This window comes from Streptomyces sp. NPDC047017, assembly GCF_040644175.1.
Lineage (GTDB): Bacteria > Actinomycetota > Actinomycetes > Streptomycetales > Streptomycetaceae > Streptomyces.
Genome location: NZ_JBEYVW010000004.1, coordinates 111,947 through 168,210, shown reverse-complemented (window position 1 = coordinate 168,210; position 56,264 = coordinate 111,947). Strand labels below are relative to the sequence as shown.

The window sequence follows — 56,264 nt, the reverse complement described above, 5'->3', positions numbered from 1 at the left end:
ATGGTCAGGAGGACGCCAGCAGTTCGGCCGCGCCCAGCACGGCCCGCGCCGCGTCGTCCGGCCGGGTGCGCGGGAAGTAGTGGCCGCCGTCGGTGAGTTCGCGCAGGTCCACCCGGTCGGCCAGGAACCGCCACTCGCGGTGGAGTTCGCGGTGCCCGGTGGTGTGCGGGTCGTCGGCGGCGACGACCACGGTGACCGGCGCGGCGAGTCGCACCGTGCCGGGGGAGTCGAGGGCGGCGGCGAAGTAGTGGTGCGCGGCCACGCAGTCGTGCCGGTAGGCGGCACCGATGTGCCCGGCGTGCCGCGCGTTCAGCTCGCCCAGTTCGGTGTAGCCGCTGTCCGCGCTCAGCCGCGCGGCGATCTCGGCGTCACCGAGCCGGGCCAGCTCCGCGGCGGCGGCGCGCCGCTCGGCCGCGGTGCCGGGCAGCTGCGCGCCCAGGAAGACCCGCACCACCTCCACCCCGCGCTCGCCCAGCGCACGGGCCGTCGCCACGGCGAGGGCGGCACCGGAGGAGTGCCCCCACAGCATCACCCTGGGCAGGCCGTGCCCGGTGATCTCGGTGACGACCCGCTCGACCACCTGGTCCAGCGGTGCGAACGGCTCGTCGGCGGCGGCCAGGTCGTGCCCGGGCAGGTCCACGGCGTACACCGCCAGGCCACCGGCCGCCAGGGCGCTCGCCATCGGCTGGAAGTTGACCGCGTTGCCGCCCGCGTACGGGAAGCACACCAGCGCGCACTCCCGCGCGCCCGGGTCCGGCGTCAGCGGCTGGAGCAGCTCGGGACGCTGCCGGGCGGTGCCGTCCAGCAGCGCGGCGAGGTCGGCGAGGACCGGGTGCCGGGTGATGTCCTTGAGGGAGACCGCCCGGTCCAGGGCGATGGTGAGCTTCACCGCCGACAGCGAGGTGCCGCCCGAGTCGAAGAAGTGGTCGCGCCGGCCGATCCGGTCCCGCTCCGCGCCCAGCAGCTCGGCCCAGGCGTCCGCGAGCCGGCGTTCGGCCGCCGAGCGCGGCGCGTCCCGCCGCCCGCCGTCCGCCGGGCCGTCCTGCGCGTGCCGCTCCGCCAGCGCGGTCAGCGCCTTGCGGTCGATCTTGCCGTTGGCGGTCAGCGGCAGCCCGTCCTGCCAGTGGAAGGCCGACGGCACCATGTACACGGGCAGTTGCTCGCCCAGCGCCTGCCGCAGCTCCTCGGTCTCCAGCCGCCGGCCGCTGTAGAAGGCGATCAGATGCGTGCCGCGGCCCGCCGGTTCGGCGACGACCACCGCGCCGTCGCGCACCCCCGGCACCCGCAGCAGTGTGTTCTCGATCTCCCCGATCTCGATCCGGAACCCCCGGATCTTGACCTGGCTGTCCCGGCGGCCCAGGAACTCCAGCTTGCCGCCGGCGTGCCAGCGCCCCCAGTCGCCGCCCAGGTAGAGGCGTTCACCGGGCCGGTACGGGTCCTGCCGGTACGCCTCCCGGGTGCGTTCGGGATCGTTGACGTACCCGCGGCCCACGCACACCCCGGAGAACGCGATCAGCCCGGGCGCGCCCAGCGGCACCAGCGACAGCTCCTCGTCGACGACGAGGACCCGCACGTTGCTGACGGGACGGCCCAGCAGCACCCGCTCCGGGACCTCGCGCAGCACCTCGTGGTTGGTGTCGTCCGAGGTCTCGGTCAGGCCGTAGGCGTTGACCAGGGCGATGCCGGGTTCCAGGGCGAACCAGCGCTGGACCAGCTCCCGCTTGAGCGCCTCGCCGGTCACCGACACGCACCGCAGATCGGGCAGTTCACGCGGATGGCGCTCCAGGTAGGACGCCACCACCTCCAGATAGGACGGCACGACCTGCGCCACCCCGACCCGTTCGCGCACCAGCATGTCGGTGAACCGCTCCACGTCCACGACCGCGTCCTGCTCCACCAGCAGCGTCCGCCCGCCCACCAGCAGCGCGGCCAGCAACTGCCACAGCGAGATGTCGAAGCACTGCGGCGCCGTCTGCGCCACCACGGTGTCCGGGCCGATCCCCAGATCGTCGATCTTGGCGAACAGGTGGTTGAGCATGCCCGCGTGCTCGCACATCGCCCCCTTGGGCTCACCCGTGGAGCCGGAGGTGAAGTAGATGTACGCGAGCTGCCCGGGCGTCACCTCGGTGCCGAGGTCGTCCTCGGCGTGGTCCTCCGCGTACGCCGTCTCCACCAGCAGCCGTTCCACCCCGGCCGGGAGCGTGGCCAGTGCCTGGTCGAGGCCGGCGGTGCTGCCCGGCTCGGTCAGCACCAGCCGGCACCCGGACCGGGAGAGGGTCGCCGCGATCCGGCCGGCCGGGAAGTGCGGCTCGACCGGCAGGTAGACACCGCCGGCCTTGAACACCGCGAGCACCGAGGCCAGCCAGTCCAGGTCGCGTTCGGTGACCACCGCCACCACGTCCTCGCGGCCCAGACCGCGCGCCAGCAGCGCCCGCGCCAGCCGGTTCGCGCGGGCGTTCAGCTCGGCGTACGTCCACGAGCGGTCGCCGTGCACCGCGGCCACGGCGTCGGGCCGCTCCCGGACGCGCTGCTCGAACAGCTCGTGCGCCCGCGCGTCCGGCAGCTCGCGGTGCGCTCCCGCCAGCCCGTCGAGCTGCTCGCGCACCTCCTCGTCCGCCAGCAGGCTCTGCCCCGCGTGCTCGGCGTCCGCGTCGGCCGTCATCAGCCGCAGCGCGGCCAGGTGGTAGCCGCAGATCCGGGCGGCGGCCGGGGCGTCCAGCGCCTCGGTGCGGTACCGCAGCCGCAGCACCGTCCGCCCGTCCGGGTCGTCCCAGGTCACGGCAAGGACCGCGCCCTCGGGCAGCGGGCCTTCGTCCTCCCCGGGGGCCGCGCAGGCGAACACCACGTCGTACGCCGCTCCGGTCAGCCCCAGTTCGCGGCGCAGCCCGGCGACGGCGAAGTCCCGGTGGGTCAGCAGGTCCGCCTCGACCCGGCGGGCACTGCGCACCAGTCCGCGCCAGGTGGGCGGCGCGAGGGTCAGCCGGCAGGGCAGCGGCTCGCCGTCACCCACCGCGTGCCCCGTCACCACGTCCTGCTCGCTCGACAGCGCGCCCAGCGCCTTGGCGTGCGCGGCCAGCAGCACGGCGCTCACCGGCACCCCGGCCTCCTCGGCCAGGGCGCGCGCCGCCTCCGCCAGCGCGGCCGGCACCGCCTCCTCGTGCCCGGCGACGCCCGGCACGGGCCGCGCCGCCCACCGCGGTACGGCGGTGGCACCACCGGCGGTCAGCACCTCGGTCCAGAACTCCCTGTCCGCTGCCACGAGCGCTCCCATCGGATGACCTCTCTCAGTTCGCCGTCGGCGCGGCGGGGTTTCCTCCCCAGTGCGCGTGCGGGGGGACTTCCTCGCCCTTCATGAGGAAGGAGTCGGGCGCCAGCACGGCCCGGTCGCCGAGCGTCACGCCGTAGTGCACGTGCGCGCCGGTGCCGAGGGTGACGCCCGCGCCGAGCGTGGTGCGGTCGGACTTGAAGGTGCCGTCCTCCTGGGAGTGGCACTGGATCTTGCTGCCGATGTTCAGCGTGCAGCCGTCGCCGATCGTGGCGAGCGTGCGCTCCGTGATGAAGCAGCCGTCGTCGAAGACCCCGCGGCCGACCCGCACTCCCATCAGCCGCCACATCAGGGTCTTGAACGGGGTCCCGTTGAAGATGCCCAGATAGTGGTCCGGGACCTTCCACAGCCGCTCGTGCCACCAGAAGTACGGTTCGTAGATGGAGCACAGCCGCGGGCGCAGCGCGCGGAAGCGGGTCAGGGTCCGCTCCACCAGCGCGTAGTAGCCGGCGCTGAGGACCAGGGTGAGCGCCAGATAGCTGCCGATCACCACGTGCCCCAGCGTCCCGTACAGGTCCACGGAGGCCAGTCCGAACGCGGTGAGCAGCACCGTGTGCAGCCAGCGCAGCAGCAGGTGCAGCGTCATCGAGCGCAGGTTGTAACGGTTCTTCGCGGCCAGGTTGCGGCGCAGTTCGTCACCGGTGCGCAGATGGTCGAAGCGGGTGTCGCGCTCCACCGTCCGGGGGATCTCGAAGCAGGGGGAGCCGAGCAGGCCGACGCCCTCGCGGACCTCGCCGTCCAGGGGGACCATCACCTTCGTGGCCAGCAGGCAGTTGTCGCCGGTGCGGGCGCCCGCCGGATAGGCGATGTTGTTGCCGAGGAAGTTGCGCGCCCCGATCGTCGCCCGGGACACCCGGAAGGACGTGCTGGAGTACTCGGCGTTCAGGACGGACAGTCCGTCGGCCACCATGGTGCCGCTGCCGACGGACACCAGGAACGGCGACTCGTGCTGCACCTCGGTGCCGAAGTTCGAACCGGTCTGCTCCACCCGGGACAGGTCGTACCCGAGGCCGCGCAGATAGGGCACGATGTAGGAGCTGTCGCCGAACAGCCAGGTGAAGAACCGGACGTTGGTGAGGGCGCCCATCAGCCGGTGCACGGCGTAGTGGAAGCCGTAGAGCGGGTAGGCCCGGTCGGGCCTGAGCAGCGGGCGCGCCAGCCGGGGCACGGTGAACAGGGCGGCCAGGCCCAGCAGGACGGCGCCGAAGAACACCACCGTGGCCACCAGGAGCGTGTCGGTGACGTACTCGCCGGCCGTGGCGCCCCGGGTCTCGGTGTCCAGCCGCCTGCTGAGCGCGGGGACCTCGGCGAACAGCATGTACAGACCGCCTATGGCCAGCGGCAGGTACAGCAGGAACAGCTGGAGCAGGGCGGTGGTCGCGAAACCGGCCCGGCGCAGGGTGCCGCACCGGACCGGCGGGACCCGGACGTGGTCGACCTGCGTGGGCTGGGCCGGGGAGCCGTGCCGGCGTTCACCGGCCGGGACCTCCTGCCCCCGGTACAGGGCGGACGCGTGGCCGAGCTGGGCGCCGTCGCCGAGGGCGGTGTCGATGTCGAGCACCGTCTTCTCACCGACGAACACGTCCCGGCCGAGGGTGACCGGGCCGGTCTGGATGTGTCCGGCGTGGGCCCGGTAGCCCAGGAAGTAGGAGTCCTTGCGGATCACCGTGCCGGCGCCGACGGTGAGCAGGTCGGTGCAGACCGGTACGGACCGGGACAGGATCGTGACGTCCTTGCCGATGCGCGCGCCGAGGGCCCGCAGGTACATCACGTACAGCGGGTTGCCGACGAACAGGATCATCGGATTGGCGTGCAGCAGTGCCTTGACGAGCCAGAAGCGCAGATAGGCCGGGCCCCAGACGGGGAACTCGCCGGGTTTCCAGCGCCCGACCAGGATCCACTTGGCGGCGACCGGGAACGCGCACACGGCGACGAAGCCGACGCCGCCGCACAGGAAGGACCGCTCGTAGATGTCGGCCAGGCCCCGGCCCGCGGCGACCCAGTCGTAGGCCCGGGCGGTGACCATCCCGAAGACGAACGAGTACCCGAGGAAGACCAGGGCCTGGACGGTCCCGCACAGCAACTGGGCCGCCCGGCGCGGGGCCGCGGCGGGCTCCGGCGGCGGCGCGGGGGCCGGTGCCGGGCCGGGGGAGGACGGGGCGGGCGCGGGTCCTGCGGGCGCCGCGTCGGTGACCGCGAGCGCCGCGGCCAGCTCCCGCAGGGTGGGGTGCCGGTAGATGTCCTTCATGGACACCGACGGCAGGTCGGGACGTTTCCGCACCCTGGCGCAGAACTGCGCCATGACCAAGGAGTTGGCGCCGAGGTCGGTGAAGAAGTGGCTGTCGGACGGCACGTGTTCGGCGTGCACGAGGTCCGTCAGGATGCCGGCGAGTTCCCGTTCGGTGTCCACCGTCGCCGGGGCGGTGTCCCCGCGTCCGGAGATCGCGGATCCGTCCGGCCCGGGCATCAGGATGTCGGCAGACTTCTCCACCATGCGAGCTCCCCTGAGAGGATCGGTCGAAAACCATCGGCCAACGGTGGCCGGTCCCCGAGACCGTGTGTTTCCGCCTGATCACGAAACCATGGATCAGTCTTGTGCGGTCGCCGCGGCGTTGCCACTCGGCTCCGGACGCTCCGACGGGCCGCAACACGCCGACGTACTGCGGTTTTCCGCCTCACGGCGTAGTGGGAGCGCAGTAAGGATCACCCGTATGGGCTTCACACCTGGGGCGTACGCGGGGCGGACAGGGGCAGCGCGTTCGAATCCCGGGACCCGGCCGAGTGGCCCGGGCCCGTCCCGGCGCGCAGACTGTTCACAGACGCGGAGCCGCGATGTGGGCCTGTCCGCCGGACCGGTCCGTGGGCAGTGACGCGGGGCCGCCCGAAGCAGGGTTGCCGGCCCGAGGGCCGGACCGTACGTCGAGGGGGCCGATATGGCCGTAGAGATCTCGCCTCTGATCAGACCCTCCCGTCTCAGGCGTCGCCGCGGGCTGTGGGGCGAATGCCTGGCGGAATTCCTGGGGACGCTGGTCCTCATCTCCTTCGGGGACGGCGTGGTGGCCATGGCGGTCGCCGCGCTGCCCGGCTCCGGCCGGACGGAGGGGCCCACCACGTTCTTCCTCGGGGCCGGTGACTGGCTGCTGGTCGCCTGGGGCTGGGCGTTCGCGGTGACCTTCGGCGTGTACGTGGCCGGCGGCGTCAGCGGCGCGCACCTCAACCCGGCGGTGACCCTCGCGTTCGCCGCGCGGCGCAAGTTCCCCTGGGCGAAGGTCGTCCCGTACTGGTTCTCCCAGCTCGTCGGCGCCTTCGTCGGCGCCGCCCTGGTGTACGCCGTCTACCACGACGCCATCAACACCTTCGACCACGCCATGAAGGGGCCCAAGACGAACGGGCACACGCTGTCCTCGTTCTCCATCTTCGCCACCTTCCCGGCGCCCTACTTCCACGGCGGCAACTGGGGCCCACTGGTGGACCAGATCGTCGGCACCGCACTGCTGGTCATGCTGATCGTGGCCGTCGTCGACCTGCGCAACACCGCGGTCAAGGCGAATCTCGGCCCCGTGGTGATCGGGCTCGCGGTGGCGGCCGTCGGCATGTCCTTCGGGGCGAACGCCGGCTACGCCATCAACCCGGCCCGCGACTTCGGCCCGCGCCTGTTCACCTTCTTCGCCGGCTGGGGCGACCTGGCGCTACCGGGCAGCCTGGCGGGCTCGTTCAGCCACTACTGGTGGATCCCCATCGTCGGCCCGCTCGTCGGCGGCCTGGTCGGCGTGCTGGTCTACGACCTCTTCATCGGCGACATCCTGCACGTCCGCGCCCAACAGGCCGAACTCCCGGAGGTCGGCCGCACCCGGGGCACGGCGTCGGACGAGGAGTAGCCGCCGGGCGCGGTGCGCTCACCGGGGCACTGGCGTGTCCCGGTGAGCGAAACTCTCCTCGTTCTTCGCGGAGTTCCACCGAACCGGAGTTCCACCGAACCCCGGCGCCCGGCGACCGACGAGGGGGCCGCCCGTCATCCCGTCGTCAGCACCATCCGGAACCGGGCCTTGCCCGACAGCATCTTCTGGTAGGCCTCGTCGGCCCGGGCCAGTGGTACGGCCTCCGTCATCGGGCGGATCCCGTGCAGGACGCTGAAGGCCATGGTGTCCTGCACGTCCTGGGCGGTGCCGGAGGGGTGGCCGCGGACCACCCGGCCGGCGTTGATCAGCTGGAGCGGGCTGATGCCCAGCGGGTCGGGCGTCGCGCCGATGACCACCAGCTCGCCGCGGGGCCGCAGCCCGTCCACGGTCGCCGTGATGGCGTCGGAGCTGCCCGCGGTGGCCAGCACCACCGAGGCGCCCCCGAGCGCGCCCAGCGCCTCGGCGACCGGGGTGTCCGCGGTGCTGTCGATGTAGTGGTGGGCGCCCAGCCGTTCGGCGAAGGCGGCCTTCTCCGGGCCCCGGGCGATCGCCACCGTCTCGAAGCCCATGGCGGCCGCGTACTGCACTCCCAGGTGCCCCAGTCCGCCGATGCCCAGCACGGCGACCAGCTCGCCGGGCCGGGCAGAGCTGCGCCGCAGCCCGTTGAAGACCGTCACCCCGGCGCATGCCAGGGGCCCCGCGTCGCTCGCCTCCAGGGCGTCGGGGATCCGGGCCAGGGCGTCGGCCGGCGCGATCACCCGCTCGGCGAAGCCGCCGTCGTACGCCCAGCCGGGCACCTTCAGGTTCTCGCACACCACGAAGTCGCCCCGCCGGCACGGCGTGCAGTACCCGCAGCTCCCGCCGAACCAGCCCACCGCCACCCGGTCGCCCGGGGCGAGACCGCGTTCCCGCGTCCCCTCGCCGAGCGCGTCGATCCGCCCGGCGATCTCGTGCCCCGGCACCACCGGGAACCGCACGCCGGGCAGCGCGGCGTCCACGAAGAAGGAGTCGCTGTGGCAGATCCCGCACGCCTCCACGGCGATCCGCACCTGGCCGGGACCCGGTTCGGGCACCTCCCGCCCGGTGATCTCCAACGGCCCGCCGGCCGTGGTGACCTGCGCGACTGTGTACGTACCCATCTGCATCTCCCGGCACGGGTCGGCGACAAGGCCCCCAGGACTTCCCGGGGCCCATCCCAAGGCCCCTGCCCCGAGCCCCCTGCCCCGAGATCCCCCACTCCCAGCACACCAGCCCCGCGCCGATCGCGCGCGCCGAGCGCACGGGACGGTCCCCGGCGTGCGCGGGAGGTCAGCGGCCCGGCTGCGCGGGCTCAGTCCCCGGGGCGGCGGGGCCCGGCCCGCGCTCCGGGTGCCGTACCCGGCGTACGAGGTCCACGGCGGCCTCCGGCCAGTGCGGGTGGGCGAAGGTGAAACCGGCGTCGAGCAGCCGGCCGGGCACGACCCGCCGGCTCTTCAGCAGCAGCTCGGTGTCCGAGCGCAGCACCAGGGCGCCCGCCTCGGCCATCCACCGCGTGGCGGGCAGGCCCACCGGCACGCCCCACGCGGTGCGCAGCACCCGCATGAACGCGCGCTGCGGCAGGGGATTCGGGGCGGCGAGGTTCACCGGCCCGGTGATGTCCTCCCGTCGGGCCAGGTACCGCACGGCGCGCACAAAGTCGTGGTCGTGGATCCAGGACACGTACTGCGCGCCGCCCGCGACCGGCCCGCCGAGCCCGAGCCGGGCCAGCCGCAGCAGCACGTCGAGGACGCCGCCCCGGTCGGGACTCATCACCATGGCGGAGCGCAGGGCGACCTTGCGGGTGTGCGGGGTCGCGGCCCGCTCCTGCTCGCGCTCCCAGGCGCGGGCGATGCCGACGCTGTACGCCCAGTAGCCCGGGACACCGGGCTCCGAGCCGCCGATCACACCGGTCGCCTCGTCGTTCGGCGCGTCGAAACGGTGGGCGTAGACCGTCGCGGTGCTCATCTGCAGCCAGACCCGGGGCGGGCGCGCGGCGGCGGCGATCGCCTCGCCCACCACCCGGGCGGAGTCCACCCGGGAGTCCATCATGGCCTTCAGGTTGGCGGGCGTGTAGCGGCAGCTCACGCTGCGGCCGGCCAGGTTCACCACCACGTCGCAGCCGTCGATCTCCCGCGCCCACGCACCCAGGGTCCGCCCGTCCCACCGGACCTGCCCCGGGCGCCCGGGCCGCCGGCTCAGCACCACCACCTGATGGCCGGCGGCGGTCAGCGCCCGCTCCAGGACCGTACCCACCTGTCCGCTTCCGCCCGGCAGCACGATCTTCATCGGCGTCGTCCCCCTTCGTCGGTGTGACCACGACTGTAGCCCAGAAAGTTGAACACGTTCAAAACCTGGGGAGGGTGAGGCCCGGCGCGTCCCCTGCGCGGGAGCGCGGCCGGAGCCCGCTATGTTCGTGCGGACACAGCGACGTTCGGAGCCGGCATGCAGAAGACAGACGTACTGCCCGAGGAGGCACGGACGCCCGCGGCGGCCCCGGCGACGGCCGGGGCGTCACCCACCGCCGGCTGGCCCCGGTACTGGCCGCTGCTGCTCCTCGGCGCCGCCGTGCTGCCCGGCACCGCGGTGTTCGTCGCCGGCCGCTGGTCGGACGGCCAGGCCCTCCAGGCGTGGCGCACCGTCTGTCTCGCCGTCACCGTGCAGGCGCTGCCCTTCCTGCTGCTCGGCACCGCCCTGTCCGGCGCCATCAACGCGTTCGTGCCGGCCCGGGTGTTCAGCCGCGTGCTGCCCAAGCGGCCCGTCCTCGCCGTGCCCGTCGCCGGCGTCGCCGGGGTCGTGCTGCCCGGCTGCGAATGCGCCTCGGTCCCGGTCGCCAACAGCCTGATCAACCGAGGGGTCACCCCGGCCGCCGCGTTCGCGTTCCTGCTGTCGGCGCCCGCCGTCAACCCGGTCGTGCTCACCGCCACCGCGATCGCCTTCCCGAACACTCCCGCGATGGTCCTGGCCCGGCTGCTCGCCTCGTTCGTCACCGCCGCCGTCATGGGCTGGCTCTGGCTCTTCCTGGGCCGCGAGGAGTGGCTGCGCCCGACCGTGCGGCACACCGGCCACCAAGGCGGGCACAGCCGCTGGACGGAGTTCCGCCAGGGCTTCCAGTACGACTTCCTGCACGCCGGCGGCTTCCTGGTGCTCGGCGCCATGGCGGCGGCCACCTTCAACGTGGCGGTCCCGCGCACCGTGCTCGACACCTTCTCCGGCTCGCCCTGGCTGTCGGTGCTGTTCCTGGCCGGCCTCGCCGTGCTGCTCGCGGTGTGCTCGGAGGCCGACGCGTTCGTCGCCGCCTCGCTCACCGGCTTCTCGCCCCTGGCCCGGCTCACCTTCATGGTGGTCGGCCCGATGGTCGACCTCAAGCTGATCGCCCTTCAGGCGGGCACCTTCGGCCGGGCCTTCGCGGCCCGCTTCTCCGCCGCCACCACGGTCGTCGCCGTGCTGTGCAGCGTGCTCGTCGGGGGGATCCTGCTGTGAAGCGCCCGGTGCAGGTCACCCTGCTCGTCCTCAGCGGCCTCGGCCTGCTGCACGTCTCCCTCCTCACCGACCTCTACCTGCGCTACGTCAAGGAGGGGATGCGCCCGCTGCTGATCGCCTCCGGCGTCCTGCTGCTCCTGCTGGGCGTCGTGGAGGCGTGGTCGGCCCGGCCGCGCCGCAGGGGCGGCCGGGCCGACCGGGCGGCCCATGGCGCGGACGGCCACGACCACACCGGTCACGGCCACGACGACCGGGCGGCCCTTGGCGCGGACGACCACACGGGCCACGGCACCCAAGCCCCCGGGCACTCCGGTCACGGCCACGACCACTCCGGTGTGCCGCGCGTCGCCTGGCTGCTGTTCCTGCCCGCCCTGAGCCTGCTCTTCTACGCCCCGCCGGCCCTCGGCGCCTACACCGCCGCCCGCGAGGCACCCCAGGCCGTCGCCCGGCAGAGCGACTTCGACCCGCTGCCCGCCACCTCGCCGCTCCCGCTGACCCTCAGCGACTTCACCCGCCGCGTGCAGCAGGACCCCTCGCAGGCCGTCCGGGGCCGCACGGTCCTGCTGACCGGCTTCGTCACGCCCGAGAAAGGGCGGGACACGTGGTACCTCACCCGGATCATCCTCTCCTGCTGCGCGGCCGACGCCCAGTCCGTGAAGGTCCGCGTCCACGGGACCAAGGCCCCGGCCGCCGACACCTGGGTCTCCGTCACCGGCACCTGGCATCCCGGCGGCACCCTCGGCACCTCCTCCGCCCGGGCCGACCTCGACGCCCGTGACGTCCGCGAGGTCGCCAAGCCGGTCAACGCCTACACCGACGACCTCCCGCTCGTACCCTCGCCCTGACGTTCCGGCACGGTTCCCGCCGGTATCCGGTCAAGGGCTGGTCATGACGGGCCGATCCGTCAAGTGGGGGGCGTATTCTGTGAGCGGTTCCCACGGGCCCCTTGCCCTGCGGCCGCGACGATCCGCGGCCGGTGAACGGAAGGAGGCGTGATGGACAGTAGTCCGGGCCACAGTCGGCCCCGCTCCCCGTCGTCCGCGTCGTCCTTCCGCGGCCCGGGACGGCCCGCCCGCACCCTCTCCTGACCCCTCGCGCGCCGCCGTACACCGGCCGCGCGGCCGGCCCGGGAGGGGCGGCGACGGCTGTCACCGGCCGCCCGCCGCCCCGCCATGCCGGGGCAAGGGGGTGTTCACCTTTGTCCGCCACCACTGTCCTCATGTCCACCACCGCGCGGTTGCGCGACCGCCGGGTGCACCTGGAACGCCGGGCCACCGCGACCCGGTCCGTACGCTCCTCCCTGGTCTCGCTGGCCGGACTGGTCGGCGGGCCGGTCACCAACCAGGCAGGCCAGGAGGTCGGCCGGGTCGCCGACGTGGTCGCCCGGCTGTCCGGACCCGAGCCCTACCCGCCGGTGACCGGAGTGATCCTGCGCATCGGGCGGCGGCGCGCCTTCCTGCCCGCCGACGCCCTCGACCGGATGCGCGACGGCCGGGTACGGCTGCGCACCGCCCGGGTCGACCTGCGGGACTTCGCCCGCCGCCCCGGCGAGGTGCTGCTCGCCCGGGACGTACTGGACCACCAGCTCGTCGACGTGGACGGCATCCAGGTCACCCGGGCCGCCGACCTCTACCTGGCGCCGCTCAGGGACCGGGTGGTGCTGGTCGGCGTGGACGTCTCGCTGCCCACCCTGCTGCGCCGCCTCGGACCGCGCCGGTGGCAGGCCCGGCCCACCCCGGAGCGGGTGCTCGACTGGCAGGCGGTCGCGCCCTTCGCCGAGCAGGCCACCGACGGGCCGCCGGAGGTGCGGCTGCGCGCCTCCCGGGCCGCGCTGCACCGGATGCGCCCCGCCGACCTCGCCGACATCCTCGAAGACCTCGGCCGCGCCGAACGCGAACAGCTGCTGGACTGGCTGGAACCGGAGCAGGCCGCCGACGCGCTGGAGGAGATGGAACCCGCCGAACTGGAGAACCTGCTGCGCGAGGCCCACCCCGAGCACGCCGCACGGCTCGTGGACGAGATGGAACCGGACGAGGCCACCGAGGCGCTGCGCGACCTGACCGCCGAGGAACGCGAGAACCTGCTCGTCCGGATGCCGATGGGCGAGGCGGCCGAGCTGCGCCGCCTGCTCACCCACGAGGAGGGCACCGCGGGCGGCGCGATGACCACGCTGCCGCTGCTCGCCCGGCCCGGGCAGACCATCGCCGAGGTACGCGCCGAACTGGCCACGCTCGCCGGGCACCGCACCGAGATCGACGCCGTCGCGGTCGTCGACGACACCGGCCGGCTCGCCGGTGACCTGCCCCTGTTCGACCTGGCGGTCGCCGAGGAGAGCACGCTCGTCGCGGACCTGCTGGCCTGGCGGACCCAGTTCGGGCCGCCGTGCGCCGTCGGACCCGGCACCGCCCTGGACGACGCGGCCGACCAGCTGGTCGCCGCGCGCGCCTCCTCGCTCCTGGTGGTCGACGACACCGGCCGGCCGCTGGGTCGGGTCCTCGCCGACGACCTGCTCGACGCCCTGCTGCCCGAACGCGGGCGCCTGCACTTCCGGAGGTTCCTCCAGTGACTCGCGACCCCGGCACCACGGCCGCCGACAGCACGGCCGCGCACGGCCCGGGCGGCCCGGCCCCCGCCGAGCCGCCCCGCCGCACCGGTCGGCGCCGGATCGCCATGATCGCCGCGATCGCCGGCCCCGGCCTGGTCGCCGCGAACGCCGGCAACGACGCCGCCGGCATCGCCACCTACGCCTCGGCCGGCTCGCAGTACGTCTACGGCACGCTGTTCTTCATGGTCCTGGTCACCGTCGCCCTGGTGATGGTGCAGGAGATGGCCGTCCGCCTCGGCGCCCACACCGGCAAGGGCCTGGGCGCGCTGATCCGCGAGCAGTTCAGCCTGCGCCTGACCGCGCTCGCCGTGTTCTGCCTGCTGCTGGCCAACACCGGCCTGGTGGTCAGCGAGTTCGCCGGCATCGGTGCCGCCTTCGAACTGCTCGGGGTGCCCAAGTGGGTGGTGATCCCGCCGGCCGCCGCACTGCTGTGGGCGCTGGTGCTGTTCGGGTCCTACCACTGGGCCGAACGGATCTTCCTGATCATGTCGCTGGCGTTCTTCGCCTACCCGGTCGCCATGATCCTCGGCCATCCGGACTGGGGAGCCGTCGGCCACCATCTGGTCGTGCCGCACGCGGAGGGGAACAAGGACTTCATCCTGCTCGCCGTCGCCCTGATCGGCACCACCGTCAGTCCGTACATGCAGTTCTACGCCGCCGCCGGGGTCGTCGACCGGGGCGCGCGGCCCGCCGACTACCCGCTGATCCGGGCCGACGCCGTCCTCGGCGCGGTCTTCGCCTGCGTCGTCAGCCTGACCATCATCATCGCCACCGCGTCCGCCATCGGCGGCAGCGGGCCGCTGCAGTCCGCCGCGCAGGCGGCCCGGGCGCTGGAGCCGGTCGCGGGCAAGCAGGCCGAACTCCTCTTCGCGCTCGGCCTGCTCGGCGCCTCCGCGCTGGCCGGGGCGGTCGTCCCGCTGTCCGCCTCCTACGCGGTCGGCGAGGCCGCAGGCGTCGAACGCTCCGTCTCCCGCAGCTTCCGCGACGCCCCGCTGTTCCTCGGCCTGTTCACCGCCCAGATCGTGCTGGGCGCGGCGGTCGCCCTCACCCCCGTCGACGTCATCAAGCTGCTCATCGGCACCCAGGTCCTCCAGGGCCTGATCAGTCCCGTCGTCCTGGTCTACCTGCTGGTCCTGACCAACCGCCGCTCCGTGCTCGGCGACGCCGTCAACGGCCCGCGCCATCGTGTCGCGGCCACCGTCGTGGTGGTCGGCGTCGCCGCCATGTCCACGGTGCTGCTGGTGCAGACCGTCCTCGGCTGGCTCGGCCTGGCCTGACCGGTCAGCCGCCGGGCAGCGGCCGTACGGTGAGCAGCTGCTGGGCGTGGCCGACCGGGCCGCGCAGGTCGTGCAGCACGGTGCTGGTGACGCCCTGGCCGCCCGGGCCGAAGACGACCGTGGTGTCCAGGCCGGTCCAGCGGCCCTCGGGCGCGCGGTGCAGATGGACGCTCAGGTCGACGTTCGGGAAGATCCACGCGGTGGGCGACTCGCGTACGGCGATGCCGTTCGCCGTGTCGACCAGCGCCAGGTAGGACGCGAGCGGGCTGCTGGGCTCGCCGGCGACCAGGGCGAGCGGGGTGGAGACCCAGGCCGTGGCGCGGCCCGGCCGGGGCGGGGCCAGCGGGCGGACGTCCAGGGAGGCGATGTAGCCGCCGGGCCACAGGTCGGCCATCGGCCACGGCGCGAGCCGCTCGGGCGGGGTGAGCGGTTCGTCCGCGCCTCCGGCGACGGCGCTGGTGTCCTGCGCGGACAGCAGCCAGGCGCGGGCCCGGACCACCGGGCGGCCCGCGACGCTCACCACCGCCTCCAGCAGCTCGATGGTGCGGCCCGGGCGGACGGTCTCCACCTGGATCTCGCACTCCTCCAGGGCGAGGCGGCCCAGGATGTCGTAGCTGATCCGGGACAGCACCAGCCCGCTCGCCGGCCGCCCGGCCAGGTACCGGTCCATGGCGTGCACGACGAGGCCGCCGAGCGGGCTGAAGTGCAGTTCGTTCTCGTCCCAGGCGCCGCCGGCGTGGGCGGTCGGCTTGAAACGGTGGTCGTCGGTGCGGACGTAGTAGCTGTCGGGAGCCGCGGTGCCGGTGTCCAACGTGCGCCTTTCCTCGGGCTGTCCTGCTCTTGAGGGGTCGTCGGGCAGGATGACACGAACGGCGCAGCCCAACCCCGGCAGGGGCCCGCCCACGCACTTCCACGTCCCGGCCGGTACCCCCAGGAGGACCCCCGTGCATCTGCGCGATGTCACACCGGACGACGTCGACGCCTACGTCCGCATGCGCTGCGACCCGGTGATGATGGCCGGCCTCGGCGGACCGCTGCCGCGCGCGGGGATGGCGGACAAGGTGCGCCGGGACGCGGCCGAGGCGGCGGCCGGCACCGCCTGGATCAAGATGATCGTCCCCGGCCCCGGCAGGCCCGGGGAGGTCGCCGGGTCGGTGTCCCTGTGGTCCCACGACAGCGCCGACGGACCGATGTCCGAGATCGGCTGGATGGTCCTGCCCGCCTTCCAGGGGCGCGGCCTGGGCAAGCGCGCGGCCCGCGCGCTGCTCGAACGGGCCCGGGACGAGGACCGCTGGGGCGAGGTGCACGCGTTCCCGGCGACCGGCAACGCGTCCTCCAACGGCATCTGCCGCTCGCTCGGCTTCCGGCTGCTCGGCGCGTGCGACATGCCGTTCGCGGGCCGGGTGCTGCGCAGCAACCACTGGGCCATCACCCCGCGCACCGACCTGACCGCCGTCTGACCCCGTCCGGGCCTCCGCGTGCCGGTCCGCCGGTCCTCACGGCTCCCGGTGCTCGTGCGCCGCCCGGTCCAGTTCCGCCGCCTCCGCCTCCGCCAGCCGCTGTTCGGCCGCCACGTCGAGCGACCGGGTCAGCCACCAGTACAGCAGGGCGGAGACCGGCAGCCCGATGAACAGGGAGATGTCGGCGCCGCCCAGCGCCTTGGCGGCGGGGCCGGCGAAGAGGGTGCCGACGGAGAAGAACGGCACCATGGCGGCGAACCCGGCCAGATAGGCGGTGATGCCCTGCCACCCCCAGCGTCCGTAGATGCCGCGCGGGTTGAAGATCTCCGCGATGGCGTAGTGGCCGCGGCGCACCACGTAGTAGTCCATGAGGTTCACCGCGGTCCACGGGATGAACAGGTAGAGCACCAGCAGCAGGAAGTCGTTGAAGTTGCGCAGGAAGTGCGAGGTCGCGGCGAGCGCGCCGATCAGGGAGAGCGCCGCGGTCACTCCCAGGGTCAGCAGCCGCACGGCGAGCGTCGGGCGCACCTTGCGGAACGAGTCGATGCCGCTGATGAGGGTGAGCGAGCCGCCGTACATGTTGAGCGCGGTGACGGAGACCAGGCCGAGCGCCGCGAACAGCAGCACGACGGCGCCGAACCCGCGGAACACGGTGTCGCCCGCCGCGTCGATGGAGCGGATCGTGTCGAAGTCCTGGCCGGCCCAGGCGGCCAGCAGCGTGCCCAGCACCATCAGCCAGATGCCGCCGAGCGCGGAGCCGAAGTAGGTCCAGTAGAAGGTCTTGCGGACGGTCACCCCGGGCGGCAGGTAGCGCGAGTAGTCGGAGACGTAGATGGCCCAGCTGATCTGGTAGCCGGCCACCACGCCGAACTGGGCGAGGAACGGCGTCCACCGGAAGCCGCCCGGGTCGAACGAGCCGGGCGGGTAGCGCAGATTGACGAGCACGCCCACGGTGAAGATCCCGAAGACGACCAGGAAGGTGTAGGTCAGGAGCCGTTCGGCTTTGTGGATGACGTCGTAGCCGACGAGCGCGACGACCAGGCCGACGGCCGTCACCACGATCACCCACGGCTTGACGCCGCCGTGCAGCGTGGTGTGCAGGGCCTGGCCGGCGAGGATGGTGTTGAAGACGTTGAAGCCCGCGTACTGGACGTAGGCGAACAGCCACACCAGCAGGGCGCCGACATAGCCGAACTGCGGCCTCGACTGGATCATCTGGGGCAGTCCGAGCTGCGGCCCCTGGGCCGAGTGGAACGCCATGAAGAAGGTGCCGATCAGCGTGCCGGCGACGATGGCCAGCAGCGACCACAGGAGGTTGCCGCCCCCGGTGATGCTGATCAGGCCCACCGCCAGGGTGGCGATCTGCGCGTTCGACATGAACCACAGGGGGCCCAGGTGCCACAGCTTGCCGTGCCGCTCGTCCAGCGGCACATAGTCGATGGACCGGACCTCCAGGCCCGGCACACGGGGCTCCGACGAAGTGGTCACGGTGCCTCCCGGGGCTGGTCCCGTCCCTGGGGACACATTCGGCCCGGGCGGGCCGCCGGTCAAGCCGGGCGGGCGGCGCGGGAGCGCGGGAGCCCGGGCGGCGCGGCTCAGCCCGCGAGCACCTCGGCCCAGCGGCTGGTCCCGTCCGGGTCCGACCGCACCCCGCAGCGGGCCGACAGCGCGGTGACGATGCCCAGGCCGCGGCCGTGCTCGTCGGGATCGGGCGCCGGGCTGGAACCGGGCGGCGCGGCGGGTCCCGGGTCGGTCACCTCGACGTGCACGGCCCGGCGCCCGGCGAGCGGGACCCGCCACAGACGCAGGGTGGCGGGCGGCCGGGCGTGCACCAGGGCGTTGGTGACCAGCTCCGAGACCACGAGAAGCACGTCGTCGGCGGCGTCCGGCGGCAGGTTCCAGCCGCCCAGGACGCCCCGCACCCGGCGGCGTGCGGCCGAGACGGCCCCGGGCGTGTGCAGCAGCGGGAAGGCGTGGTCGACTTCCCGGTGGGGCGCGGCGTCGAGCTGCGCTGCGGTCATGTGCCCTCCTCCTTCGGCGGCGCCGCGGGCATGGCGCGCATACGCACGCTAGGGAACGAACGGCCGTCAGGTCAATGAACGGCGGTCGGCATTACCGAACAGCAGTCCTGAACGGGGCAAACAGGACTAATATCGGCCCATGGCCGGACCCGTCCAGTCCATCGAACGAGCGGCGGCGATCCTGCGCCTGCTCGCCGGCGGCCCGCGCAGGCTCGGGCTCGGCGAGGTGGCGTCGTCCCTCGGGCTGGCCAAGGGCACCGCCCACGGCATCCTGCGCACCCTGCAGCACGTGGACTTCGTCGAGCAGGACGAGACCACCGGCAAGTACCAGCTCGGCGCAGCCCTGCTGCACCTGGGCACCAGCTACCTCGACGTCAACGAGCTGCGCTCCCGGGCGATCAACTGGGCCGACGCGCTGGCCGCCCGCAGCGGCGAGGCGGTCCGCCTCGGCACCCCGCTGGAGGGCCGGGTCCTCGTCATCCACCACGTCTTCCGGCCCGACGACACCTTGCAGACCCTGGACGTGGGCGCGCTGCTACCGCTGCACGCCTCCTCGCTCGGCAAGGTCCTCCTCGCCTTCGGCGCCGCCACCCTCGACCCGCCCTCCGAGGAGGGACCGGCCGCGTACACCCGCCACACCCTGGTCGTCCGGGAGGACCTGGACCGGGCGCTCGCCGAGATCCGCGAGGTCGGCTGGGGAGCGGAGGTGCAGGAGATGAGCATGGGCGACGCCGGGATCGCCGCACCGATCCGCGGGCACGGCGGACTCGTGGTGGGCGCGATCTGCCTGTCCGGCCCCGTCGAACGGATCTGCGACCCCCGGGGGCACCCGCTGCCCGCCCTGACCGCCCTGCTCCGGGAGGCCGCACGGGCGATTTCCCGGGACCTGGGAGCGGTCCGCTGGTAGCGCCCGGTAGGTCTCTCCTGGCAGGCCCCGCGGGCTCCCCGGGGCCCGGGCACCCGTGTGACGCGTCGGAAGGCAGGCCCTCATGGTTGACCGGTATGTGATGTCCATCGACCAGGGCACCACGTCCACCCGATGCATCCTGTTCGACCAGCGCGGACGGCTGTGCTCGGTCGCCCAGCGGGAGCATCAGCAGTACTTCCCCCGGTCCGGCTGGGTCGAGCACGACGCGGTGGAGATCTGGCGCAACGTGCAGCGGATCGTGCCCGAGGCGCTGGAGGGCGCGGGCGCGGACGCGGCGTCGATCGCCGCCGTCGGCATCGCCAACCAGCGGGAGACGACCGTGCTGTGGGACCGGCGGACCGGCGCCCCGCTGGGCCGGGCCGTCGTCTGGCAGGACACCCGCACCGCCGAGCTGGTCGACGCGCTCCGCGACCGCCCCGGCGACGAGTTCTTCCTCGACCGCTGCGGCCTGCCGCCCTCCACCTACTTCTCGGCGCCCCGCATCCGCTGGCTCTTCGACCACACCGAGGGCCTGGAGGAACGCGCCCGGCGCGGCGAGGTGCTGTTCGGCACCATGGAGAGCTGGCTGATCTGGAACCTCACCGGCGGCACCGACGGCGGCCTGCACATCACCGACCCCACCAACGCCGCCCGCACCATGCTCGTCAACATCCGCACCCTGACCTGGGACCCGGAACTGCTGGACTTCTTCGGCGTGCCGCGCGCGCTGCTGCCGGAGATCCGCTCCTCCGCCGAGAGCTACGGCGAGGCCCGCGCCCTGCTCCCCGGGGTGCGCATCACGGCCGCCCTCGGCGACCAGCAGGCCGCCCTGTTCGGCCAGACCTGCTTCTCGCCCGGCGAGGCCAAGTGCACCTACGGCACCGGCGGCTTCCTGCTCATGAACACCGGCACCGAGCTGGTGCGCTCCCGGCACGGCCTGCTCACCACCGTCGCCTACAAGATCGCGACCGAGCCCACGGTCTACGCCCTGGAAGGCCCGATGGCCGTCACCGGCTCGCTGGTCCAGTGGTTCCGCGACCGGCTGGGCCTGATCAACACCGCGCCCGAGATCGAGACCCTGGCCCGCACGGTCGAGGACAACGGCGGCTGCTACATCGTGCCCGCCTTCTCCGGCCTGTTCGCACCCCACTGGCGCAGCGACGCCCGCGGCGTCGTCGTCGGCCTCACCTCCTACATCACCAAGGGCCACCTGGCCCGCGCCGTGCTGGAGGCCACCGCCTGGCAGACCCGGGAGGTCGTCGACGCCATGAACGCCGACTCCGGGCTCGCCCTCAGACAGCTCAAGGCGGACGGCGGCATGACCTCCGACCACCTGCTGATGCAGCTGCTCGCCGATGTCCTGGACGTGCCCGTGGTGCGGCCGCTGGTGGCCGAGACGGTCTCCCTCGGCGCGGCCTACGCGGCCGGACTCGCCGTCGGGTACTGGTCCGACCTGGAGGTCCTGCGCCGCAACTGGCACCGGGCCGGCCAGTGGCTGCCGGACATGGACCCCGGACGCCGCGCCCGGGAGTACGAGAGCTGGCAGCGGGCCGTCGAACGCTCCCTGGACTGGGTCCGCCCGCCCCGGGACACCGGCTGACACCCGCCGGAGCGGGCCGGACGGGGCAGACGGGCGAGAGGGTGAGTCGGTGCCGCCCGGCTGGTTACTCAGAAGACGAGGGTTCGGAAGTGAGCCCCCCCGGGCTCTCCGCGGGTGTCTCGCGGAGGGCCCTCTCACGTGCCCCGCGGATTTCCCGGACCGGCGCGATTGCGCCGTGTGTGGTCGGGTACGCGACCAGGACCGTACCCGGGCGGTCACCTCCCGGGCGCCTCCCACAACCGCCGCGACCAGGGAATCTGTCATGGAGACACCCGCGAACGACAACACCACCACGTCTGCCCAGCGGGCGCTGGACGTGCTGGCCGAGAACGCCGAGGACACGGGGGCTCTGAACACGCTCGCCGGCAGTGACGTACTGATCCCGGTGCCGGACGACGTGAGCGACGAGGACGCCACCAACCCCTCGATGGTGGCGCTGCCCGTCCTGGAACAGCCGGGCGGGGTGCCGGTGGTGCCCGTGTTCACCTCCGAACTGGAGATGTCCGAGCTGCTTCCCTACGTCTCCCGCTACCGCATGGTGCCCCTGGGCGCGCTGGCCTCCCAGTGGCCGGCCGACGACCTGTCGCTCACCATAGACGCCAGCTCACCGCACGGCCTCACCCTCACCTCGGAGGGCGTACGGACCCTGCTGGCCCGCCCGCAGGGCTGACCGGCCCGGGGTCCCCGCGCCGGCCGTCCAGCATCCGGGCGAGCACGGCGCGCTGTAGCGGCAGCACCTCGGTGTGCAGGTCACGGCCCTTGCCGGTCAGGCCGACCCACACGCCGCGGCGGTCCCGCGCGCAGACCGACCGCTCGACGAGGCCGTCCTTCTCCAGCCGGCCGATCAGCCGGGACAGCGCGCTCTGGCTGAGGTGCACCCGGCCGGCGAGGTCGTGCACCCGGCAGTGGTCGCCCTCGCCGCCCGCGCTCTCGGGCGCGGGCTCGGCGGCCAGCACGTCCAGCACCTCGAAGTCGCTCGCGCCCAGCCCGTACGGATGCAGTACGCGGTCGATCTCGCACATCGTCCGGGCGTGCACCGACAGAATGCCCCGCCACTGTTCACCGAGCCGGGCACCGGCCGCGTTCACTCCCATGCACCGCATGGTAGTGCGCCCCCGCGCGTGGGCATCCGTGCCGGGCGGCGGCCGGGGCGCGGGTGCCGCCCGGCGCCGCTCACGCGTCCTGGAGGAGGCCCACCGGATTGCCGTCCGGGTCCTTCACCGAGGCGATCAGGCGGCCGCCGCCCACGTCCTGGACGTCCTGCAACAGCTCGGCGCCCGCCGCCAGCAGCGCCGCCAGCCGCCCCCTGATGTCCTCGACATGCCAGTACGGCACGGGTCCGGTCATGCCCCTGCCGTGCCCGTTCGGGTCGAGCCCCACGTCCTGCCCGGCCGCCTTGTACCCCACGTAGTACGGCTCGTCCGCGTACGGCTCGACCTCCAGCAGCGCCCCGAACAGGGCCTTCGCCCGGCCCAGGTCCCTGACGGGATAGATGATCGTCTTCAGGCCGGTGGTCATGGCGTACTCCTTGGCGGTATGGCTCGTCGTGCCCGACGGGTGCGCCGGTGGTTTCACGGTAGGACGGGGGAGTGCGCTGCGGCTTCTCCGATCCTGACCGATCGCGGTCACCGGGACTTCATCTGCGCGTAGTACTCCGTCCTCACGCAGTACCCGGGACCGCCACGCGAAGGCAAGAGGGTCGGCAGCGCACGCGCCGTCTACAACACTGTCGACCGTCTCTTCCCAGAACTGGATCCCATGAGCGCCATCTCCGTCGGTCAGGCCGTCGTCCTCGGAGTCGTCGAGGGGGTGACCGAGTTCCTCCCCGTGTCCTCCACCGGCCACCTCAAGATCACCGAGGGACTGATGGACATCCCGGTCGACGACAAGTCCGTCGTCGGCTTCTCCGCCGTCATCCAGGTCGGCGCCATCGCCGCCGTGCTCGTGTACTTCTTCAAGGACATCAAGCGGATCGTCACCGCCTGGGTCCGGGGGCTCGTCGACCGGGAGGAGCGCTACCACCACGACTACAAGTTCGCCTGGTGGGTGATCTGCGCGACCGTCCCGATCGTCGCCGTGGGCCTGGCCGCCAAGCCGCTGATCGACGGGCCGCTCGCCTCGCTCTGGGTGGTCGCGGGCTCGCTCATCGCCGGCAGCGCCGTGATGTGGTGCGCGGACCAGATGGGCCGGCACAAGCGCGGCGAGGACGACACCTCCTTCAAGGACGCCATGTGGGTCGGCTGCTCGCAGATCCTCGCCCTGCTCTTCCCCGGCTTCTCCCGCTCCGGCGCCACCATGTCCACCGCGCTCATCCTGGACCTGGACCGCGTCGCCGCCACCCGGCTCTCCTTCTTCCTCGGCATCCCGGCCCTCACCGGCGCCGGCCTGTACGAACTCAAGGACGCGTTGGGCGCGGGGGTGGGCGCCGCGCCGCTGGCCGTCGGCACGATCGTCTCCTTCGTGGTCGCCTACGCCTCCATCGCCTGGCTGCTGAAGTTCGTCGCCAAGCACTCCTTCAACGCCTTCGTCGTCTACCGGATCGTCATCGGCCTGACCCTGTTCGGGCTGCTGGGCGCGGGGGTCCTGGACGCCTGAGCGGATTCCGGTACGTCCGGCTCCGCGCCCGTACGCACCCCGTGCCGGGAGCGCGCGGCCGGCGGCTTGACAGGCGCGTACGGCAACCCGGACCATCGGTCCCGTGAACCTGTCAGACAGCCAGACAGCCGGGGTGGTGCCGCGGCGCGTGAGCGCCATGGAAGCGGTCCTCACCCATCTGCGCGGCGCCATCGAACGCGGCGAGTACGCGATCGGCGACAAGCTCCCCTCCGAGGCCGGGCTGTGCCGCGCCCTGGAGGTCTCCCGGCCCGTGCTGCGCGAGGCCCTGCGCGCGCTGCAGACCATGGGCCTGACCGTCTCGAAGACCGGCAAGGGCACCTTCGTCGTCGCCCGCGCCGCGGCGGACCCCACCTTCGGCGACTACACGGCCGGCGACCTGCTGGAGGTGCGCCGGCACATCGAGATCCCGGTCGCGGGCTACGCGGCGCTGCGGCGCACGCCCGAGGACCTGGACCACCTGCTCCAGCTGCTGGAGCGGATGGAGCGGGAGACGGACACCGCCTCCTGGGTCGCGCTGGACACCCTGTTCCACCTGGCCGTCGCCCAAGCCGCCCACAACCCGGTCTTCCGGCGCTTCATCGAGGAGATCCGCGACGCGCTGGCCCGCCAGTCGGCCTTCCTCAACGAGCTGGGCGGGCGCCGCGAGCAGTCCGACCGGGAACACCGGGCGATCGTCGAGGCGCTGGCCGACGGCTCGCAGCCCGACGCGGCAAGAGCCATGTCCCACCACCTCGACTGCGTCGAGGCAACCCTCACCGACATCGTGCGCCCCGCGCACGCCCCGGGCTGACGGTCCGACCGGACCCTGAGCCCGCCCGGGCCGCCGGGAGACCCCCGCGCGGCCCCGCCCACGACACCCACCCACCAGTGATCCAGGCAGTGATGTACAGCAGCGCTCTTTCCGAGGCACCCCTCGTCCGCGAACCCCGCCACGCCCCCGTCGCCCACGTCGTGCGCGGCGGCATCGTCGAGGGCGTCCACCACGGCTCGGTCGTCGTCCTGGCCGCCGACGGCAGCCCCGCCTTCCAGCTCGGCGACATCGAGGCCGCCTTCTACCCGCGCTCGGCCGTCAAGCCCGTCCAGGCCGTGGCCATGGTGCGGGCCGGGCTGCCGCTGGAGGGCGAGCTGCTCTCGCTGGCCGCCGCCAGCCACTCCGGCGAGGAACGCCACCTCGCCGGCGCGCGGCGCATCCTGGAGCTGGCCGGGCTGACCGAGGACGACCTGCGCAACACCCCCGACCTGCCCTTCGACCCGGTCGTGCGGGACGCCTGGGTGCGCGAGGGCCGGATGCCCTCCCGGCTCGCCCAGAACTGCTCCGGCAAGCACGCGGCCATGCTCTACACCTGCCGGCTCAACGGCTGGTCCCTCGACGACTACCTCGACCCGGCCCACCCGCTCCAGCAGGCCGTCGCCGAGATCGTCGAGGACCTGACCGGGCAGCGCATCGCCCGCACCAGCGTGGACGGCTGCGGCGCGCCCCTGTTCGCGATCTCCCTGCACGGCCTGGCCCGGGCCGCCGCCCGGATCACCACGGCCGCGCCGGGCACACCGGAGGCCCGGGTGGCCGACGCGATGCGCGAGCACGCCGAGCTGGCCTCCGGCTCCGGCCGGGACGTGGCCGCGCTGATGCGGGCCGTGCCCGGGCTGCTCGCCAAGGACGGATTCGAGGGCGTCCAGGTGGCGGCCCTGCCGGACGGCCGCGCCATCGCCGTGAAGATCGCCGACGGCGCGAACCGGGCCCGCATACCGGTCGCCGCGGCGGCACTGGCCCGGGCCGGCGTCGATCCGGCCCGGCTCACCGAGTTCGCGGGCGAGGTGCTGCTCGGCGGCGGCGAACCGGTCGGCCAGGTGCGCCCGGTCCGGGCACTGGCCCCGCAGCCGCTGCCGGCAGCCCGCGCCTGACGCGCCCCGGCCGTGCCCGGGCGCCCCGCAGGACCGCGGGGCGTCCGGGCACGGCCGGAGACCGCCCCGCGCTGGCCTGCCGGGATGGTGACCTGCCGGAACGGACACCTGCCGGAACGGACACCTGCCGTCCGCGGTGAGCGGCCCGGAGGGACAATGGTGATCATGACGTCCTCGATGACCTTCCAGCCCGTCCTGGAGCGCATCGCCGAGGAGATCGAGCGGACCCCCGGGCGAGGGCGTCCCGCCGATTACATCCCGGCGCTCGCGGCCCGCGACCCGCGCGCCTTCGGCATGGCCGTCGCCGAGCTGGACGGCACGGTGTACGGGGTGGGGGAGTGGCGGGAGCCGTTCTCCGCGCAGTCCATCACCAAGGTCTTCACCCTCGCCCTGGACCTGGCCCGCGAGGGCGACGAACTGTGGGAGCACGTGGGCCGCGAGCCCTCCGGCAACCCCTTCAACTCCCTGGTGCAGCTGGAGTACGAGAACGGCATCCCGCGCAACCCGTTCATCAACGCCGGTGCCCTGGTCGTCACCGACCGCCTCCAGACCCGTACCGGTGACGCGGCCGGGGAACTGCTCGGCCTGCTGCGCGCCGAGAGTGGCAATCCGGGCCTGGACTTCGACCTGGAGGTCGCCGCCTCCGAGACGGCCCACGGCGACCGCAACGCGGCCCTGGGCCATTTCATGGCGTCCTACGGCAACATCGACAACCCGGTGCCGGTCCTGCTCGACCAGTACTTCCGCCAGTGCTCGATCGCCGCGTCCTGCGCCGACCTGGCCCTGGCGGCCACCGTCCTGGCCCGGCACGGCATCCGGGCCGACGGCACCCGGCTGCTCAGCCGCAGCCAGGCCAAGCAGGTCAACGCCGTCATGCTGACCTGCGGGACGTACGACGCGGCGGGTGACTTCGCCTATCGGGTGGGGCTGCCCGGCAAGAGCGGGGTGGGCGGCGGCATCATCGCCGTCGTGCCCGGCCGGTGCGCCCTGTGCGTCTGGAGTCCGGGACTGGACGAGCGGGGCAACTCGGTGGCGGGGGTGGCCGCCCTGGACCGTTTCACCACGCTCACCGGGCTGTCGGTGTTCTGAGCCGGCCCGGCCGAGCGGCAGCGGCGGCGCCGAGCGGTACGGCGGGCGGTGCGGGGCGTCTGTGCGCGGGGCACTGTGCGCGGCGGGGCGCGGTCAGCCGCGGGCCGGCCGTCCGCTTCTGCGCCGCAGCCCCAGCAGCACCGCCCCGGCGCCCAGGCCCACGGCGCCCGCGATCGCCCCCGTCTCGGTCCAGTCCGGCGCCGAGCCGCCCGCGCCCCGGCTCCCGGTGCCGGTCCCGCCGGCCGCGACGGGCGGGACCACGATCTGCGCGTGGTGCGCCACCGGGCGCAGCCCGTCGAGGGAACCGACCGGGTCGACCCGCCCGGTGGCGTCGAACCCCCAGTCGAGCAGGGCGCGCGCCTCCTCGTACACCTCGAAGCCGTCGCCCTCCTGCGGGTTCATCACCGTCACCAGGACGGTGTGCCCGTCGCGCTGGGCGGCGGCGACCAGGGTGTTGCCCGCGTTGCTGGTGTAGCCGTTCTTGACGCCGATCAGGCCGGGGTACGGAGCCACCCCGTCGTTGCCGGTGAGCAGCCGGTTGGTGTTGGCGATCTGGAACGTGCTGCCGCCGTCGCCCGGGAAGGCGGCCGACGCGGTGGAGCAGTAGCGGGCGAAGTCCGGATTGCGCAGCCCGGCCCGCCCGAACACGGCCAGGTCGTACGCGGAGGAGACCTGCCCGTCGGCGTCGTAGCCGTCCGGGGAGACGACCTGGGTGTCCAGCGCGCCCAGGGTGCGGGCCTTGACCTGCATCTGGCGGGCCGTCTGGTTCCAGCCGCCGTTGAGGGCGGCCAGTACGTGCACGGCGTCGTTGCCGGAGTTGAGGAACACCCCGCGCCACAGGTCGGACACCCGGTAGGTGTGGCCCGCGACGACCCCCACCAGGCTGCTGCCCTCGCCGATGCCGGCCAGGTCCTTCGTGCTGACGGTGTGCTGGACGCCGCCGGGGAAGGAGGGCAGCACGGTCAGCGCGAACAGGGTCTTGAGGGTGCTGGCGGGCGGCAGCTTCTCGTGCGCGTTGTGCGCGGCGAGCACTTCTCCGGTGGTGGCGTCGGCCACCACCCAGGACAGCGCCGAGACCTGCGGCGTCTCGGGCGCGCCGGCGCGGAGGCGGACCTGGGTGCCCTCGTGCTCCAGCAGGGCGGGCTGCGGGACCGCCGAGTCCGGCCGTCCTCCCGCGCCCGAGTCCGTACCGGCCCCGCTCGCCGCCGCGACCGGGGAGCTGACTATGAGCACGCCCGCCGCGCAGAGAGCGCAGGTCGATACGGCAGCTCGGAAGGAAGATCGGATCGTCATATCGCAAACGTAGGGACGAAACGGGACAGGCGAGACCTTGCCGGGGGCCGAACGGGGACCTCGGGCACCCGGATGCCCCAGCGCGCACGGCCGTTCGGGGCCGCGCGCACCGCCGGTGCCGTACGGCGGCCGCCGGGCCCATGGGCCCCTCGGGCCTTCCCGCGGCCCCTCGACCGTCCAGCCGTCCAGCCGTCCAGCCGTCCAGCGCCTCAGCAGCTCGGCGGCTCAGGCGCTCGGCAGTGTCGGCTGGACGAGGCGCAGGAAGGCGGCGTTGTCCGGGGTGGCGCGCAGCCGGTCCAGGAGGGTCTCCAGGCCGGCGGCCCGGCCCTCGCGGTTGCCGAGGGCCCGGCGCAGACCGCGGCTCGCCGTCAACTCGGCGGGGGAGAAGAGGAGTTCCTCGCGGCGGGTGCCGGAGGCGGCGATGTCGACGGCCGGGAAGACCCGGCGGGAGGCGAGTTCGCGGTTCAGCCGCAGCTCCATGTTGCCGGTGCCCTTCAGCTCCTCGAAGAAGAAGTCGTCGGCGCGGGAGCCGGTCTCCACCAGCGCGGTGGCGAGGATGGTGAGCGAGCCGCCCTCCTCGGCCAGGCGCGCGGCCCCGAAGAGGCGCTTGGGGCCGTGCAGCGCGGCCGCGTCGACACCGCCGCTGAGGGTACGGCCGCCCGCGGCCGCCGCGTTGTTGTGCGCCCGGCACAGCCGGGTCAGGGAGTCCAGCAGGACGACGACGTCCTCGCCCGCCTCGACCAGCCGCTTGGCCCGTTCGATGACGAGTTCGGCCAGCGCGATGTGCCGGCGGGGCGTCTGGTCGAAGGTGGAGGCGTAGACCTCGCCGCGCACCGAGCGCCGCATGTCGGTGACCTCCTCGGGGCGCTCGTCGAGCAGCACGACCATCAGCCGGCACTCGGGATGGTTCCCGGCGACGGCGGCGGCGATCTGCTGGATCAGCACGGTCTTGCCGGCCTTGGGCGGCGCCACGATCAGCCCGCGCTGCCCCTTGCCCACGGGGGCGACGAGGTCCGCGACCCGCCCGGTGAGTCCGGCGGCCGGGTGTTCGAGGCGCAGGCGTGTGCGGGGGTGCAGCGGCGTCAGGTCGGCGAAGCGGCGCCGCCCCTGGAGGGCGTCCGGGGTGCGTCCGCCCACGCGGGTGAGCGCGGTGACCGAGCGCTGGGCGCCGAGCACGCCCTCGACCAGATCGCCCTTGCGCAGGCCGTGGCGGCGGATCAGCGCGGCGGGGACCTGCGGATCGGTGGGGGCCGGCTGGAGATCGGTGCCGCGCAGCAGGCCCTTGCCGTGCGCGTCGAGGTCCAGGACGCCGGTGACGAGCTGGGCGTCGGCGGACGGCTGCCGGCGTACCGGCGGGTGTTCGAGTGTGGTGGTCATGGAGGGTGGTCCTTTCACGGACGGGTCCACGGTGACGTGCGGAAGGGGAGGGGCCGCGCGGCAAAGGCGGTGTGCGCACCGGCCTGGGGCGGCGGGGAGACACCGTCCGGGTGCGGCGACCGTGAGGATCACGGGGCAAGTGCTGCGCACCGGGAGGTGACGGGAAGCGGATGCGGCGGACTCGCGGAGGGAGCGGCGCATCCGGTGGAGAAGCGGAGAAGGAGAGAGACCGCACCGGCGCCGAAAGAAGCGGCGTACACAGGTGCTGTGTGCAAGGTAGCACGGCGGCCGGGCGGAGGTCTAGGCTGAGGCGGGTGTTCAGTCCCGAAGGTCCCACGCTGCGCGAACTCGCCGTGCAGGCGCTGTCCTCCGTCGAGCGCGGCTACGACCTGCTCGCGCCCAAGTTCGACCACACGCCCTACCGGACGCCGGACGCGGTGCTGGACGCCACCGGAGCCCTCCTGGCGGACATCGGGCCGTACGACGACGGGCTCGACCTGTGCTGCGGGACCGGCGCCGGTCTCGGGGTGCTCGGGCGGGTGTGCCGCCGGAGCGTCACCGGGGTCGACTTCAGCGCCGGGATGCTCACCGTCGCGGACCCGGCCGGAGCGGCGGGACCCGGCCCGCGGCCGGCGCTGGTGCGCGCGGACGCCCGGGCCCTGCCGTTCACCGCGGCCTTCGACCTCGTCGTCAGCTTCGGCGCGCTCGGCCACTTCCGCCCGGCCGAACTGCCCCGGCTCTTCCGGCAGGTGCACTCGGTGCTGCGGCCCGGCGGGGTGTTCGCGCTGCCGGTGGGTGCCCCGCCCCGGCCGGGTTCGCGGGCGTCCTGGACGCTGCTCGGTTTCGATCTGGTGATGCGGGTGCGCAACGCCGTGTGGCGGCCTCCGTTCGTGATGTACTACCGCGCGTTCGGCTTCGGTGACGTACTGCGGGAGCTGGAACGGGCCGGGTTCCGGGTCGAGTCGTACCCGCTGCCCGGGTTCGGCCGGCGCGACGACGGCAGCCCGCGGGCCCGGGTGGTCGCGGCCCGCAGGCTGCCCTGACGGGCACCCGACCGCCGCCGGCGACGGGCCGGAACACCGCCGATGACGGGTCGGACGGCCGCCGGTGACGGTCAGACAGCCGCCGGCAGGGTGAACTCGTAGACGAGCGCGTCCTGTCCGGCCTCCGCCACGAGGTCGGTGATCTCCAGTGGGCGCGCGTACTGGTCGTGGACGCGCCGGGTCACCCGTACCGTGGGGCCGTCCGGCAGCCGGGTGATGGCGTCCCGGTGGTGCAGGGTCAGGCCCGCCTGGCGCATCCAGTCGTAGACCCGGCTCAGCTGGGCGGCGGCCGAGCCGTCGGCGCGGTACCGGTAGCGGGCCAGTTCCTCGACCTCGGCGAGCGCCACGGCGGAGAACGACGTCACCGCCGTGCGCAGCCCGGTGCCGTCGGCCGCCGCCGACCGGTAGCGGTGCACCAGGGTCGGCCGGTGCGGGGCGAGGCCGAGCGCGGCGGCGTGGGCCGGCGGCGGGGCCTCCCAGGTCACCGAGGTGCGGTCGAAGGCGTCCGGGTGGCCGGCGGCGCGGGCGCCGACCGGGAAGGCCAGACAGGACGGCGCCTCGGCGGGCGCCCCGGTCAGGGTGGCGTGGCTGCCGCGCCGGTCGGTGGCGACCAGCCCGTCGTGGCGCAGCACCTCCAGCGCCTGGCGCACGGTCTCCCGGCTGACGCCGAAATGCTCGGCCAACTTCCTTTCTCCCGGCAGCCGTTCGCCGGGCGGTATGGTGCCGGTGTGCAGCTCGGCGAGCAGTTCGGTGGCGATTCTCCAGTACAGCGGCCGTTCCTCGGCCGGAACGTCCGCCGTCGGGTGGTCCTGGGGGGTGGTGCGGGCCATGCCCCGCCTCCTGTGGGTCACGTACCGTAGCCGCGTGGGCTCATTGTGCCACCACATCTATCATTGGTCTAAACCAGTTTGAAGCCTCGGTCCGGGAGTTGACCGAATCCCTCCCGCGCCCTGTGACCCCTCGACGCGCCACCGGGGGCGCGGAGTTCCGCACGGATGCCCGGCGGCGCCCCTCTCGTGGGGCGTGGAGGAGAGGGCGGGTGAAGAAACCGGCATGTCCGAGAATGCGCGGCAGATCCCCCGGGGCCCCGGGGTCCTCAGCCGAAGCGCTCGATGCGGATGCGGTCCACGGGCAGGCCCGCCGCGACGAGCAGTCGGGAGGCGTGCTCCGCGAAGGAGTTGGAGCCGCACACGTACGCCTCCCAGCCGCCCGCGGGCCGTTCGGCCACCAGCGGCGCCAGCCGCGCGGCCGACAGCCGCCCCACCGGCGTGCCCGCCGGGGCCTCGCGGGTGAACACGGGGGTGGTTTCGGCGCCGAACTCCCGCGCGTAGATGAGCTGTTCGGGGCTGCGTGCGGACACGAGCAGCCGCAGCGGCACGGTCAGCCGCCGCGCCCGGTGGTGGCGCACCATGGACATCAGCGGCACCACCCCCGAGCCCGCGCCGAGCAGCAGCGCCGGGCGGTCGCCGGGCCAGGCGAAGAAGCCGCTCAGCGGCCCGCGCACCTCGATCCGGTCGCCGGGCCGGGCCACGGTGTGGAACCAGCCGGAGACCTCGCCGCCCTCGACGTGGTCCAGCGTCAGTTCGATGTGCCCGGAGTCGTCGGGCGCGGAGGCGAGCGAGTAGTGGCGCTGGGCGCAGTAGCCGTCCGGCGCGGTCAGCCGCAGCATCAGGTGCTGCCCGGGCAGGTGCCCCGTCCAGCCCGGCACCGCCAGCCGGAAGGTGGACGCACGCGGGGTCTCGCGCCGGATCTCGGTCAGGGTCGCCGTCTGCCAGCTGCCCGCGGCCTGCTCGCTGACGGCGATCCGGCCGGGCACGGCGAACCGGGTCGGGGGCGCGAACGTCTCAGTCACCGGAGTACCGCTGCTCCTGCCAGGGGTTGCCGCGGGCGTGGTAGCCGTTCTGCTCCCAGAAGCCCGGCTCGTCGTGGTCGAGGAGGCGCAGGCCCGCGATCCACTTGGTGCTCTTCCAGAAGTACAGGTGCGGCACCAGCAGCCGCGCCGGACCGCCGTGCTCGGCGGACAGCGGCGCGCCGTCGTGGTCGAACGCGATCCAGGCGCGGCCGCCGCGCAGGTCCGCGAGCGGCAGATTGCTGGTGTAACCGGTGTGCGAGTAGGCCACGGCGTGCGTGGCGGCGGCGTCGGGCCGCACCGCGTCCAGGAACACGTCGAGCGACACGCCCCCGAAGCGCACCCCGAACTTCGACCAGCTCGTCACGCAGTGGATGTCGCCCTCGTAGACCGACTCCGGCAGCGCGCGGGCCTGCCACCAGTCCCAGGTGCGTTCCTCGGCGACCAGGCCGTCGACGCGGAAGGTCCAGTCGGCGGGCGTGAGGTCGGGCGTGACCTCGGCCGAGAGCACGGGCCAGTCGTCGCCCGCGTCGTACTGCCCGGGCGGCAGGCCCGGACGGTCGACGCGCGGGCGCCCGGTGAAGCCTCGGGTGACGTTCATACGGGTGCAGCCTCCAGGCCGCCGGGCGTGCGGCGGCCCGCTGGTCGAGCGGACGATCTCTCCCGCCGGCGCGGCGGGACGGTTGCTTACGCAGTCAACCGTACGCGTGCGACCGTACGTGTTCCCACCGGCACGGACGCACCGCGCGCCCCACGGTACGCGCTCGCCGCGCCCGCCCGGGATCGGTCCGGCCCGCGCTTCGTGACGGCCGTGTGAACTCTGCCGCGCGCCGGGAATAGCCGCCCGGCGATCTTCCTTGCAGGTGCGTGCCGGCCCAGGTTCGCCCCCGTGGCCGGCGAGGTGGTGACAGCGAAGGAGAGTGGGAGCGATGCCGAAGGCGTATGTCTTCACCCGGTACGGCGGCCCGGAGGCCGAGGCGCTGGTGGAGGTGGACCGGCCCCGGCCGGGCCCGGGAGAGGTCCTGATCGCGGTGCGCGCGGCCGGGGTGAACCCCGTCGACTGGAAACTGCGCGCGGGCTTCCGCCGTCCGGGCGCGGGCGAGCCGGTCTTCCCCGTGGTCATGGGCAGCGAGGCGGCCGGGGTCGTGGAGGAGACCGGTGCGGGCGTGACCGGCTTCGGCGCCGGGGACGAGGTCTTCGGCAACACGGTGACGGGCGGTTACGCGCAGTACGTTCTGCTGCCGGCCGCGGTCACCGCGCACAAGCCCGCCGCGCTGTCCTTCGCCGACGCCGCCACCCTGCCGGTCGCGGCGGCCACCGCGTACGACGGCCTGCGCCAGCTCGGTCTGCCGGCCGGGGCGACCGTGCTGGTCACGGGCGCGGGCGGCGGGGTCGGCTCGGCCGCCGCGCAGATCGCCCGCGCTCTCGGACTGCGGGTGGTGGGGGTGTCGGGCGAGGGCAAGAAGGACTTCGTGGAGTCGCTCGGCGCGGTGCACGTGCCCTCCGGGCCCGGCTGGGGCGAACGGGTGCGGGCCGTCGCCCCGGACGGCGTCGACGGCGTCTACGACCTGGTCGGCGGCGACGTGCTCACCGAGGCGGCCGGCCTGCTCACCGGCGGCGCCCGGCTGGTGACCGCCGGGGCGCCGGTGGAGACCGTCGAGGCGCTCGGCGGCGCCCGGGTGGCCCGGGAGCGGACCGCGGCCGTCCTGGACGCGGTGGCCGACCTCGTCGTCCGCGGCGAACTGGACCCGCACGTGACCCGGACCTTCCCGCTGCATCAGGCCGGCGACGCGCTGCGCGAAGTCGAGGCCGGGCACGCCCGCGGCAAGATCGTGATCGAGGTGGCGTCATCGTGAACGGCGACGAGCCGACGCGGCGGGGTGCTGGGCCGGGCTCCGGGGGTGGCGAGGTGATTTCCGGTGCCGGGCCGGTCTTGCGAGGCGGCGAGGTGTTCTCCGGGGGTGTCGGGCCGGTCTCGCGGGGTGGCGAGGTGTTCTCCGGGGGTGTCGGGCCGGTCTCGCGGGGTGGCGAGGTGTTCTCCGGGGGTGTCGGGCCGGTCTCGCGGGGCGAGGTGTTCTCCGGGGGTGCCGGGCCGATCGCCCGGGGCGGCGAGGCGATCTCCCGGGGCGCCAGGCCGGTCTCCGGAGGGGCCGGGCCGACCTCCCCGGGTGCCGAGGCGGTCTTCGAGAGCCCCGGGCCGGTCTCCGGAGGTACTGAGCTGGTCTCCGGGAAGGCTGGGCGGGTCTCCGGAGGTACCGAGTCGGTCTCCGGGAAGGCTGGGCGGGTCTCCGGTGGCACCGAGTCGGTCTCCGGGAAGGCTGGGCCGGTCTCCGGCGGCACCCAGTCGGACTCCGCGCACACCGGGCCGGAGGCCGCCCCGCACGTTCTCGACAATCCGGCGCGGGCCGCCCTGACCGGCCCGCATGCCCGGTTCGCCGAGCGGCGTGGCCGGGTGCTGCGCTATGCCGTCGATGTCTCGCCGTGGCTGGCGCTGCCCGACGAACCCGACGCGCGGGACTGGGCCGACCTCGCCGCGCTCACCGGGCCCGGCGCCGAGATCCCGCTGCCCGGCTTCCGGGGGCGGGTGCCGGACGACTGGGAGGTCACCGCGCGGGTCGAGGGCGTGCAGCTCGTGGACGACACGCTGCCCGCCGCCCCCGACCCGGAGGCGGTCCGCCTCGGCCCCGCCGACGTCCCCGAGATGCTCGCTCTGGTCGCCCGCACCCAGCCGGGACCGTTCCTGCCGCGCACCATCGAACTGGGCACCTACCTGGGCATACGCAGGGAGGGCGTGCTCGTCGCGATGGCCGGGGAGCGGCTGCGGCCGCCCGGCTGGACCGAGATCAGCGCGGTCTGCACCGACCCCGGACACCGTGGCCACGGCCTGGCCTCCCGGCTGGTCCTCGCCGTCGCCCACGGCATCCGCGCCCGCGGCGAGACGCCGTTCCTGCACACCGGCGCGGGCAACACGAACGCCATCCGGCTCTACGAGTCCCTGGGCTTCCGGCTGCGGCGCCGCACCGCCTTCCTCGCGGCCCGCGCACCCGAGCACCTGACCGACGGCCGGGTGGCCGTGCCGGTGGCATAGCGGCCGGTGGCCCGGAATCGAGTGCGGGAGCCCGCCCGCCGTCGCGTCAGCCGGCGTCCTGGGGCGGGCTCCAGGAGTTGTAGCGGGTGAGGTATCCCGCGAACCGCTCCAGATCCTCCCGCGGCCATTGCGCGAGCCGTGCGTGGAACGCCGCCCGGCGGCTCTCGGTGACCTGGGCGAGGATCTGCCGGCCGGCCTCCGTCAGATGCAGCACCTGGACCCGGTGGTCCTCCGGGTCCAGGCGCCGCTCGATCAGCCCGGTCCGCTCCAGCGCGCCCACCTGGCGGCTGACGGTGGACTTGTCCAGCGCGTAGTGCGCCGCCAGATCGGTGGCGCGGCAGCCGCCGCGCTCCTCCAGATGCCCGAGCAGCGTGTACGACACCAGGGACAGCTCGGGATGCATCCGCCCAGCCGAGGCCCTGGCCCGGCGGGCGAAGGCCGTCATCTCCCGCTGGATGGTCTCGACGGCCGTCTCGTGCCGCCCGGCGGCGCTCTCGTCCGGCCCCTGTGCTGCTGCCACGGAATACCTCCCCGGTCCTCTGGTTGTATAGTACAACCGAAAACGGAGTTGTATTTGCCAACCATTGGAGGCTGTGAGCGATGAGGTCGCCCGCGCTGCGCCATGTGCTCACCCACCTGATCACCCCGCTGCTGATGTGCCTGGGCATGGGGCTCGCGTACATGGGGGCGTTCGTGACCCCCGAGCCGCGCCACCTGCCCGTCGCGGTGGTCGGCGAGGGGCCGCGGGCCAAGGTGTTCGCCCAGACCGTCAAGGACCGGGCGGGCGACCAGCTCGACGTGCGCACCGTCGGCACCCGGTCCCAGGCCGTGGACCTGCTCAGGTCCCGGGACATCACGGGGGCGTACGTGCCGAGCGCCGACGCTCCCGAGCTGGTGGTCGCGAGCGCGGCCTCCGACATGGGCGCCACCGCCGTCGAGAAGGTCTTCACCCCCGTCGCGGCCGGGCAGGGGCTGCCGCTGAAGGTGACCGACGTGGCCGCTCCGGCCGCCGCCGACCCGACCGGGCAGGGACTGTTCTTCCTGCTGATCGCCGTCAGCATCGGCTCGTACGCCTCCGCCGCCGCCCTCGGCGCCGCGGGCGCCGCCCTGGCGATGCGCGTCCGGGCGCTGCTCACGCTGGGCGTGTCCGCCGTGGTGAGCGGCATCGGCGCGCTGCTCGCCGGACCCGTCTTCCACCTCGCCCACCACGACCTCGCGGGCGTCTGGGGCCTGGCCTGGCTCTACTCCGCCGGCATCCTCTTCATCGGCGTGGGCCTGCACACCTTCCTCAAGCGCTGGACCACGCTCACCATGATGGTGCTGTTCGTGATGCTCAACTTCACCAGCTCCGGCGGGTTGTTCCGGCCCGAACTGCAGAACGGCTTCTTCGGCGCCCTGCACGCCTTCTGGAACGGCGCCGGGTTCGTCGAGGGCACCCGCAGCCTGCTGTACTTCGGCGGCGACGGCCTGGGCCGCGACGCGGTGACGCTCGTGGTGTGGCTGCTGCTCGGTCTGGCACTCACCGCGCTGGCGGCGGCCCGGGAGCGGACACGGACCTCGCACGGGGCCCACGCGGCCGGCGCGCACCGCCCCGAGCAGGCCCCACCGGCCGTGCCGCGGCGGGCCGAGCAGAAGACCGAGGAGGGGACAGAGGGGGAGGCCGAGGCGGCCGAGGAGGAGGCCGAAGAAGCCGTCGGCGTCTGACGATTGGGGTAGGGTGACCTGCGGCCGAGGACGAGCCCGGCCGCGGGAGACCCAGGAGGTGAGACCCATTACCGCTGTGTCAGCTCGGGTGCTCTCCTCCCGGAACGGCGCGGATCACCGTCGGTAGGTGACCGCGAGGGCGCCCTCCGGCCCCCGAAAGGTCCTGGCTCTCCATGCCTGATTCCCCCGCTTCCACCCCTTCCCTCGTGTCCTTCCCCCCGGCCGTAGGTGCCGCGGCCGTCATCGCGCTGCGTGCGGCCGGCTGTGTGTTCGCCGAGGACGAGGCGGAGCTGATCCTCGCGACCGCCCGCGGCCCGCGCGAGGTCACCGCCCTCGTCGCACGGCGCGCCACCGGGCTGCCGCTCGAACAGGTCCTCGGCTGGGCCTCCTTCCACGGGCTGCGCATCGCCGTGGAACCGGGCGTCTTCGTGCCCCGGCGCCGTACCGAGTTCCTGGTCGACCAGGCCCTGGCGCAGGCGCCGGACGCCTCCGTCGTCGTGGACCTGTGCTGCGGCTCGGGCGCGGTGGGCGCCGCGCTGGCCGCCGCGCTCGGCCCGGTCGAGCTGCACGCCGCCGACATCGACCCGGCGGCGGTGCGCTGCGCCCGCCGCAACATCGGCCCCCGCGGCGGCCGGGTCCACCGGGGCGACCTGTTCGAGCCGCTGCCCGCCGCCCTGCGCGGCCGGGTGGACGTCCTCGCGGCCAACGTGCCCTACGTGCCCACGGGCGAGGTCGCGTTCCTGCCGCCGGAGGCCCGCGACCACGAACCGGCCGTCGCGCTGGACGGCGGCGCCGACGGCCTCGACGTACTGCGCCGGGTCACCGCCCGCGCCCCCGACTGGCTCGCCCCCGGCGGCTGCCTCCTGGTCGAGACCGGCGAGCACCAGGCACGGGCGGCCCTGGCCGCCTTCTCGGCGGCCGGACTCGTCCCGCGCCTGGCGGTCTGCGAGGAGTCGTACGCCCACGTGGTCGTCGGCACCCGGCCCTAGATCCCCTGCTCACCGCGGGTTCTGGGCGCGGGCCACCAGCAGGGCCACGTCGTCGTGGTTGTCCGGCTGGCGCAGGGCGCGCAGCAGCAGGTCGCACAGCTCCTCCAGCGGGCGCTGCGGATCGTCCAGCAGGGTCAGCAGCAGGTCCAGGCGCTCGTCCAGCGGATGCCGGCGGGTCTCGACCAGCCCGTCCGTGTACAGCACGAGCTGGTCGCCCGGCTCCAGGCTCACGGTGGTGGTGGAGAACGCGACGCCGCCGACGCCCAGCGGCACCCCGGTGGGCAGGTCGAGCAGCTCCGGGGGCCGGCCCGGCCGGACCCGCGCGGGCGGCAGGTGCCCGGCGTTGGCGATCCGGCACTGGCGCAGCCGCGGATCGTGGACGGCGTACAGGCAGGTGGCGATGGAGTGGTCCAGGCCGTCGGTGATCCGGTCGAGGTGTTCGAGCAGGCGCGCCGGGTCCAGGTCGAGGGAGGCGAGGGCCTTGGTCGCGGTGCGCAGCCGTCCCATGGTGGCGGCGGCGCCGATGCCGCTGCCCATGACGTCGCCGACGACCAGGGCCGTCTTGTCGTCCTCCAGCGGGATCACGTCGAACCAGTCGCCGCCGACCTCGGTGGTGGCGCCGGCCGGCTGGTAGCGGGAGGCGACCTCCAGGCCGCCGGTGACGGACGGGTGCCGGGGCAGCAGGCTGCGCTGGAGGGTGAGGGCGGTGTCGCGGGCGTTCTGGTACCAGCGCGCGTTGTCGATCTGCACGGCGGCGCGGGCGGCCAGCTCCCGGGCCAGCAGGACGTCGTCCTCGCTGAACGGCCGCGGGTCGCGGGTGCGCTTGAGGTCCAGCGCGCCCAGCACCTCGCCGCGCGCGATCAGCGGTACCGCCAGGTACGAGTGCACGCCCGCGCGGTCGAGGAGCACGGCCGCCTCGGGGGAGCGGGCGATCCGGGCCAGGTCCTCGTCCTTGACCTGCGCCACCAGCACCGGGAGCCCGGTGCGCACACACCGGGTGACCAGGCGGTCGGGGCCGTAGCGGGCGATCTGGCCGGGCGGGTCGGCCGCCTCCAGGGCGTCCGTGGCGTGGTCGGCGCGCACCGCGAGGGCGCGGAAGACCGCCGGTTCGGCGGGCCCCAGGGTGCTGTGCCGGCCCTCGACGACCGCCTCCAGGAGGTCCACGGCGGCGACGTCCGCCAGTTCGGGCACGGCGACGTCGGCCAGCTCGCGGGCGGTGCGGTCCAGGTCCAGGGTGGTGCCGATCCGGGCCGAGGCGTCCGCGATCAGGGCGAGCCGGCGGCGCGCGGCCTCCGCCTCGATGCCCGCCCGGTACTGCTCGGTGACGTCCACGACGGAGGCGGCCACGCCCAGGACGGTGCCGGCGGCGTCCTCCAGCCGGTACATCGAGATCGACCAGGCGTGGTCCTGGTCCGGCTCGGCCGGGGTCCTGCCCACGGCGAACACGCCGACCAGCGACTCCCCGGTGCGCAGCACCCGCAGGGCCGCGGACTCCACCTCCGCGGCGTTCAGGTCCGGCAGCACCTCGGGGACCGTGCGCCCGATGCGCTCCGCGGCCGGGACCCCGTCGATCCGCTCCTGGGCCGCGTTGGCGGAGACGTACCGCAGCCGGGTGTCCAGGACCACGAGGCCCATCGGCGACTGGGAGACGATCCGCTCGGACAGGGCGACCTCCCGCTCCAGCCGGCGCACCGTCGACTGGTCGGCGGCGAGCCCGAGCGCGTACACGTCGCCCCGGTCGTCCAGCAGGCGCATGTTGCGGAACTCCACCAGGCGGGTGCTGCCGTCCTTGTGCCGGACCGGGAAGGCGCCCGCCCAGCCCCGGCCGGTGCGCAGCACGTCGGCGAAGAGCCGCACCACCATGTCGAGGTGCTCCTCGCGGACCATCAGCGGGGCCGCGAACTGCCCGAGCGCCTCCTGCGCCGTGTAGCCGAAGAGTTCCTCGGCCTGCGGGCTCCACAGCACGATGCGCCCCTGGTCGTCGAGGACGACCGAGGCCACACCGAGCACGTCGAGCAGTCCGCTCGGCCGGAGCGGACCGTCCACCGGCTCACCGCCGGCCCCGGCCGGGGCAGTCCCGGCTGCGCTCATCGAGCCCACCGCCTTCGCCCGTGCACGCGGACCGTCGTCCCCGGACCCGACACACCCCGCCGTACCGCGCCCACGCTCACCTCTCCGAGGGTCCGTCGCCTTCCTCCACCATCTCTCACCCCCGGGGCGGCCGTCCCCCCGAGACGGCCGTGAGGAGCGCCCGCGCGGCCCGGCACCGGCGCCGGCAGTGCTCCGCGGGCGGCGGTGCTCCGCCGGGGGACGAGGGTGGGGCGCGGCAGCGGGGGAACCCCGAGGGGGACCGCGGCGCGGCCACGAGAGGAGCGATCACCATGGACAGCGAGCGAGCACACCCGGAATCCGTCTCGGTGGAGCTGAGCGGGTGCAGCAAGGAGGACGCCCGGACCGTGTTCGAGGCCCTGTGCGCCTGCTACTCCTCCGACCGGCGCACGCAGGACGTGCCCCGCGACTACCACGAGGTACGCCCGACGGTGTGGCTGGGCACCTTCGACGTGGCCGAGACCCACGGCGCCGGCCGCGGCCCCGCGCACCTGGGCGCGTCGGTCGTCGCCGACGCGCAGGGCGGCTACTGGGCGATCGAGCGGTTCCGCACGACCCTGGACTCCCTGTTCACCGTGCAGGACCTGTGCTCGGCCTCCGGCGACCAGGAGCGGGAGCTGCACGTACGGCTGGAGAGCCGCTGACACCCCGCGGTGGCCGCCGTCCGCGAAAGACGGCGGCCGCTGCGCCGAAGGAGTGAGGCGGCGCACGTCCCCCTCTTTTTGCAACTAGTTGCACAATCGGCTCGGCGTCCTCTACAACTAGCGGGTACGACACCGCGCACGGAGGGGCCGATGAGCCGTTACCCGCACCTGCTGAGCCCGCTCGACCTGGGCTTCACCACCCTGCCCAACCGCGTCCTGATGGGCTCCATGCACATCGGCCTGGAGGAGGCCGAGGGCGGCTTCGAGCGGATGGCCGCGTTCTACGCGGCCCGGGCCCGCGGCGGGGTGGGACTCATCGTCACCGGCGGCATCGCCCCCAACGACGAGGGGCGGCCCTACGAGGGCGGCGCCAGGCTCACCACCGAGGAGGAGGCCGGCCGGCACCGGCTCGTCACCGACGCCGTGCACCGCGAGGGCGGCCGGATCGCCCTGCAGATCCTGCACTTCGGCCGCTACGCCTACCACCGCGATCTGGTCGCCCCCAGCCCGCTGCAGGCCCCCATCAGCCCCTTCGTCCCGCGCGAGCTGACCGACGCCGACGTCGAGCGGACCGTGGAGGACTACGTCCGCACCGCCCGCCTCGCCCGCCTGGCCGGCTACGACGGCGTGGAGATCATGGGCTCCGAGGGCTACCTCATCAACGAGTTCATCGCCGCGGGCACCAACCACCGCACCGACCGCTGGGGCGGCTCCTTCGAGAACCGGACGCGCTTCCCGGTCGAGATCGTCCGCCGGGTGCGCGAGGCGGTCGGCGAGGACTTCATCGTCGTCTACCGGCTGTCCATGCTGGACCTGGTGCCCGGCGGCTCGTCCCTGGACGAGGTGATCGCCCTCGGCCGGGCCGTCGAGGCGGCCGGCGCGACCATCATCAACACCGGCATCGGCTGGCACGAGGCCCGCATCCCCACCATCGCCACCTCCGTGCCGCGCGGCGCCTACACCTGGGTGACGAAGAAGCTCATGGGCGCGGTCTCCGTCCCCCTCGTCACCACCAACCGCATCAACACCCCCGAACTCGCCGAGCACCTGCTCGCCGACGGCTGCGCCGACATGGTGTCGATGGCCCGCCCGATGCTCGCCGACCCCGACTTCGTCGCCAAGGCCGCCGCCGGGACGCCCGAGGCCATCAACACCTGCATCGGCTGCAACCAGGCCTGCCTGGACCACACCTTCAGCGGGAGGATCACCTCCTGCCTGGTCAACCCGCGCGCCTGCCACGAGACCGAACTCGTGCTCGCCCCGACCCGGCGGCGCAAGCAGGTCGCCGTCGTCGGCGCCGGACCCGCCGGGCTGGCCTGCGCGGTCGCGGCCGCCGAACGCGGCCATCAGGTCACCCTCTTCGACGCGGGAAGCGCGATCGGCGGCCAGCTCAACGTCGCCCGCAAGGTCCCCGGCAAGCAGGAGTTCGACGAGACGCTGCGCTACTTCCGCCACCAGCTCGGCGCGCACGGCGTCGACGTACGCCTGGACACCCGGGTGGCCGCCGCCGACCTCACCGGCTACGAGGAGGTCGTCGTCGCCACCGGCGTCACCCCGCGCACCCCCGAGATCCCCGGCATCGACCACCCCCGCGTCCTCGGCTACCTCGACGTGCTGCGCGACGGCGCCCCGGTGGGCGACCGGGTGGCGATCCTGGGCGCCGGCGGCATCGGCTTCGACGTCGCCGAGTTCCTCACCGACGGCGGCGACAAGGCGAGCGAGGACCCGGCGACGTACTTCCGCCACTGGGGCGTCGACACGGACTACGCCGCACCCGGCGGCCTGGCCGCGCCCGAGCGGCCCGCCCCGCCGCGCACCGTCCACCTCCTGCAGCGCAAGAGCACCAAGGTGGGCGCGGGGCTCGGGAAGACCACCGGCTGGATCCACCGCGCCGAACTCAAGCACCGCGGCGTCACCATGGTCGCGGGCGTGCGCTACGACCGGATCGACGACTGTGGGCTGCACATCACCGTGGACGGCGCGAGCACCGTCCTGGAGGTGGACACCGTCGTGCTGTGCACCGGGCAGGAGCCGCGCCGCGACCTGTACGAGGAACTGGTCGCCGCCGGGCGCTCCGTCCACCTGATCGGCGGCGCCGACGTGGCCGCCGAACTGGACGCCAAGCGCGCCGTCCAGCAGGGCACGGAGCTGGCGGCGGCCCTGTAGCGGGCGCGCGGAGACCGGGTTCGGCCGTCCCTAGGATGAGCGCATGTCACTCCCGCACGCGATCCTCACCGCCCTGCTCGAAAAGCCGTCGTCGGGGCTGGAGCTGACCCGCCGTTTCGACAAGTCGATCGGCTACTTCTGGTCGGCGACGCATCAGCAGATCTATCGCGAGCTGGGAAGACTGGAGACGGACGGCCTGATCCGCGCGCTGCCCGCCGAGCAGCCGGCCCGGGGGCAGAAGAAGAGCTACGAGGTGCTGCCGGCGGGCCGCGCCGAGCTGGCCCGCTGGACGGCGGCGTCCCAGGAGCCCAAGCCGCTCCGGGACGTCCTGCTGCTGCGGCTGCGCGCGGCGGCGGTGGTCGGCACGGCGGGCATCGACGCCGACCTGCGCCACCATCTGGAGCTGCACGAGCGGCAGTTGGCCAAGTACCGCGAGATCGAGCGGCGCGACTTCCCGCCCGACCGGGACAGCTGCCAGGACCGGCTGCGCCATCTGGTGCTGCGGGCCGGCATCGACCTGGAGACCTTCTGGTCCCAGTGGCTCACCCATGCGCTGGAGGAGTTCGCACGGCTGCCGGAGGGGGACCTGCCGGACGGGGAGCACCGGTGAGGGCCGCGGCGGCGCCTTGAGCCCCCTGGGGCCAGACCGGGGTCAGAGCCGGTACGGCCGGGGGCGGCGGCGCAGCACCCAGCCGGTCGCGATCATCGCGACCCCGACCAGCGCCCCGCCCGCCGCGAGGGTGAGGGTCCGGTAGTCCTTGACGCCGCCGCCGAGGCCGCCCATTACCCCGCGCGAGGGGGAGGCCGGCGCGGACGTGGCGGCGGCCGTCGGCTTCGAGGGGGCGGCGACGATGACGGACTGGGTGCCCGCCGTGATGTTGTCCGCGCACACCACGATCACGGTGTAGGTGCCCGGGAGCACGCTCTGCCAGGCCGCCGACTGGAGGGTGGCCGTCCCGGTCAGGGCGGACCGCCGGCCCTGGTCGAAGCGGGTCTGGCCGTTGCTGAGCAGCGAGGCCGTGCCCCAGCCGCCGCCCACCTGGGCGCAGGCGCTGGTGGTCACCGACACCGTGGACCCGCTGGTGCTCACCGAGATGCCCGGCCCGGCGGCGGCCGGTGCGGCCGACAGCGCGAGCACGGCGGCGACGGTGCCGGCGGCGGCCGCCGCGGCGCCCGGGCCGGAGCGCGGGTGTGGCTGAGTGTGGCGCATGGGACCGTCCTCCGGCGGCGGCACGGCCGGCGGACCATCCCGTGTACCGCCGGAGACGAGGGACGCCCGTACCGCCTCATCAGGGGCAGCCAACCGCCCCCGGCCACCGGCCGCACGCGCGGCGCGTCCACCCGGGTGAGGGCCCTACTTTCCGCCCGCCCCCGTGGTCACGGTCAGCTCCGGGGAGAAGCCGCCCCAGGTGCCGTCCGGGAGCCTGGCGCGCAGCCGCACCCGGTGGCTGACCCCGGCGTCCCGTCCCAGGTAGAAGCTGTACGAGGCGGTGCCGCGCGGCGGCGTGCCGCCCCAGACCAGGGAGGTGGCCGGCTGCCCGTCGAGCTGGATCTGGTACTCCGTCACCACGCCCCCGGTCCGCGGCGCGATCCAGTCGAGGTCGAGGTAGTACGCCCCGTCGGTGCGGTGGGTGGCGGCGTGGAAGGCGGTGGGCGCGGTGCCCCGGCCGTCGTCGGTGCCCGGCGCGGTGGTGAGGACGACGGGCGTGCTCGCGGGGGAGAGGTTGTCGGCCGCGTCCCGGGCCCGGACGGTGAAGGAGTAGCGGGTGCCCGGCCGCAGCCCGGTCAGCACGGTCGCGGTCTGGCCGCCGCCCACGCTGTGGATCCGCGTGCCGCCCTGGTAGACGTCGTAGGAGGTCACGCCCCGGTCGTCCGTGGCGGCGGACCACGACAGCTGGACGACCCGGGCGCCCACCACCCGGCCGCGCGGGGCGGACGGCCGCGACGGGGGCGAGTGGTCGGCGGCGACGGCGGCGGGAGTCGTCGCCGCCACCTCCCGGCTGCGCGGCCCGAGCCGCCCCTCGGTGTCCCGGGCGCGCACCGTGAAGCGGTAGGTGGTCGAAGGGGCCAGCCGGGTGACGTCCACCATGTGCTCGCCGGCGGGCACGTCCTCGACCTTGACGGCGTCGCGGTACACCTCGTACTCGCGTACCCCCGCGCCGGTGGACACGGCGTTCCACATGACGTGCACGCTGGTCGCGCTGCCGGCCGTGGCGGTGACCCCGGCCGGTGCCCCGGGGCCGCCGCCCTCGCCGTCGTCGGCGGCTCCCCGGCCGCAGGCGGCGAGCAGCGCCAGCGCGCCGCACAGCGCGACGACACGCCCGGGCAGGCGGCGCCGGCGGGAAACGGGGCCGAAAACGCGTCGCACGAGGTCTGCCTCCCCGTCAACCGCGGTGCCGGGGCCCGGACACCGCTGCGATCAATGGTCCGGACCAATATGCCGTGTTGACGGGAGCGCATCAAGGGGGCGGTCCCGTCCGGCCACCGGACCCGGTGTGCGAGCCGGTCGCCGAACCGGCCGAACTGGCGCTTGTGCCAGGGGGTTTCGCGCCGAGGCGCGGGACGCCGGCGGCGCCGCTCCCGTGCCGGTGCGGACGGCCAAGGGGCCGGCCGCAGCGGCCGCCGGTCCTCCGGCCGCCCGGCAGGTGTTACGGGCTCCGTGCCGTCCGGTCCCTTAACGTGTCCCGCGCGATGGCATTCATCCCTTGTCGGATGAATGCCAGTCAATGTCCCCGAGGAGAGGGTTCCTCATCGTGCGTGTCCAGTCGCTGACGCTCGTCGCGGCGAGCGCCGCCCTGCTCGCTCCGACGACACTGCCCGCCGACACCGTGCCCTACCGCCCCCACGAGGAGCCGGCGGCGCGCAGCGAGGGCGACGTCCGCGCCGCCGACCTGCAGGCCCTGGTGCGCCGCTGCACCCGGGTCTCCCGCGGCCGCTACCGCTCCGACGCCGGGGCGCGGGCCGCCATCCCCGTCTGCGGGCTGCCCGGCGCCGTCTTCTGGAAGGCCGACATGGACATCGACTGCGACGGCCGCCCCACCCGCCACTGCAACCGCCGCACCGACCCGCGGTACTCGTCCGCCGCGGCCTACGCGCAGTCCGACGGCCGCCTGCTGAACGCCGAGCACCTGCCCTACATCGTGCTGCCCGCCCCGAGCCGCGTGTGGGACCACCGCCGCCACGGGCTGGGCGGCGGATCGGTCGCGGCCGTCCTCTACCGCGGCAAGGTGCAGTACGCCGTCGTCGGCGACACCGGCCCAGGCGACGTCATCGGCGAGGCGTCCTACGCCACCGCCCGCCGCCTGGGCATCCCCGCCGACCCGAACGGTGGCGGGGCGTGCTCGGGCGTGACCTACATCGTCTTCGAACACACCCGGGTCGGCCGCATCGAGGACCACGCGGCGGCCGTCCGGCAGGGCCGGCGGCTGGCCCGCCGCCTGGTGAGCGGCGCCGCCGCACCGACCGGCTGACCCACAGGCCACCCGGCCGGGGGACCCGGGAGGGGGCGGACCGCCCGGGAGCGGCGCGGCTCACGCCTTCCGGTAGGCGTACGCGTCCGCGGCCGCCGCCTCCACCGCGTCGAGGTCCGCGCCGGTGGCCGCCGTGACGACCGCCGCGACCGCGCCCTCGACGAACGGGGCGTCCACCAGTCGGGTGTCGTCGGGCAGTTCGTCCCCCTCGGCGAGCAGCGCCTTCACGGTCAGCACGGCGCTGCCGAGATCGGTGAGGACAGCCACCCCCGCCCCCTGGTCCACGGCCGCCGCGGCGGCGCTGACCAGCTCGGCGCTGGTGCCGAGCCCGCCGCCCGGCCGGCCGCCCGCCGCGGCCACCGGGACCGCCGCGCCCCCGCCCGCCAGCCCCTTCGCCAGCTCGGCCACCGACGCGGCCACCTCGGCGCTGTGCGACACCAGCACGATTCCGACCAGCCTGCCCTCGCCCATCTCAGCCCTCCGCCCCGTCCGCCGCCTCGGCCAGCGCGGCGATCAGCAGCGCCGACGACGTGGCCCCCGGGTCCTGGTGCCCGATGCTGCGCTCGCCCAGATAGCTCGCCCTGCCCTTGCGGGCCTGCAACGGCGTGGTCGCCTCGGCGCCCTGCTCGGCCGCCGAACGGGCCGCCGTGAAACCGTCGGCGAGCGCGTCCACGGCCGGTACCAGCGCGTCCACCATCGTCTTGTCGCCCGGCGCGGCACCGCCCAGCGTCCGCACCCCGTCCACCCCGGCACGCAGCGCCTCGGCCAACTGCTCCTCGCTCACCTCGGCCGCGTCACCGAGCGCCTTGCCGGTCCGGCGCAGCAGCGTCCCGTACAGCGGGCCCGACGCGCCGCCCACCGTCGAGATGAGCTGCCGTCCCGCCAGGGCCAGCACCCCGCCGGGCGTGTCGGGCGCCTCCTTCTCCAGCACGGTCCGCACGGCCGCGAACCCGCGCTGCAGATTGCTGCCGTGGTCGGCGTCCCCGATGGGCGAGTCGAGGGCGGTGAGCCGGTCAGCCTCGCGGTCCATGGACACGGCGGCCACCGTCATCCAACGGCGGAAGAAATCGGCGTCGAGCACTGGAACTCCCTTGCGTGGTAGGTACGGTCGAGGTGTCCGGGCACGGTCGCCGGGTCACACGCCCCAGCGCAGCCCCGGCGTGTTCACCGGCGCGTCCCACAGCCGCAGCAGCTCCTCGTCGATCTGGCACAGGGTGACGGAGGCGCCCGCCATGTCCAGGGAGGTGACGTAGTTGCCGACCAGTGTGCGGGCGACGGCGACGCCGCGCTCGGCGAGGACGCGGTGCACCTCGGCGTTGAAGCCGTACAGCTCAAGAAGCGGCGTCGCGCCCATGCCGTTGACCAGCAGCAGCACCGGATTGCGCGGGTGCAGGTCCTCCAGGATCGCGTGCACCGCGAAGTCCGCGATCTCCCGCGAGGTCATCATGGCGCGCCGCTCCCGGCCCGGCTCGCCGTGGATGCCGACGCCCAGCTCCAGCTCACCGGCCGGGAGGTCGAAGGTGGGGCTGCCCTTGGCCGGGGTGGTGCAGGCGGCGAGCGCGACGCCGAAACTGCGGGAGCCGTCGTTGACCTGCCGGGCGATCGCCTCCACCCGCTCCAGCGGCTGCCCCTCGTCGGCCGCCGCGCCCGCGATCTTCTCCACGAACAGCGTGGCGCCGGTGCCGCGCCGACCGGCGGTGTACAGGCTGTCGGTCACCGCCACGTCATCGTTGACCAGCACCTTCGCGATCTGGATGCCCTCGTCCTCGGCCAGTTCGGCCGCCATGTCGAAGTTGAGCACGTCACCGGTGTAGTTCTTCACCACGAACAGCACGCCCGCCCCGCTGTCCACGGCCGCCGCGGCCCGCACCATCTGGTCGGGCACCGGGGAGGTGAAGACCTCGCCGGGACAGGCCGCCGAGAGCATCCCCGGGCCCACGAAGCCGCCGTGCAGCGGCTCGTGCCCCGAACCGCCGCCGGAGACCAGGGCGACCCTTCCCGCCACGGGGGCGTCCCGCCGTACGACCACCCGGTTCTCCACGTCGACCGTCAGCTCGGGATGGGCGGCCGCCATGCCGCGCAGCGCGTCCGCCACCACGGTCTCGGCGACGTTGATCAACATCCTCATGGCTATCTCCCGGTGATCTCGGCGGGCGCGGCGACGGGGCCGCGTCTCGGTGCGTCGGGCGGGCGGACGTGAGGAGGCCGGAGCGCTCCTACCGGCAGTATCGACCTTGTGGCAGCGAAGGTCACGCGCGGCGACGGCGCGGGCGGGTGGCCGTTGCCGCGCGGGGCCGCCCCGATCGCACCCGTGGCCCGCGTCGTCACCCAGAACCCCGTGAGCCCCGCCGGACGTGTCCGGCGGGGCTCACGGGCACACGAACGGGAGGGCTATCGGTCCGCCCGGCCCCCGAAGGCCTTCAGGATGCGGTCGGCGGCCAGGGTGGCGGTGACTTCTCCGTCCCTGACCTGCTGCTCCAGAGCGGGCGCGAGGGCGCGCACCGACGGATCGGCGTGCAGCCGGCCCAGGAGTTCGTCGCGGACCATGCTCCACGTCCACTCGACCTGCTGGTCGCGGCGCCGGGCGGCCAGCCGGCCGGTGGAGTCCAGCAGGGAGCGGTGCTGTTCGAGCCGCTCCCAGACGGTGTCGAGACCGGTGGACTCGCGCGCGCTGCAACTGAGCACCGGCGGCGTCCAGAAGGCGTCCTTGCCGTGCATCAGGCGCAGCGCTCCCGCCAGTTCCCGGGCGGCGGCGCGGGCGTCGCGCTCGTGCGGGCCGTCCGCCTTGTTGACGGTGATCACGTCGGCCAGCTCCAGGACGCCCTTCTTGATGCCCTGCAACTGGTCGCCGGTGCGGGCCAGGGTCAGCAGCAGGAAGGTGTCGACCATGTCCGCGACGGCCGTCTCGGACTGCCCGACGCCGACCGTCTCCACCAGCACCACGTCGTAGCCCGCCGCCTCCATCACCACGATCGACTCACGGGTCGCCTTGGCGACACCGCCGAGGGTGCCCGCGGTGGGGGAGGGGCGCACGAAGGCCGCCGGGTCGACGGCCAGCCGCTCCATCCGGGTCTTGTCGCCGAGGATCGACCCGCCGGTCCGGCTGGAGGACGGGTCCACGGCGAGCACGGCCACCCGGTGGCCCATCCCGGTGAGCAGGGTGCCGAAGGCGTCGATGAACGTCGACTTGCCCACCCCCGGCACCCCGCTGATCCCGATCCGCCGGGCCCTGCCGCTGTAGGGCAGCAGCTCGGTCAGCAGCTCCTGGGCCAGCGCCCGGTGCTGGGGGCGGGTGGACTCGACCAGGGTGATCGCACGGGCCACCAGGGCCCGCTTGCCGTCCAGGACGCCCTTGACGTACGTGTCGAGATCGATGGCCATGCAGTCACCGGCTCACAGGTCGTCGTGCCCGAGACCGGCCGCGAGACGCGTCACCAGATCATGGGCCGCGTCCGGGATCACCGTGCCGGGCGGGAACACCGCCGTCGCGCCCATCTCCAGGAGCGTCGGCACGTCCTGCGGCGGGATCACCCCGCCGACCACGATCATGATGTCGTCGCGGCCCTCCTCGGCCAGCGCCTCGCGCAGCGCCGGCACCAGGGTGAGGTGCCCGGCGGCCAGCGACGACACCCCGACGATGTGCACGTCCGCCTCGACGGCCTGCCGCGCCACCTCCGCCGGGGTCTGGAACAGCGGGCCGACGTCCACGTCGAAGCCGAGGTCGGCGAAGGCGGTGGCGATCACCTTCTGGCCGCGGTCGTGGCCGTCCTGGCCCATCTTGGCGACCAGGATGCGCGGCCGGCGCCCCTCCGCGTCGGCGAAGGCGTCCACCAGGGCCCGGGTGCGGTCCACGTTCGGCGACTCACCCGCTTCGTTGCGGTACACACCGGAGATGGTACGGATCTGCCCCGCGTGCCGTCCGTACACCTTCTCCAGGGCGTACGAGATCTCCCCGACCGTCGCCTTCGCCCGGGCCGCGTCCACCGCCAGCTCCAGCAGGTTGCCCTGCCCGCCGGCCGCCCGGGTCAGCGCGTCCAGCGCGTCCTGGCAGGCCCGCTCGTCCCGCTCCTCGCGCAGCCGCCGCAGCTTGGCGATCTGCTGGGTGCGCACCGAGGAGTTGTCGACCTTGAGAACCTCGATCTTCTCGTCGGAGTCCACCCGGTACTTGTTCACGCCGATCACCGGCTGGCGCCCCGAGTCGATCCGGGCCTGGGTGCGGGCCGCGGCCTCCTCCACGCGCAGCTTGGGGATGCCCGCGTCGATGGCCTGCGCCATGCCGCCGGCCTGCTCCACCTCCTGGATGTGCTGCCAGGCCCGGCGGGCGAGGTCGTAGGTCAGCCGCTCCACGTACGCGCTGCCGCCCCACGGGTCGATCACCCGGGTGGTGCCGGACTCCTGCTGGATCAGCAGCTGGGTGTTGCGGGCGATGCGCGCCGAGAAGTCGGTGGGCAGCGCCAGCGCCTCGTCCAGGGCGTTGGTGTGCAGCGACTGGGTGTGGCCCTGGGTGGCGGCCATCGCCTCCACACAGGTGCGGGTGACGTTGTTGAACACGTCCTGCGCGGTCAGCGACCAGCCGGAGGTCTGCGAATGCGTGCGCAGCGACAGCGACTTGGCGTTCTGCGGATCGAACTGCTCGACCAGCTTGGCCCACAGCAGCCGGGCCGCGCGCAGCTTGGCGACCTCCATGAAGAAGTTCATGCCGATCGCCCAGAAGAACGACAGCCGCGGCGCGAAGGCGTCCACGTCGAGACCCGCGTCCCGGCCCGCCCGGATGTACTCCACCCCGTCCGCGAGCGTGTACGCCAGCTCCAGGTCGGCCGTCGCGCCCGCCTCCTGGATGTGGTACCCGGAGATCGAGATGGAGTTGTAGCGCGGCATCCGCTGCGAGGTGTACGCGAAGATGTCGGAGATGATCCGCATCGACGGCTTCGGCGGGTAGATGTAGGTGTTGCGGACCATGAACTCCTTGAGGATGTCGTTCTGGATGGTCCCCGCCAGCTTCTCCGGCGGCACCCCCTGCTCCTCCGCCGCCACGATGTACAGCGCCAGCACCGGCAGCACGGCGCCGTTCATCGTCATCGACACCGTCATCCGGTCCAGCGGGATGCCGTCGAACAGCTGCCGCATGTCGTAGATCGAGTCGATCGCCACGCCCGCCATGCCGACGTCACCGGTCACCCGCGCGTGATCGCTGTCGTAGCCGCGGTGCGTGGGCAGGTCGAAGGCGACCGACAGGCCCTTCTGCCCGGCCGCCAGGTTGCGGCGGTAGAAGGCGTTGGACTCCTCGGCCGTGGAGAAGCCCGCGTACTGGCGGATCGTCCACGGCTGGTTCACGTACATCGTCGGGTACGGGCCGCGCAGGTAGGGGGCGATGCCGGGGAAGGTGTCCAGGAAGTCCAGGCCCTCCAGGTCCTGGCCCGTGTACAGCGGCTTGACCTCGATGCCCTCGGGCGTCTGCCACAGCAGGTCGTCGCCGTCCGCGGCCTTCTTCACCGCTGTGCGCCACTCGTCGGGGCCGGCGTCGGCGCTCGGGGTCCCCAGCTCGATCGCGGCGAACTCGGCGGGATCCGGGATGGACATCAGGACACTCCCATGCGGTCGAGCGTGGCGGTCAGCACGGCCACGGCGTCGCAGCCGGCGAAGACATAGGTGTCGACACCCTCGTACGGTCCGGGACGGCCCGCGAGGAACACATGGCCGGCGCCCGCGGCCCGCAACCGGCCCGCGACCGCCTCGGCCTGCTCCGCGTAGAGCGCGTCGCTGGAGCACAGGCACGCCTCGCGCGCCCCGCTCTCCTCGAAGGTGCCCGCCGTGACCGGTTCGATGCCACCCGCCTGGAAGAGATTGGCGGCGAAGGAGAGCCGGGCGGTGTGCGCGGCGGCCGGGCCGACCGCCTCCAGGTACACCCGGGGCCGGCCCCCGGTCGCGGCCAGGTGGGCGTCGGAGCGGGTCCGCAGTGCCTCGAACGCCTCGTCCCGGCGCACCCGGGGCAGCCCGCCGGAGGGCGGCTCGGGCGCCGGTTCGCGCACCACCGGCTTCTCGGTCAGGTGCGGGAACTCGCTGACCCCGGTGATCGGCTCGCGCCGCTTGGCCAGCTTCGCGCCGCGCGCCGCCCAGGTGGCGGCCAGCCGCTCGCGGACCAGGCCGGAGCGCAGGGCCGCCTCCTGCCCGCCGGCCCGCTCGATCTCCTGGAAGAACTCCCAGCCCGCGCGGGCGAGTTCGTCGGTCAGCCGCTCCACGTACCAGGAGCCGCCCGCCGGGTCGATCACCCGGGACAGATGCGACTCCTCGATGAGGATGGTGGAGGTGTTGCGGGCGATGCGGCGCGCGAAGGCGTCCGGGAGACCCAGCGGATCGTCGAAGGGCAGCACGGTCACGGCGTCCGCGCCGCCCACCCCGGCGGCCAGCGCGGCCACCGTGGTGCGCAGCATGTTCACCCACGGGTCCCGGCGGGTCATCATCACCGTCGAGGTCACCGCGTGCTGGAGCTGCGCCCCCGCCCGCGGCGCCCCGCACACCTCGGCCACCCGCGCCCACAGCCGGCGCGCGGCGCGCAGCTTGGCGATGGTCAGGAACTGATCGGCACTGGCCGCGTACCGGAACTCCAGCTGGGCGCAGGCCTGCCGGATGTCCAGCCCGGCCCCGGCCAGCGCGCGCAGATAGGCCACACCCGTCGCCAGCGAGCAGCCCAGCTCCTCGGCCGCCGAGCCGCCGGCCTCGTGGTAGGGCAGCGCGTCCACGGTCAGCGCCCGCAGCCCCGGGTGGCGCTCGGCGCACCGCCGGGCCAGCTCGGTCACGGGCGCGATGTCGTACGCCTGCCCGGTGCGCGCCTCGTGGCCCAGCGGGTCGCCGCCCAGGTTGCCGCGGGCCGCGTCGGCGGCGACGCCCCGCTCCTCGTACAGTTCGAGGAGTCGCCGCGCGGCCGGCTCGAAGGCGTCGCCCGCGTCCAGGACGACCGGCGCCAGATCCAGGTAGACGCCGTCCAGGGTGGCGGGGAGCCGGTCGACGGGGATGCCCGCGTGCCCGCCGACCGCCAGCCACAGCGAGGTGACGCCGTTCTCCAGGTCGGCCAGGACCGCCGCCGTGTCGGCGACCGTGTGCCGCTGGCGGACGTCCCAGCCGCCGACCGTGCTCCCCTCGGGGCGCCCGCCCCGTACGAAGGGGGCGAAGCCCGGCAGGCCGGGGTCGGGCGCGGCGTCGCGCGCGGTGTACAGGGGCCGGGTGCGCAGCCCGTCCTCCAGCGCGGTGGACAGGGCCTGCTCCGCCTCGGCGTCCGAGACCTCCTTGCCGGACTTGCGCAGCACACCCGCCACCAGGTGCCGCCACTGCTCAAGTGTCGCGTCAGGGAAGTCCGCCGCCAGGGAGAGCCCGTCGTCAGGCAGGACCGTCATGCTCGGATGCTAGGCCAGAACGGCGGCCCAGCAGCAGGGGGGCGCGGCTGTGACCTTGTTCTCGTGGCGGAAGTGACCTGGACCGCTCAGGGACGCGGGGGGCGAATTCCGGCCACGGCACCCGGGGCGGCTCACGCGGGTGGCAATCGCGTGAGCCGGGGTCCCGCGCGTGGCGGGCACCGGCGGCCGGCCGCACCGCACGGGTGCGGCCGGCCCGCGGCGGTCAGGCGCCCCAGCGCAGGGCGATGGTGTCACCGACGCCCACGGTCTTGCCCCGGGTGGCGGCGGCGAAGGCCGACCCGTCGACGCTGACCTTCCAGGTGTTCGAGCCGCTGTTGGCCTTGCCGTTGACCGAGGTGACGGTGCCCGTGCCGGAGGACGGGGCCACCGAGGTCACGCAGCCCGACGGCGTGGCCGCGCCGGCCGCCGCGTCCAGGACCGCGCCCAGGGTGGTCGTCGGGCCGGTCGGGGTGAGGGCGACCGAGCACACCTTGAGGGAGCCGGTGCCGTCGTCCACGGTCAGCGCCAGCTTCGTCGCCGTACCCGCGCTCAGCGCGGACTGCGCCACCCACTGCGGCGCGCCCGGCGTGACGGGCACCGGCGGAGCGGCGGTGAAGCCGCCCCCGGCCACCGCCCGCAGCCCGTCGATCGAGGAGTATGCCGACGGGCTGGTGTCGGCGGGCAGGTACTTGAAACCGCCGCCCGGGTTGAACTGCTGGGCGATCAGGAAGTCGACCGGGGTCTTGCCCAGCGAGGTGAGGAAGTCACCGGTCTGCGGGTTGATCCCGCAGGCGTTCAGGCCGGCCACCGCCCAGCCGTTGGAGTCGGTGTTGGCGCCGAACATGGCGTTGAACGCGCCGGTGTTCGCCACCAGCTTGCTCTTGAGGAACGCCTTGGCGTGCGTGATACCGGTGTCGGTGGCGGGCACCCCGGAGACGCACAGCGCCGCCATCGCCGCGCCCGTCATGTCGATGTCGCTGGTGGCGGCCGGCTGGGTCGGGTCGCCCTCGGCCTTGCTGTAGTTCCAGCCGCCGTCGTTGTGCTGGTTGGCGCGTATCCGGGTGACGAGCGCGTCGCGCAGCGCCTGCGGGACGCGTACCTGCCCGGACTGGGTCTTCGCGCCGTTCAGGGCGAGCGCGGCGAACACGGTCCCGTTGAAGTTGGCGGACGGGCCGAAGTAACCGGGCTCGGCGCTCTGCCAGTAGCCGTAGATGTCCGCGATCAGATCGCGGGAGGCGGAGACGCGGGCCGGGTCGATGCCCGCCGCGTACGCGTTCAGCGTGGCCCGCTCGTAGTCGGTGACGACGGGTGACGTGGACGGCCAGCCGCCGGTGGACAGCAGATCGCGGTAGACGGATCTCGCGTTCTTGGTGGTGTCGCCGCCCGGGGTGACGTCCACCGCGGCGGTCCCGGCGGCGGCCAGGGCGCTGAACGCCCACTCGTTGGACAGCCCCGACCCGGCGTACGAACCGTCCGCCGCCTGGAGGGACTTGAGGTAGGCGACGCCGTTGGTCTTCGAGGTGGCGATCTGGGCCGGGCTGGAGGTCGCCGCGGCGGGCAGCGTGGTCAGCGCGAAGGCGCCGAGCGCGGCGGCCGCGGTGAGCACACCGCGGCGGACGGACAGCGGACGGGACATGGCCTGCTCCTGGGGTGGGGGACACCGGCCGGCCCCCGTGCACCCACACCGGATGCGGCGAGCGTGGCCGCCGTCCGGGACGCGTGGATCAGCTTCCAAAAGTGCTGCACCGCTTGGGCATTCGGGCTCGGAACGGCCCCCGCCGCCCCACACCGCTGCGCGTCAGCCCCGGATTCCCACCGGGTTCCCCCACTCGGCAGTCCGGGACGGTACCCGAGGGAACCCGTACGCCGCCAGGGTCCGCCCCGCGCGCCCCCGCCGCCCGCCCCGCGCCGCCCGGTCCGGCCGGTACCGCGCCTTGACGCTCCTCGCGAACCCGTGTTCCAATCCCGCCTGATACATGAGCAGTTCCAGGGGAAGCCGGTCGAAACCCGGCGCTGACCCGCAACCGTGGGCCCGGCATCCGCCGGGCGAGCCGGAATGCCTGGAGCGTGTCCTTCAGCAACAGACGCCGTCGCGGACTACGGCGTGGTGCGACCGGGTTCCGCGCACAGCGCCGTCTCTCGCGGCGGGGCCCCTCACCCACGTCCTCGCCCCGCGCCGGCAGGCGACGAGGGGGCCGGGGTGGGCACCGAGCAGCGAAGAGACGGGCGGACGAGGACGGGACCGGGGCCGTGGACGGCCCTGACGACCGCCTTCCTGCTGCCGGCGGCCGCCTGCGTGGCCTTTCTCACCAGCGCCTCCGCCGCCGCCGATCCGATGGCCGGCGGCTGCACCGCCACCAAGGGCGCCGTGGTCGCGGTCGACTTCAAGCCCTTCGGCGGCACGGTCGAGCGCGGCTGCGACCCGACCCCGACCACCGGCTACGACCTGCTGCACGACGCCGGCTTCACCACCACCGGCACCCAGCACGACGGCCCCGCCTTCATCTGCCGCATCGGCTACGGCGGGTTCGACTCCGGTACGCAGTACCCGACCCCGGCCAAGGAGCCCTGCGTCCTGACGCCGCCCGTCACCGCGTACTGGTCCTACTGGATCGCCTCGCCGGGCCAGCACGACTGGACGTACAGCCCGTACGGCGCGATGGCCCGCAAGCTCAAGGACGGCGACGTCGACGCCTGGGTGTTCGGCGGCACGGACATCGGCGGCACCAAGGGCCGGCCCTCCTTCACCCCGGACGCCGTCCGCGCGGGCGGCGGCACCCCGGCCCCGAGCGGGACACCCGGCCCGACCGGTACCTCCGGGCCGACCGGGACCCCCGGGCCGAGCGGCTCGCCCACCGGTGCACCCACCACCCTCGACACGGCCGCCGCCGCGAAGTGGCTCCGCGGCGGCCTGACCGACGAGGAACGCGTCGTCGACGACG

Annotated in this window: 48 protein-coding genes and 2 riboswitches (1 of these 50 cut by a window edge); of the genes, 23 read left to right on the top strand and 25 right to left on the bottom strand. The window is 74.2% G+C overall.

From position 1 onward, the window contains the following. Window positions 1–4: 4 nt before the first annotated feature. Both ABZ858_RS08370 and ABZ858_RS08365 read right to left on the bottom strand, forming a co-directional pair. Entirely contained in the window at window positions 5–3,271 is a 3,267-nt protein-coding gene (locus ABZ858_RS08370) for an amino acid adenylation domain-containing protein (RefSeq protein WP_361373979.1), read from the bottom strand. A gap of 13 nt (window positions 3,272–3,284) precedes the next feature. After that, the gene (locus ABZ858_RS08365) at window positions 3,285–5,819 is read right to left on the bottom strand and encodes a Pls/PosA family non-ribosomal peptide synthetase (RefSeq protein ID WP_361373977.1); all 2,535 of its coding nucleotides are present in this window, start codon (window positions 5,817–5,819) and stop codon (window positions 3,285–3,287) included. A 439-nt stretch (window positions 5,820–6,258) separates the two neighbouring features. On the opposite strand from ABZ858_RS08365, the gene ABZ858_RS08360 reads away from it, so the two are divergent. Then, on the top strand, window positions 6,259–7,203 hold the full coding sequence (locus ABZ858_RS08360; RefSeq protein ID WP_361373975.1) for an MIP family channel protein: 945 nt from the start codon (window positions 6,259–6,261) through the stop codon (window positions 7,201–7,203). A gap of 134 nt (window positions 7,204–7,337) precedes the next feature. Here ABZ858_RS08360 and ABZ858_RS08355 read toward each other — a convergent pair whose 3' ends face one another. Together ABZ858_RS08355 and ABZ858_RS08350 are read right to left on the bottom strand one after the other, a co-directional pair. Continuing rightward, on the bottom strand, window positions 7,338–8,363 hold the full coding sequence (locus ABZ858_RS08355) for an alcohol dehydrogenase (protein ID WP_361373973.1): 1,026 nt from the start codon (window positions 8,361–8,363) through the stop codon (window positions 7,338–7,340). Window positions 8,364–8,532: 169 nt separating this feature from the next. Continuing rightward, on the bottom strand, window positions 8,533–9,528 hold the full coding sequence (locus ABZ858_RS08350; RefSeq protein ID WP_361373971.1) for a DUF1731 domain-containing protein: 996 nt from the start codon (window positions 9,526–9,528) through the stop codon (window positions 8,533–8,535). A gap of 156 nt (window positions 9,529–9,684) precedes the next feature. Between ABZ858_RS08350 and ABZ858_RS08345 the strand changes: the two genes are divergently transcribed. The 4 genes from ABZ858_RS08345 to ABZ858_RS08330 all read left to right on the top strand — a co-directional run bounded on the left by ABZ858_RS08345 (window position 9,685) and on the right by ABZ858_RS08330 (window position 14,604). Then, window positions 9,685–10,722 carry a permease gene (locus ABZ858_RS08345; RefSeq protein ID WP_361373969.1) on the top strand — a complete coding sequence of 346 codons (1,038 nt, stop codon included), beginning with the start codon at window positions 9,685–9,687 and terminating at the stop codon, window positions 10,720–10,722. Beyond that, window positions 10,719–11,567, top strand: a complete 849-nt coding sequence (locus tag ABZ858_RS08340) for a TIGR03943 family protein (protein ID WP_361373967.1) — start codon at window positions 10,719–10,721, stop codon at window positions 11,565–11,567. The genes ABZ858_RS08345 and ABZ858_RS08340 overlap by 4 nt, the downstream gene beginning before the upstream one ends. A 374-nt stretch (window positions 11,568–11,941) precedes the next feature. Continuing rightward, window positions 11,942–13,288 (top strand): CBS domain-containing protein, encoded by a 1,347-nt coding sequence (locus tag ABZ858_RS08335; protein WP_361373965.1) that lies wholly within the window; start codon window positions 11,942–11,944, stop codon window positions 13,286–13,288. Then, entirely contained in the window at window positions 13,285–14,604 is a 1,320-nt protein-coding gene (locus ABZ858_RS08330) for a divalent metal cation transporter (protein WP_361373963.1), read from the top strand. The genes ABZ858_RS08335 and ABZ858_RS08330 overlap by 4 nt, the downstream gene beginning before the upstream one ends. A 4-nt stretch (window positions 14,605–14,608) precedes the next feature. Here ABZ858_RS08330 and ABZ858_RS08325 read toward each other — a convergent pair whose 3' ends face one another. Further along, the gene (locus ABZ858_RS08325; protein ID WP_361373961.1) at window positions 14,609–15,415 is read right to left on the bottom strand and encodes a thioesterase family protein; all 807 of its coding nucleotides are present in this window, start codon (window positions 15,413–15,415) and stop codon (window positions 14,609–14,611) included. 133 nt (window positions 15,416–15,548) lie between these two features. Between ABZ858_RS08325 and ABZ858_RS08320 the strand changes: the two genes are divergently transcribed. Next, window positions 15,549–16,064, top strand: a complete 516-nt coding sequence (locus tag ABZ858_RS08320; RefSeq protein ID WP_361373959.1) for a GNAT family N-acetyltransferase — start codon at window positions 15,549–15,551, stop codon at window positions 16,062–16,064. 36 nt (window positions 16,065–16,100) lie between these two features. On the opposite strand, the gene ABZ858_RS08315 is transcribed toward ABZ858_RS08320, so the two are convergent. Then, a complete protein-coding gene (locus ABZ858_RS08315) occupies window positions 16,101–17,552 on the bottom strand; it encodes a cytosine permease (protein WP_361373957.1) in 1,452 nt (483 codons plus the stop codon). A gap of 107 nt (window positions 17,553–17,659) precedes the next feature. Continuing rightward, window positions 17,660–18,085 carry an ATP-binding protein gene (locus ABZ858_RS08310; RefSeq protein WP_361373955.1) on the bottom strand — a complete coding sequence of 142 codons (426 nt, stop codon included), beginning with the start codon at window positions 18,083–18,085 and terminating at the stop codon, window positions 17,660–17,662. Window positions 18,086–18,224: 139 nt separating this feature from the next. Between ABZ858_RS08310 and ABZ858_RS08305 the strand changes: the two genes are divergently transcribed. The 3 genes from ABZ858_RS08305 to ABZ858_RS08295 all read left to right on the top strand — a co-directional run bounded on the left by ABZ858_RS08305 (window position 18,225) and on the right by ABZ858_RS08295 (window position 21,262). Then, window positions 18,225–18,992: an IclR family transcriptional regulator gene (locus tag ABZ858_RS08305; RefSeq protein ID WP_361373953.1), complete on the top strand. Its 768-nt coding sequence runs from the start codon at window positions 18,225–18,227 to the stop codon at window positions 18,990–18,992. An 82-nt stretch (window positions 18,993–19,074) separates the two neighbouring features. Further along, the gene (gene glpK / locus ABZ858_RS08300; protein ID WP_361373951.1) at window positions 19,075–20,592 is read left to right on the top strand and encodes a glycerol kinase GlpK; all 1,518 of its coding nucleotides are present in this window, start codon (window positions 19,075–19,077) and stop codon (window positions 20,590–20,592) included. 262 nt (window positions 20,593–20,854) lie between these two features. After that, the gene (locus ABZ858_RS08295) at window positions 20,855–21,262 is read left to right on the top strand and encodes an SseB family protein (RefSeq protein ID WP_361373949.1); all 408 of its coding nucleotides are present in this window, start codon (window positions 20,855–20,857) and stop codon (window positions 21,260–21,262) included. Here ABZ858_RS08295 and ABZ858_RS08290 read toward each other — a convergent pair. Continuing rightward, window positions 21,216–21,686, bottom strand: a complete 471-nt coding sequence (locus tag ABZ858_RS08290) for a MarR family transcriptional regulator (RefSeq protein WP_361373947.1) — start codon at window positions 21,684–21,686, stop codon at window positions 21,216–21,218. The two genes, ABZ858_RS08295 and ABZ858_RS08290, sit on opposite strands and share 47 nt — an antisense overlap. 79 nt (window positions 21,687–21,765) lie before the next feature. Next, window positions 21,766–22,110, bottom strand: a complete 345-nt coding sequence (locus ABZ858_RS08285; protein ID WP_361373945.1) for a glyoxalase — start codon at window positions 22,108–22,110, stop codon at window positions 21,766–21,768. A gap of 240 nt (window positions 22,111–22,350) precedes the next feature. On the opposite strand from ABZ858_RS08285, the gene ABZ858_RS08280 reads away from it, so the two are divergent. From ABZ858_RS08280 to ABZ858_RS08265, 4 genes are all read left to right on the top strand, one after another. Continuing rightward, window positions 22,351–23,187: an undecaprenyl-diphosphate phosphatase gene (locus ABZ858_RS08280; RefSeq protein WP_361373943.1), complete on the top strand. Its 837-nt coding sequence runs from the start codon at window positions 22,351–22,353 to the stop codon at window positions 23,185–23,187. 103 nt (window positions 23,188–23,290) lie between these two features. Continuing rightward, window positions 23,291–23,998 carry a FadR/GntR family transcriptional regulator gene (locus ABZ858_RS08275; protein ID WP_361373941.1) on the top strand — a complete coding sequence of 236 codons (708 nt, stop codon included), beginning with the start codon at window positions 23,291–23,293 and terminating at the stop codon, window positions 23,996–23,998. Window positions 23,999–24,090: 92 nt separating this feature from the next. Beyond that, on the top strand, window positions 24,091–25,110 hold the full coding sequence (locus ABZ858_RS08270) for an asparaginase (RefSeq protein ID WP_361374513.1): 1,020 nt from the start codon (window positions 24,091–24,093) through the stop codon (window positions 25,108–25,110). 156 nt (window positions 25,111–25,266) lie between these two features. Then, entirely contained in the window at window positions 25,267–26,199 is a 933-nt protein-coding gene (locus ABZ858_RS08265) for a glutaminase (RefSeq protein WP_361373939.1), read from the top strand. A gap of 93 nt (window positions 26,200–26,292) precedes the next feature. Here the strand turns inward: ABZ858_RS08265 and ABZ858_RS08260 are convergent, their stop codons facing one another. Beyond that, entirely contained in the window at window positions 26,293–27,492 is a 1,200-nt protein-coding gene (locus ABZ858_RS08260) for a serine hydrolase (protein WP_361373937.1), read from the bottom strand. A 225-nt stretch (window positions 27,493–27,717) separates the two neighbouring features. Further along, the gene (rho, locus tag ABZ858_RS08255) at window positions 27,718–28,869 is read right to left on the bottom strand and encodes a transcription termination factor Rho (RefSeq protein ID WP_361373935.1); all 1,152 of its coding nucleotides are present in this window, start codon (window positions 28,867–28,869) and stop codon (window positions 27,718–27,720) included. Window positions 28,870–29,183: 314 nt separating this feature from the next. On the opposite strand from rho, the gene ABZ858_RS08250 reads away from it, so the two are divergent. Continuing rightward, window positions 29,184–29,912, top strand: a complete 729-nt coding sequence (locus ABZ858_RS08250; protein ID WP_361373933.1) for a class I SAM-dependent methyltransferase — start codon at window positions 29,184–29,186, stop codon at window positions 29,910–29,912. Between the two features lie 71 nt (window positions 29,913–29,983). Here the strand turns inward: ABZ858_RS08250 and ABZ858_RS08245 are convergent, their stop codons facing one another. The 3 genes from ABZ858_RS08245 to ABZ858_RS08235 form a co-directional block, all read right to left on the bottom strand. Continuing rightward, window positions 29,984–30,742, bottom strand: coding sequence for a GntR family transcriptional regulator (locus ABZ858_RS08245; protein WP_361373931.1), 759 nt, complete (start codon window positions 30,740–30,742; stop codon window positions 29,984–29,986). A gap of 266 nt (window positions 30,743–31,008) precedes the next feature. Then, entirely contained in the window at window positions 31,009–31,764 is a 756-nt protein-coding gene (locus tag ABZ858_RS08240) for a ferredoxin reductase (RefSeq protein WP_361373929.1), read from the bottom strand. Beyond that, window positions 31,757–32,362: a sulfite oxidase-like oxidoreductase gene (locus tag ABZ858_RS08235; protein ID WP_361373927.1), complete on the bottom strand. Its 606-nt coding sequence runs from the start codon at window positions 32,360–32,362 to the stop codon at window positions 31,757–31,759. Before ABZ858_RS08235 ends, ABZ858_RS08240 begins: the two co-directional genes overlap by 8 nt. A gap of 328 nt (window positions 32,363–32,690) precedes the next feature. Here ABZ858_RS08235 and ABZ858_RS08230 point away from each other — a divergent pair, with 328 nt between their 5' ends. After that, complete coding sequence (locus ABZ858_RS08230) at window positions 32,691–33,617, top strand: NADP-dependent oxidoreductase (protein WP_361373925.1); 927 nt, start codon at window positions 32,691–32,693, stop codon at window positions 33,615–33,617. A 554-nt stretch (window positions 33,618–34,171) separates the two neighbouring features. Continuing rightward, window positions 34,172–34,849: a GNAT family N-acetyltransferase gene (locus ABZ858_RS08225; RefSeq protein WP_361374511.1), complete on the top strand. Its 678-nt coding sequence runs from the start codon at window positions 34,172–34,174 to the stop codon at window positions 34,847–34,849. Window positions 34,850–34,895: 46 nt separating this feature from the next. Here the strand turns inward: ABZ858_RS08225 and ABZ858_RS08220 are convergent, their stop codons facing one another. Then, window positions 34,896–35,294 carry a MarR family winged helix-turn-helix transcriptional regulator gene (locus ABZ858_RS08220; RefSeq protein ID WP_361374509.1) on the bottom strand — a complete coding sequence of 133 codons (399 nt, stop codon included), beginning with the start codon at window positions 35,292–35,294 and terminating at the stop codon, window positions 34,896–34,898. A 155-nt stretch (window positions 35,295–35,449) separates the two neighbouring features. Here ABZ858_RS08220 and ABZ858_RS08215 point away from each other — a divergent pair, with 155 nt between their 5' ends. After that, window positions 35,450–36,553, top strand: coding sequence for a hypothetical protein (locus ABZ858_RS08215; RefSeq protein ID WP_361373923.1), 1,104 nt, complete (start codon window positions 35,450–35,452; stop codon window positions 36,551–36,553). A 173-nt stretch (window positions 36,554–36,726) separates the two neighbouring features. Continuing rightward, window positions 36,727–37,542 (top strand): putative protein N(5)-glutamine methyltransferase, encoded by an 816-nt coding sequence (locus tag ABZ858_RS08210; RefSeq protein WP_361373921.1) that lies wholly within the window; start codon window positions 36,727–36,729, stop codon window positions 37,540–37,542. 9 nt (window positions 37,543–37,551) lie between these two features. On the opposite strand, the gene ABZ858_RS08205 is transcribed toward ABZ858_RS08210, so the two are convergent. Beyond that, window positions 37,552–39,633, bottom strand: a complete 2,082-nt coding sequence (locus ABZ858_RS08205) for a SpoIIE family protein phosphatase (protein ID WP_361373919.1) — start codon at window positions 39,631–39,633, stop codon at window positions 37,552–37,554. Between the two features lie 290 nt (window positions 39,634–39,923). Between ABZ858_RS08205 and ABZ858_RS08200 the strand changes: the two genes are divergently transcribed. The 3 genes from ABZ858_RS08200 (at window position 39,924) to ABZ858_RS08190 (ending at window position 43,071) form a co-directional block, all read left to right on the top strand. Continuing rightward, window positions 39,924–40,295 (top strand): hypothetical protein, encoded by a 372-nt coding sequence (locus ABZ858_RS08200; protein ID WP_361373917.1) that lies wholly within the window; start codon window positions 39,924–39,926, stop codon window positions 40,293–40,295. 150 nt (window positions 40,296–40,445) lie between these two features. After that, window positions 40,446–42,461, top strand: coding sequence for an NADPH-dependent 2,4-dienoyl-CoA reductase (locus ABZ858_RS08195; RefSeq protein ID WP_361373915.1), 2,016 nt, complete (start codon window positions 40,446–40,448; stop codon window positions 42,459–42,461). A 43-nt stretch (window positions 42,462–42,504) separates the two neighbouring features. Then, the gene (locus tag ABZ858_RS08190; protein WP_361373913.1) at window positions 42,505–43,071 is read left to right on the top strand and encodes a PadR family transcriptional regulator; all 567 of its coding nucleotides are present in this window, start codon (window positions 42,505–42,507) and stop codon (window positions 43,069–43,071) included. Window positions 43,072–43,113: 42 nt separating this feature from the next. Here the strand turns inward: ABZ858_RS08190 and ABZ858_RS08185 are convergent, their stop codons facing one another. Further along, window positions 43,114–43,671 (bottom strand): hypothetical protein, encoded by a 558-nt coding sequence (locus tag ABZ858_RS08185; protein WP_361373911.1) that lies wholly within the window; start codon window positions 43,669–43,671, stop codon window positions 43,114–43,116. A gap of 144 nt (window positions 43,672–43,815) precedes the next feature. Further along, window positions 43,816–44,829, bottom strand: coding sequence for a fibronectin type III domain-containing protein (locus ABZ858_RS08180; protein WP_361373909.1), 1,014 nt, complete (start codon window positions 44,827–44,829; stop codon window positions 43,816–43,818). A gap of 385 nt (window positions 44,830–45,214) precedes the next feature. Here ABZ858_RS08180 and ABZ858_RS08175 point away from each other — a divergent pair, with 385 nt between their 5' ends. Next, window positions 45,215–45,931, top strand: coding sequence for a glycoside hydrolase family 75 protein (locus ABZ858_RS08175; protein ID WP_361373907.1), 717 nt, complete (start codon window positions 45,215–45,217; stop codon window positions 45,929–45,931). Between the two features lie 60 nt (window positions 45,932–45,991). Here the strand turns inward: ABZ858_RS08175 and ABZ858_RS08170 are convergent, their stop codons facing one another. From ABZ858_RS08170 to ABZ858_RS08140, 7 genes are all read right to left on the bottom strand, one after another. Further along, the gene (locus ABZ858_RS08170; RefSeq protein ID WP_361373905.1) at window positions 45,992–46,402 is read right to left on the bottom strand and encodes a PTS fructose transporter subunit IIA; all 411 of its coding nucleotides are present in this window, start codon (window positions 46,400–46,402) and stop codon (window positions 45,992–45,994) included. A 1-nt stretch (window position 46,403) separates the two neighbouring features. Beyond that, window positions 46,404–47,012 carry a dihydroxyacetone kinase subunit DhaL gene (gene dhaL / locus ABZ858_RS08165; protein WP_361373903.1) on the bottom strand — a complete coding sequence of 203 codons (609 nt, stop codon included), beginning with the start codon at window positions 47,010–47,012 and terminating at the stop codon, window positions 46,404–46,406. A gap of 54 nt (window positions 47,013–47,066) precedes the next feature. Then, entirely contained in the window at window positions 47,067–48,059 is a 993-nt protein-coding gene (gene dhaK / locus ABZ858_RS08160) for a dihydroxyacetone kinase subunit DhaK (protein WP_361373901.1), read from the bottom strand. 263 nt (window positions 48,060–48,322) lie between these two features. Further along, window positions 48,323–49,312, bottom strand: coding sequence for a methylmalonyl Co-A mutase-associated GTPase MeaB (meaB, locus tag ABZ858_RS08155; RefSeq protein WP_361373899.1), 990 nt, complete (start codon window positions 49,310–49,312; stop codon window positions 48,323–48,325). A 12-nt stretch (window positions 49,313–49,324) separates the two neighbouring features. After that, window positions 49,325–51,511, bottom strand: coding sequence for a methylmalonyl-CoA mutase (gene scpA / locus ABZ858_RS08150; RefSeq protein WP_361373897.1), 2,187 nt, complete (start codon window positions 51,509–51,511; stop codon window positions 49,325–49,327). Further along, complete coding sequence (locus ABZ858_RS08145) at window positions 51,511–53,322, bottom strand: methylmalonyl-CoA mutase family protein (RefSeq protein WP_361373895.1); 1,812 nt, start codon at window positions 53,320–53,322, stop codon at window positions 51,511–51,513. The genes scpA and ABZ858_RS08145 overlap by 1 nt, the downstream gene beginning before the upstream one ends. Before the next feature lie 223 nt (window positions 53,323–53,545). Continuing rightward, window positions 53,546–54,958 (bottom strand): hypothetical protein, encoded by a 1,413-nt coding sequence (locus ABZ858_RS08140; RefSeq protein WP_361373893.1) that lies wholly within the window; start codon window positions 54,956–54,958, stop codon window positions 53,546–53,548. A 115-nt stretch (window positions 54,959–55,073) separates the two neighbouring features. Beyond that, window positions 55,074–55,148, bottom strand: a riboswitch (cobalamin riboswitch). Window positions 55,149–55,273: 125 nt separating this feature from the next. Beyond that, a riboswitch (cobalamin riboswitch) is annotated at window positions 55,274–55,405 on the top strand. Between the two features lie 252 nt (window positions 55,406–55,657). Between ABZ858_RS08140 and ABZ858_RS08135 the strand changes: the two genes are divergently transcribed. Next, window positions 55,658–56,264, top strand: partial view of a prenyltransferase/squalene oxidase repeat-containing protein gene (locus ABZ858_RS08135; protein ID WP_361374507.1) — the 5' end (the start) only. It continues 2,309 nt past the right edge of the window; only the first 607 of its 2,916 coding nucleotides appear in the window; its start codon is at window positions 55,658–55,660; its stop codon lies beyond the right edge, outside the window.

What these genes read in the sequence shown, in the direction of transcription:
- ABZ858_RS08195 (WP_361373915.1), top strand. Translation starts at nt 40,446, where the DNA reads ATGAGCCGTTACCCGCACCTGCTGAGCCCGCTCGACCTGGGCTTCACC.
- ABZ858_RS08355 (WP_361373973.1), bottom strand. Translation starts at nt 8,363, where the DNA reads ATGGGTACGTACACAGTCGCGCAGGTCACCACGGCCGGCGGGCCGTTG.
- ABZ858_RS08185 (WP_361373911.1), bottom strand. Translation starts at nt 43,671, where the DNA reads ATGCGCCACACTCAGCCACACCCGCGCTCCGGCCCGGGCGCCGCGGCG.
- ABZ858_RS08335 (WP_361373965.1), top strand. Translation starts at nt 11,942, where the DNA reads ATGTCCACCACCGCGCGGTTGCGCGACCGCCGGGTGCACCTGGAACGC.
- ABZ858_RS08295 (WP_361373949.1), top strand. Translation starts at nt 20,855, where the DNA reads ATGGAGACACCCGCGAACGACAACACCACCACGTCTGCCCAGCGGGCG.
- ABZ858_RS08140 (WP_361373893.1), bottom strand. Translation starts at nt 54,958, where the DNA reads ATGTCCCGTCCGCTGTCCGTCCGCCGCGGTGTGCTCACCGCGGCCGCC.
- ABZ858_RS08210 (WP_361373921.1), top strand. Translation starts at nt 36,727, where the DNA reads ATGCCTGATTCCCCCGCTTCCACCCCTTCCCTCGTGTCCTTCCCCCCG.
- ABZ858_RS08235 (WP_361373927.1), bottom strand. Translation starts at nt 32,362, where the DNA reads ATGAACGTCACCCGAGGCTTCACCGGGCGCCCGCGCGTCGACCGTCCG.
- ABZ858_RS08370 (WP_361373979.1), bottom strand. Translation starts at nt 3,271, where the DNA reads ATGGGAGCGCTCGTGGCAGCGGACAGGGAGTTCTGGACCGAGGTGCTG.
- ABZ858_RS08190 (WP_361373913.1), top strand. Translation starts at nt 42,505, where the DNA reads ATGTCACTCCCGCACGCGATCCTCACCGCCCTGCTCGAAAAGCCGTCG.
- ABZ858_RS08245 (WP_361373931.1), bottom strand. Translation starts at nt 30,742, where the DNA reads ATGGCCCGCACCACCCCCCAGGACCACCCGACGGCGGACGTTCCGGCC.
- ABZ858_RS08220 (WP_361374509.1), bottom strand. Translation starts at nt 35,294, where the DNA reads ATGACGGCCTTCGCCCGCCGGGCCAGGGCCTCGGCTGGGCGGATGCAT.
- ABZ858_RS08365 (WP_361373977.1), bottom strand. Translation starts at nt 5,819, where the DNA reads ATGGTGGAGAAGTCTGCCGACATCCTGATGCCCGGGCCGGACGGATCC.
- ABZ858_RS08170 (WP_361373905.1), bottom strand. Translation starts at nt 46,402, where the DNA reads ATGGGCGAGGGCAGGCTGGTCGGAATCGTGCTGGTGTCGCACAGCGCC.
- ABZ858_RS08350 (WP_361373971.1), bottom strand. Translation starts at nt 9,528, where the DNA reads ATGAAGATCGTGCTGCCGGGCGGAAGCGGACAGGTGGGTACGGTCCTG.
- scpA (WP_361373897.1), bottom strand. Translation starts at nt 51,511, where the DNA reads ATGTCCATCCCGGATCCCGCCGAGTTCGCCGCGATCGAGCTGGGGACC.
- ABZ858_RS08215 (WP_361373923.1), top strand. Translation starts at nt 35,450, where the DNA reads ATGAGGTCGCCCGCGCTGCGCCATGTGCTCACCCACCTGATCACCCCG.
- ABZ858_RS08145 (WP_361373895.1), bottom strand. Translation starts at nt 53,322, where the DNA reads ATGACGGTCCTGCCTGACGACGGGCTCTCCCTGGCGGCGGACTTCCCT.
- ABZ858_RS08305 (WP_361373953.1), top strand. Translation starts at nt 18,225, where the DNA reads ATGGCCGGACCCGTCCAGTCCATCGAACGAGCGGCGGCGATCCTGCGC.
- glpK (WP_361373951.1), top strand. Translation starts at nt 19,075, where the DNA reads ATGGTTGACCGGTATGTGATGTCCATCGACCAGGGCACCACGTCCACC.
- ABZ858_RS08345 (WP_361373969.1), top strand. Translation starts at nt 9,685, where the DNA reads ATGCAGAAGACAGACGTACTGCCCGAGGAGGCACGGACGCCCGCGGCG.
- ABZ858_RS08260 (WP_361373937.1), bottom strand. Translation starts at nt 27,492, where the DNA reads ATGACGATCCGATCTTCCTTCCGAGCTGCCGTATCGACCTGCGCTCTC.
- ABZ858_RS08310 (WP_361373955.1), bottom strand. Translation starts at nt 18,085, where the DNA reads ATGACCGCAGCGCAGCTCGACGCCGCGCCCCACCGGGAAGTCGACCAC.
- ABZ858_RS08230 (WP_361373925.1), top strand. Translation starts at nt 32,691, where the DNA reads ATGCCGAAGGCGTATGTCTTCACCCGGTACGGCGGCCCGGAGGCCGAG.
- meaB (WP_361373899.1), bottom strand. Translation starts at nt 49,312, where the DNA reads ATGGCCATCGATCTCGACACGTACGTCAAGGGCGTCCTGGACGGCAAG.
- ABZ858_RS08200 (WP_361373917.1), top strand. Translation starts at nt 39,924, where the DNA reads ATGGACAGCGAGCGAGCACACCCGGAATCCGTCTCGGTGGAGCTGAGC.
- ABZ858_RS08205 (WP_361373919.1), bottom strand. Translation starts at nt 39,633, where the DNA reads ATGAGCGCAGCCGGGACTGCCCCGGCCGGGGCCGGCGGTGAGCCGGTG.
- ABZ858_RS08280 (WP_361373943.1), top strand. Translation starts at nt 22,351, where the DNA reads ATGAGCGCCATCTCCGTCGGTCAGGCCGTCGTCCTCGGAGTCGTCGAG.
- ABZ858_RS08270 (WP_361374513.1), top strand. Translation starts at nt 24,091, where the DNA reads ATGTACAGCAGCGCTCTTTCCGAGGCACCCCTCGTCCGCGAACCCCGC.
- ABZ858_RS08265 (WP_361373939.1), top strand. Translation starts at nt 25,267, where the DNA reads ATGGTGATCATGACGTCCTCGATGACCTTCCAGCCCGTCCTGGAGCGC.
- rho (WP_361373935.1), bottom strand. Translation starts at nt 28,869, where the DNA reads ATGACCACCACACTCGAACACCCGCCGGTACGCCGGCAGCCGTCCGCC.
- ABZ858_RS08290 (WP_361373947.1), bottom strand. Translation starts at nt 21,686, where the DNA reads ATGGGAGTGAACGCGGCCGGTGCCCGGCTCGGTGAACAGTGGCGGGGC.
- dhaK (WP_361373901.1), bottom strand. Translation starts at nt 48,059, where the DNA reads ATGAGGATGTTGATCAACGTCGCCGAGACCGTGGTGGCGGACGCGCTG.
- ABZ858_RS08360 (WP_361373975.1), top strand. Translation starts at nt 6,259, where the DNA reads ATGGCCGTAGAGATCTCGCCTCTGATCAGACCCTCCCGTCTCAGGCGT.
- ABZ858_RS08285 (WP_361373945.1), bottom strand. Translation starts at nt 22,110, where the DNA reads ATGACCACCGGCCTGAAGACGATCATCTATCCCGTCAGGGACCTGGGC.